The sequence below is a fragment of the Variovorax sp. P4_B11 genome, from assembly GCF_056402355.1.
On record NZ_JBFUHO010000020.1, the window covers coordinates 53,024 to 108,383 of the forward strand.

The 55,360-nt window shown below is 69.0% G+C and carries 52 protein-coding genes and 1 riboswitch (2 of these 53 cut by a window edge); of the genes, 38 read left to right on the forward strand and 14 right to left on the reverse strand.

The genetic code is table 11. The features are described 5' to 3' along the window. Positions 1-306, reverse strand: partial view of a cysteine--tRNA ligase gene (gene cysS, locus AC1DYD_RS18945; RefSeq protein ID WP_478174291.1) — the 5' portion only. The gene continues 1,071 nt to the left of window position 1, outside the view; 306 of the gene's 1,377 nt are visible here — the first part of the coding sequence; the start codon lies at positions 304-306; its stop codon lies beyond the left edge, outside the window. A 191-nt stretch (positions 307-497) separates the two neighbouring features. Between cysS and AC1DYD_RS18950 the strand changes: the two genes are divergently transcribed. The 5 genes from AC1DYD_RS18950 to AC1DYD_RS18970 all read left to right on the forward strand — a co-directional run bounded on the left by AC1DYD_RS18950 (position 498) and on the right by AC1DYD_RS18970 (position 3,983). Then, positions 498-1,088 carry a tetratricopeptide repeat protein gene (locus AC1DYD_RS18950; RefSeq protein ID WP_478174292.1) on the forward strand — a complete coding sequence of 197 codons (591 nt, stop codon included), beginning with the start codon at positions 498-500 and terminating at the stop codon, positions 1,086-1,088. A gap of 52 nt (positions 1,089-1,140) precedes the next feature. Next, positions 1,141-1,725, forward strand: a complete 585-nt coding sequence (locus AC1DYD_RS18955) for a peptidylprolyl isomerase (protein ID WP_478174351.1) — start codon at positions 1,141-1,143, stop codon at positions 1,723-1,725. A gap of 14 nt (positions 1,726-1,739) precedes the next feature. Beyond that, positions 1,740-2,249 carry a peptidylprolyl isomerase gene (locus tag AC1DYD_RS18960; protein WP_478174293.1) on the forward strand — a complete coding sequence of 170 codons (510 nt, stop codon included), beginning with the start codon at positions 1,740-1,742 and terminating at the stop codon, positions 2,247-2,249. Between the two features lie 178 nt (positions 2,250-2,427). After that, a complete protein-coding gene (locus AC1DYD_RS18965; protein ID WP_478174294.1) occupies positions 2,428-3,189 on the forward strand; it encodes a UDP-2,3-diacylglucosamine diphosphatase in 762 nt (253 codons plus the stop codon). Next, positions 3,189-3,983 carry a M90 family metallopeptidase gene (locus AC1DYD_RS18970; RefSeq protein WP_478174295.1) on the forward strand — a complete coding sequence of 265 codons (795 nt, stop codon included), beginning with the start codon at positions 3,189-3,191 and terminating at the stop codon, positions 3,981-3,983. The genes AC1DYD_RS18965 and AC1DYD_RS18970 overlap by 1 nt, the downstream gene beginning before the upstream one ends. 30 nt (positions 3,984-4,013) lie before the next feature. Here AC1DYD_RS18970 and AC1DYD_RS18975 read toward each other — a convergent pair whose 3' ends face one another. Continuing rightward, on the reverse strand, positions 4,014-6,830 hold the full coding sequence (locus AC1DYD_RS18975; protein WP_478174296.1) for a DUF349 domain-containing protein: 2,817 nt from the start codon (positions 6,828-6,830) through the stop codon (positions 4,014-4,016). Between the two features lie 89 nt (positions 6,831-6,919). Further along, positions 6,920-10,738: a DUF748 domain-containing protein gene (locus AC1DYD_RS18980; protein WP_478174297.1), complete on the reverse strand. Its 3,819-nt coding sequence runs from the start codon at positions 10,736-10,738 to the stop codon at positions 6,920-6,922. A gap of 592 nt (positions 10,739-11,330) precedes the next feature. On the opposite strand from AC1DYD_RS18980, the gene AC1DYD_RS18985 reads away from it, so the two are divergent. The 19 genes from AC1DYD_RS18985 (at position 11,331) to tolA (ending at position 27,477) form a co-directional block, all read left to right on the forward strand. Further along, entirely contained in the window at positions 11,331-12,167 is an 837-nt protein-coding gene (locus AC1DYD_RS18985; RefSeq protein ID WP_478174298.1) for a transglycosylase SLT domain-containing protein, read from the forward strand. Positions 12,168-12,205: 38 nt separating this feature from the next. Further along, positions 12,206-12,335: riboswitch (ZMP/ZTP riboswitch) on the forward strand. A gap of 42 nt (positions 12,336-12,377) precedes the next feature. Further along, positions 12,378-13,622, forward strand: coding sequence for a serine hydroxymethyltransferase (gene glyA, locus AC1DYD_RS18990; RefSeq protein WP_478174299.1), 1,245 nt, complete (start codon positions 12,378-12,380; stop codon positions 13,620-13,622). 16 nt (positions 13,623-13,638) lie between these two features. After that, complete coding sequence (nrdR, locus tag AC1DYD_RS18995; RefSeq protein WP_478174300.1) at positions 13,639-14,082, forward strand: transcriptional regulator NrdR; 444 nt, start codon at positions 13,639-13,641, stop codon at positions 14,080-14,082. A 164-nt stretch (positions 14,083-14,246) separates the two neighbouring features. Beyond that, complete coding sequence (locus AC1DYD_RS19000; protein ID WP_478174301.1) at positions 14,247-14,819, forward strand: GspH/FimT family pseudopilin; 573 nt, start codon at positions 14,247-14,249, stop codon at positions 14,817-14,819. After that, positions 14,807-15,349: a type IV pilus modification protein PilV gene (pilV, locus tag AC1DYD_RS19005; protein WP_478174302.1), complete on the forward strand. Its 543-nt coding sequence runs from the start codon at positions 14,807-14,809 to the stop codon at positions 15,347-15,349. Before AC1DYD_RS19000 ends, pilV begins: the two co-directional genes overlap by 13 nt. After that, positions 15,336-16,130 (forward strand): PilW family protein, encoded by a 795-nt coding sequence (locus AC1DYD_RS19010; RefSeq protein WP_478174303.1) that lies wholly within the window; start codon positions 15,336-15,338, stop codon positions 16,128-16,130. The genes pilV and AC1DYD_RS19010 overlap by 14 nt, the downstream gene beginning before the upstream one ends. Positions 16,131-16,138: 8 nt before the next feature. Next, complete coding sequence (locus tag AC1DYD_RS19015) at positions 16,139-16,843, forward strand: pilus assembly PilX family protein (protein ID WP_478174304.1); 705 nt, start codon at positions 16,139-16,141, stop codon at positions 16,841-16,843. Positions 16,844-16,858: 15 nt separating this feature from the next. Next, a complete protein-coding gene (locus AC1DYD_RS19020) occupies positions 16,859-19,072 on the forward strand; it encodes a pilus assembly protein (RefSeq protein WP_478174305.1) in 2,214 nt (737 codons plus the stop codon). Next, complete coding sequence (locus tag AC1DYD_RS19025) at positions 19,069-19,509, forward strand: type IV pilin protein (protein WP_478174306.1); 441 nt, start codon at positions 19,069-19,071, stop codon at positions 19,507-19,509. Before AC1DYD_RS19020 ends, AC1DYD_RS19025 begins: the two co-directional genes overlap by 4 nt. A 64-nt stretch (positions 19,510-19,573) precedes the next feature. Then, a complete protein-coding gene (ribD, locus tag AC1DYD_RS19030; RefSeq protein ID WP_478174307.1) occupies positions 19,574-20,671 on the forward strand; it encodes a bifunctional diaminohydroxyphosphoribosylaminopyrimidine deaminase/5-amino-6-(5-phosphoribosylamino)uracil reductase RibD in 1,098 nt (365 codons plus the stop codon). Between the two features lie 43 nt (positions 20,672-20,714). Beyond that, positions 20,715-21,368, forward strand: a complete 654-nt coding sequence (locus tag AC1DYD_RS19035; RefSeq protein ID WP_478174308.1) for a riboflavin synthase — start codon at positions 20,715-20,717, stop codon at positions 21,366-21,368. Then, the gene (gene ribBA / locus AC1DYD_RS19040) at positions 21,365-22,525 is read left to right on the forward strand and encodes a bifunctional 3,4-dihydroxy-2-butanone-4-phosphate synthase/GTP cyclohydrolase II (protein WP_478174309.1); all 1,161 of its coding nucleotides are present in this window, start codon (positions 21,365-21,367) and stop codon (positions 22,523-22,525) included. Before AC1DYD_RS19035 ends, ribBA begins: the two co-directional genes overlap by 4 nt. Continuing rightward, positions 22,525-22,989, forward strand: coding sequence for a 6,7-dimethyl-8-ribityllumazine synthase (gene ribH / locus AC1DYD_RS19045; RefSeq protein WP_478174310.1), 465 nt, complete (start codon positions 22,525-22,527; stop codon positions 22,987-22,989). The genes ribBA and ribH overlap by 1 nt, the downstream gene beginning before the upstream one ends. Then, positions 22,986-23,519: a transcription antitermination factor NusB gene (gene nusB / locus AC1DYD_RS19050; RefSeq protein WP_478174311.1), complete on the forward strand. Its 534-nt coding sequence runs from the start codon at positions 22,986-22,988 to the stop codon at positions 23,517-23,519. Before ribH ends, nusB begins: the two co-directional genes overlap by 4 nt. A gap of 166 nt (positions 23,520-23,685) precedes the next feature. Next, entirely contained in the window at positions 23,686-24,885 is a 1,200-nt protein-coding gene (locus AC1DYD_RS19055; RefSeq protein WP_478174312.1) for a pyridoxal phosphate-dependent aminotransferase, read from the forward strand. A 4-nt stretch (positions 24,886-24,889) separates the two neighbouring features. After that, on the forward strand, positions 24,890-25,342 hold the full coding sequence (ybgC, locus tag AC1DYD_RS19060) for a tol-pal system-associated acyl-CoA thioesterase (protein ID WP_478174313.1): 453 nt from the start codon (positions 24,890-24,892) through the stop codon (positions 25,340-25,342). Continuing rightward, on the forward strand, positions 25,339-26,052 hold the full coding sequence (tolQ, locus tag AC1DYD_RS19065) for a protein TolQ (protein WP_478174314.1): 714 nt from the start codon (positions 25,339-25,341) through the stop codon (positions 26,050-26,052). Before ybgC ends, tolQ begins: the two co-directional genes overlap by 4 nt. A gap of 16 nt (positions 26,053-26,068) precedes the next feature. Continuing rightward, positions 26,069-26,506, forward strand: coding sequence for an ExbD/TolR family protein (locus AC1DYD_RS19070; RefSeq protein ID WP_478174315.1), 438 nt, complete (start codon positions 26,069-26,071; stop codon positions 26,504-26,506). Next, positions 26,506-27,477, forward strand: coding sequence for a cell envelope integrity protein TolA (gene tolA / locus AC1DYD_RS19075; protein ID WP_478174316.1), 972 nt, complete (start codon positions 26,506-26,508; stop codon positions 27,475-27,477). The genes AC1DYD_RS19070 and tolA overlap by 1 nt, the downstream gene beginning before the upstream one ends. A 404-nt stretch (positions 27,478-27,881) precedes the next feature. Here the strand turns inward: tolA and AC1DYD_RS19080 are convergent, their stop codons facing one another. Beyond that, the gene (locus AC1DYD_RS19080) at positions 27,882-28,229 is read right to left on the reverse strand and encodes a hypothetical protein (protein WP_478174317.1); all 348 of its coding nucleotides are present in this window, start codon (positions 28,227-28,229) and stop codon (positions 27,882-27,884) included. Positions 28,230-28,386: 157 nt separating this feature from the next. Between AC1DYD_RS19080 and AC1DYD_RS19085 the strand changes: the two genes are divergently transcribed. The 6 genes from AC1DYD_RS19085 to AC1DYD_RS19110 all read left to right on the forward strand — a co-directional run bounded on the left by AC1DYD_RS19085 (position 28,387) and on the right by AC1DYD_RS19110 (position 36,394). Beyond that, entirely contained in the window at positions 28,387-29,010 is a 624-nt protein-coding gene (locus AC1DYD_RS19085) for a putative 2OG-Fe(II) oxygenase (protein ID WP_478174318.1), read from the forward strand. Between the two features lie 6 nt (positions 29,011-29,016). Then, the gene (locus AC1DYD_RS19090; RefSeq protein WP_478174319.1) at positions 29,017-31,581 is read left to right on the forward strand and encodes a spermidine synthase; all 2,565 of its coding nucleotides are present in this window, start codon (positions 29,017-29,019) and stop codon (positions 31,579-31,581) included. A 109-nt stretch (positions 31,582-31,690) separates the two neighbouring features. Next, positions 31,691-32,137: a copper chaperone PCu(A)C gene (locus tag AC1DYD_RS19095; protein WP_478174320.1), complete on the forward strand. Its 447-nt coding sequence runs from the start codon at positions 31,691-31,693 to the stop codon at positions 32,135-32,137. 130 nt (positions 32,138-32,267) lie between these two features. Further along, positions 32,268-34,496 (forward strand): hypothetical protein, encoded by a 2,229-nt coding sequence (locus AC1DYD_RS19100; RefSeq protein WP_478174321.1) that lies wholly within the window; start codon positions 32,268-32,270, stop codon positions 34,494-34,496. A gap of 81 nt (positions 34,497-34,577) precedes the next feature. Further along, positions 34,578-35,447: a peptidyl-prolyl cis-trans isomerase gene (locus tag AC1DYD_RS19105; RefSeq protein WP_478174322.1), complete on the forward strand. Its 870-nt coding sequence runs from the start codon at positions 34,578-34,580 to the stop codon at positions 35,445-35,447. Then, positions 35,444-36,394 (forward strand): HupE/UreJ family protein, encoded by a 951-nt coding sequence (locus AC1DYD_RS19110; RefSeq protein ID WP_478174323.1) that lies wholly within the window; start codon positions 35,444-35,446, stop codon positions 36,392-36,394. The genes AC1DYD_RS19105 and AC1DYD_RS19110 overlap by 4 nt, the downstream gene beginning before the upstream one ends. A 66-nt stretch (positions 36,395-36,460) precedes the next feature. On the opposite strand, the gene dnaE is transcribed toward AC1DYD_RS19110, so the two are convergent. Further along, complete coding sequence (gene dnaE, locus AC1DYD_RS19115; RefSeq protein WP_478174324.1) at positions 36,461-39,961, reverse strand: DNA polymerase III subunit alpha; 3,501 nt, start codon at positions 39,959-39,961, stop codon at positions 36,461-36,463. A gap of 62 nt (positions 39,962-40,023) precedes the next feature. Between dnaE and AC1DYD_RS19120 the strand changes: the two genes are divergently transcribed. Beyond that, positions 40,024-40,809, forward strand: coding sequence for a sulfurtransferase (locus tag AC1DYD_RS19120; protein WP_478174325.1), 786 nt, complete (start codon positions 40,024-40,026; stop codon positions 40,807-40,809). A gap of 3 nt (positions 40,810-40,812) precedes the next feature. Here the strand turns inward: AC1DYD_RS19120 and AC1DYD_RS19125 are convergent, their stop codons facing one another. The 4 genes from AC1DYD_RS19125 to AC1DYD_RS19140 form a co-directional block, all read right to left on the reverse strand. Further along, positions 40,813-41,727: a pirin family protein gene (locus AC1DYD_RS19125; RefSeq protein ID WP_478174326.1), complete on the reverse strand. Its 915-nt coding sequence runs from the start codon at positions 41,725-41,727 to the stop codon at positions 40,813-40,815. A gap of 148 nt (positions 41,728-41,875) precedes the next feature. Then, the gene (locus AC1DYD_RS19130) at positions 41,876-42,427 is read right to left on the reverse strand and encodes a flavodoxin family protein (RefSeq protein ID WP_478174327.1); all 552 of its coding nucleotides are present in this window, start codon (positions 42,425-42,427) and stop codon (positions 41,876-41,878) included. 149 nt (positions 42,428-42,576) lie between these two features. Continuing rightward, positions 42,577-43,020, reverse strand: a complete 444-nt coding sequence (locus AC1DYD_RS19135) for a DoxX family protein (protein ID WP_478174328.1) — start codon at positions 43,018-43,020, stop codon at positions 42,577-42,579. A gap of 36 nt (positions 43,021-43,056) precedes the next feature. Continuing rightward, positions 43,057-43,758, reverse strand: coding sequence for a pirin family protein (locus AC1DYD_RS19140; protein WP_478174329.1), 702 nt, complete (start codon positions 43,756-43,758; stop codon positions 43,057-43,059). 183 nt (positions 43,759-43,941) lie between these two features. On the opposite strand from AC1DYD_RS19140, the gene AC1DYD_RS19145 reads away from it, so the two are divergent. From AC1DYD_RS19145 to trmB, 4 genes are all read left to right on the forward strand, one after another. Continuing rightward, positions 43,942-44,853: a LysR family transcriptional regulator gene (locus tag AC1DYD_RS19145; RefSeq protein ID WP_478174330.1), complete on the forward strand. Its 912-nt coding sequence runs from the start codon at positions 43,942-43,944 to the stop codon at positions 44,851-44,853. A gap of 86 nt (positions 44,854-44,939) precedes the next feature. After that, the gene (locus tag AC1DYD_RS19150; RefSeq protein ID WP_478174331.1) at positions 44,940-46,010 is read left to right on the forward strand and encodes an NAD(P)/FAD-dependent oxidoreductase; all 1,071 of its coding nucleotides are present in this window, start codon (positions 44,940-44,942) and stop codon (positions 46,008-46,010) included. A gap of 347 nt (positions 46,011-46,357) precedes the next feature. Next, complete coding sequence (gluQRS, locus tag AC1DYD_RS19155) at positions 46,358-47,272, forward strand: tRNA glutamyl-Q(34) synthetase GluQRS (protein ID WP_478174332.1); 915 nt, start codon at positions 46,358-46,360, stop codon at positions 47,270-47,272. After that, positions 47,242-48,021, forward strand: coding sequence for a tRNA (guanosine(46)-N7)-methyltransferase TrmB (trmB, locus tag AC1DYD_RS19160; RefSeq protein WP_478174333.1), 780 nt, complete (start codon positions 47,242-47,244; stop codon positions 48,019-48,021). Before gluQRS ends, trmB begins: the two co-directional genes overlap by 31 nt. A gap of 8 nt (positions 48,022-48,029) precedes the next feature. Here the strand turns inward: trmB and AC1DYD_RS19165 are convergent, their stop codons facing one another. Next, complete coding sequence (locus tag AC1DYD_RS19165) at positions 48,030-48,467, reverse strand: hypothetical protein (protein ID WP_478174334.1); 438 nt, start codon at positions 48,465-48,467, stop codon at positions 48,030-48,032. 228 nt (positions 48,468-48,695) lie between these two features. On the opposite strand from AC1DYD_RS19165, the gene AC1DYD_RS19170 reads away from it, so the two are divergent. Beyond that, on the forward strand, positions 48,696-49,865 hold the full coding sequence (locus AC1DYD_RS19170; RefSeq protein ID WP_478174335.1) for an ABC transporter substrate-binding protein: 1,170 nt from the start codon (positions 48,696-48,698) through the stop codon (positions 49,863-49,865). 13 nt (positions 49,866-49,878) lie between these two features. Here the strand turns inward: AC1DYD_RS19170 and AC1DYD_RS19175 are convergent, their stop codons facing one another. Beyond that, complete coding sequence (locus tag AC1DYD_RS19175) at positions 49,879-50,601, reverse strand: Crp/Fnr family transcriptional regulator (protein WP_478174336.1); 723 nt, start codon at positions 50,599-50,601, stop codon at positions 49,879-49,881. Between the two features lie 111 nt (positions 50,602-50,712). On the opposite strand from AC1DYD_RS19175, the gene AC1DYD_RS19180 reads away from it, so the two are divergent. Beyond that, positions 50,713-51,291: an HD domain-containing protein gene (locus tag AC1DYD_RS19180; protein ID WP_478174337.1), complete on the forward strand. Its 579-nt coding sequence runs from the start codon at positions 50,713-50,715 to the stop codon at positions 51,289-51,291. 76 nt (positions 51,292-51,367) lie between these two features. Next, complete coding sequence (locus tag AC1DYD_RS19185) at positions 51,368-52,132, forward strand: class II aldolase/adducin family protein (protein ID WP_478174338.1); 765 nt, start codon at positions 51,368-51,370, stop codon at positions 52,130-52,132. Here the strand turns inward: AC1DYD_RS19185 and AC1DYD_RS19190 are convergent. The 3 genes from AC1DYD_RS19190 to AC1DYD_RS19200 all read right to left on the reverse strand — a co-directional run. Beyond that, on the reverse strand, positions 52,100-53,407 hold the full coding sequence (locus AC1DYD_RS19190; RefSeq protein WP_478174339.1) for an MFS transporter: 1,308 nt from the start codon (positions 53,405-53,407) through the stop codon (positions 52,100-52,102). The genes AC1DYD_RS19185 and AC1DYD_RS19190 overlap by 33 nt on opposite strands. Positions 53,408-53,582: 175 nt before the next feature. Next, the gene (locus AC1DYD_RS19195; RefSeq protein WP_478174340.1) at positions 53,583-54,551 is read right to left on the reverse strand and encodes a PDR/VanB family oxidoreductase; all 969 of its coding nucleotides are present in this window, start codon (positions 54,549-54,551) and stop codon (positions 53,583-53,585) included. A 49-nt stretch (positions 54,552-54,600) separates the two neighbouring features. Beyond that, positions 54,601-55,360: the 3' portion of a Rieske 2Fe-2S domain-containing protein gene (locus AC1DYD_RS19200; RefSeq protein WP_478174341.1), read on the reverse strand. 263 nt of this gene lie beyond the right edge of the window; only the last 760 of its 1,023 coding nucleotides appear in the window; the start codon falls outside the window, past its right edge — the gene reads right to left on this strand; its stop codon occupies positions 54,601-54,603.

Below are 55,360 nucleotides of genomic sequence, written 5' to 3' on the forward strand. Positions count from 1 at the left end.
GTCGGCATCCTCGTGCAAGGCGTCGATCATCCGATCGGTCAGGGCCCGGATGCTCTCGCCGTTCTCGACCGCCCGGCGGATGATCTTGTCGTCGATGTCGGTGATGTTGCGCACGTAGTCGACCGCCAGGCCCGAAGCCTTGAGCCAGCGCTGCACCACGTCGAAGGCGATCATCGAGCGCGCGTGGCCCAGGTGGCAGTAGTCGTAGACCGTCATGCCGCACACGTACATGCGCACCCTGCCGGGTTGCAGTGGGGAAAATTCCTCCAGTTCACGCGACAGCGTGTTGTAGATGCGAAGACTCATGAGGCTCGGAAACGTCGGTTCGCGCACGCACGGAAACGGGCGAACGATGGGGGTTTTTCAGGGGTGACGGGGGTGTGGCGACGGGCGGCTGGACATGCCCCCTCGGCTACAATGGCGCCCATTGTAAACGGCCACCGCCGGAAGTTTTCCGCGTGTTTACGAGGCCCGTCTCCTCTCACTCCCGAGGCTCCATGCAGCACGCCGCCTTCTCCCCCCTCCCCGTCTCCCGCAGCTTCCGAGCCATCGCGGCGCTCCTGTTCGCCCTGCTGGCCGGCGCCGTCCACGCCGACGACTATTCCGACGTCAACACCCTGCTGCGCCAGGGCAAGGCCGACCAGGCGCTGGCCAAGGCCGACACCTACATCGCCGGCAAGCCGCGCGACCCGCAGATGCGATTCCTGCGCGGCGTGATCCTGACCGAGCAAGGCAAGCAGGCCGACGCGGTCGAGGTCTTCACGGCCTTGACCCAGGACTTCCCCGAACTGCCCGAGCCCTACAACAACCTGGCCGCGCTCTACGCGGCGCAGAGCCAGTTCGACAAGGCCCGCGCCGCGCTCGAGATGGCGATCAAGCTCAACCCCGACTACGCGACCGCGCACGAGAACCTCGGCGACGTGTATGCGCGGCTGGCGGCCCAGTCCTACGCCCGGGCGCTGAAGCTGGAGGCCGGCAACACGACCGTGCCGCCGAAGCTCGCGCTGGTGCGCCAGATGTTCGGCGTGCCGGCCTCGGACACCCTGCCGCCGGCAATCCCTTCGGTGCGCAAGCCGGTGCGCAACTGAACCCTTCCCAGAACGCGCTGCGGCGCACGCACACGAAAGCGATCCATCCGTGATTTCTCAAGTCCTTTCGCGCCGCCGGGCCCTCGCTCTGGCCGCCACGCTGGCCCTGGCCGCCACCGCTGCGCCCAGCTGGGCCCAGAGCGCGCCGCGCGTCAAGCTCGCCACCTCTGCCGGCGACATCGTGGTCGAGCTGGCGCCCGACAAGGCCCCCAAGACGGTCGACAATTTCCTGCAGTACGTCAAGGACAAGCAGTATGACGGCACGGTGTTCCACCGCGTCATCGACGGCTTCATGATCCAGGGCGGCGGCTTCACGCCCGACCTGAAGCAGAAGCCGACCCGCGCGCCGATCCCGCTCGAGGCCAAGAACGGCCTCAAGAACGACAAGTACACGATCGCCATGGCGCGCACCTCCGACCCGAACTCGGCCACCGCGCAGTTCTTCATCAACGTGAAGGACAACGCCATGCTCGACGCCCCCAACCCCGACGGCTACGGCTACACGGTGTTCGGCAAGGTGGTCTCGGGCACCGAGGTGGTCGACAAGATCCGCGCCGCACGCACCGGCAACAAGGGCGGCATGCAGGACGTGCCGGTCGAAACCATCACCATCCAGTCCGCCACCCTGGCGAAATAAGCAAAGGAACTGCCATGAGCAACCCGCAAGTCGAACTGCACATCAAGGACAAGGGCGTCATCACGCTCGAACTCGATCAGGACAAGGCCCCCAAGACGGTCGCCAACTTCCTCGAGTACGTGAACAAGGGGCACTACGACAACACCGTGTTCCACCGCGTGATCCCCGGCTTCATGGTGCAGGGCGGCGGCTTCGAGCCCGGCATGACCCAGAAGCCGACCGGCGCCGAGATCCAGAACGAAGCCAACAACGGCCTCAAGAACGACAACTACACGGTCGCCATGGCGCGCACCAACGCGCCCCACTCGGCCACTGCGCAGTTCTTCATCAACGTCGCCGACAACGGCTTCCTGAACCACACGGCACCTTCGGCCCAGGGCTGGGGCTATGCGGTGTTCGGCAAGGTGATCGGCGGCAAGGAAGTGGTCGACGGCATCAAGGCCGTCAAGACCGGCCGCAAGGGCTTCCACGACGACGTGCCGCTCGAGGACGTCGTGATCGAGAAGGCCGTCGTCAAGGCCTGACGACATGACCCCCACGCTCGTCACTTCGTGTACTCGCTGCCCCCCGAGGGGGCCGAGTCCGCCTTGGGGCGGCCCTGCGGCGGACTGCATGACCCCCACGCTCGTCACTTCGTGTACTCGCTGCCCCCCGAGGGGGCCGAGTCCGCCTTGGGGCGGCCCTGCGGCGGACTGAGCTTCCATGGCGGCATTCGCCGAGATCGTCGCGCCACCCGCGTGGCGCACGGTCGACCTGATCTCCGACCTGCACCTGCAGGCGTCGGAGCCGGCCACGGTGGCCGCTTGGCAGGGCTACCTCGAGACCACCCCGGCGGACGCCGTCTTCATCCTCGGCGACCTGTTCGAGGTCTGGGTCGGCGACGACGCCGCCGCCCTGCCCGGCTTCGAGGCGCAATGCGCCGAGCTGCTGCGGGCGGCGTCCGCGCGCCGGCCGGTCTTCTTCATGCACGGCAACCGCGACTTCCTGGTCGGTGCCGACTTCGCGGCGCGCTGCGGCATGACGCTGGTCACCGACCCGACCGTGCTGGTGCTGCACGGAGAGCGCTGGCTGCTGAGCCACGGCGACGCGCTGTGCCTCGAGGACACCGAGTACCTGCGCTTTCGCGCCCAGGTGCGCACCCCCGAATGGCAGCGGGCGCTGCTGGCCCGTCCGCTCGAGGAGCGCCGCACGCTCGCGCGTTCGGTGCGGGCCCAGAGCGAAGACCGCAAGCGCAGCCCGGACATGGTGTGGGCCGATGTCGACGCCGACGCCGCACGCGACTGGCTGCGGCAGGCCGGCGCCCACACGCTGGTGCACGGCCACACCCACCGGCCGGCGATCCACGACCTCGGGCAAGGCCTGCGCCGGATCGTTCTGAGCGACTGGGACGTCGCCGCGCATCCGCCGCGCGCCCAACTGCTGTGCCTGTCGAGCGCAGGCGCCCAGCGCGTCGACCTGCGCTGATGTTCGGCTGGCTGCGCAGGCTGCGCGCGCCCCCCACGATCCCGGACGCGGCCTGGCAGGCCACACTGACGCGCTACCGCTTCCTGGCCGAACGCCCGGCCGCCGAACAAGTCCGCTTGCGCACGCTCGCGGCCGAGTTCCTGCGCGACAAGGAATTCCACGGTGCGCACGGCTTCGTGATCACCGACGAAGTGGCGCTGGCGATCGCCGCCCAGGCCGTGCTGCCGGTGCTCAACCTGAAGGGCGGCCTGCGCTGGTACGACGATTTCGTCGGTATCGTGGTGCACCCGTCCGAGGTGGTTGCGCACCGCACGACCACCGACGCCACGGGCGTGGTCCACCAATACGACGAGATCGTCGCCGGCGAGGCGATGGACCGCGGCCCGGTGATGCTGAGCTGGCAGGACGTGCTGGCCAGCAGCATCACGCGCGCCGAGGGCTACAACGTCGTGATCCACGAGTTCGCCCACAAGATCGACATGGCGCAAGGTGCCGCCGACGGCTGCCCGCCGCTGCCGCCGGGCTTCCTCGGCACGCACAGCGCGAAGGAGGCGCGCGCCGCCTGGTTCGGGGTGCTCCAGCCGGCCTACGAGGCTCTGCGCGAGAAAGCCATCATGGCCGAGCGCTTCGGCGGCGAAGCGCCCTGGCTGGACCCCTATGGCGCCCAATCGCCGGCCGAATTCTTCGCCGTCGCCTGCGAGGCCTACTTCGTGAACCGTTCGGCGCTGCAGGCCGAGTTCGGCCCGCTGGCGGCGCTGTTCGACGCCTTCTTCAGCGCAGCGCCAAGCCGCTGAGCACGGTCGCCCCGCGGCGACCGCCCCCCCTCACTTGCGCAGCAGCGCCTTGAGCGCGTTCTGCAGCCGCCTGGCGGAGGTCGCGTCGTGGCTGGCGGCCAGCACCTTGCTCGCATCCTGGCCCCAGGTCTGTTCCGGCGTCGGGTCGCCGCGCCGGGTCAAGAGCTTGAGCTGCAGGGCGCGACGGGCCTCGACCTGGTCGGCCGGCGTCGGCACCTCGGCCGCCATCTCGAGCCGCAGCAGCGCTTCGGCAGCATCGGCGGGCTGCGCCGAAGGTGCCGAGCCGATGGCCTGCGACCAGCTGCTGCGCACCGCCGGCGTCACCGCGCGGCCCAGTTCCTGGACGCTGGGCAGGTGTGCGGCGTCGCGCTTCTCCCAGGCCCCGAGCACCTGCGTGAGCGCCTCGCCATGGGCCTGCGACGCCAGCTTGCGCAGCGCGAACTCGGCCCGTTCGAGCGCTTCGCGCTGGGCCCGGAAAGCCGCGTCGCCGAGGCGCGGGCCACGGTCCTCGCGCGGTGGGCGGTCGCCGAATCGGCCACCCGCCGGGCCGCCGCGCTCACCCGGACGCGCCGGACGGTCGCCGGATCGAGCGCCGGGGCCGCCCGGTCCGCGGGCATCTCGACGCTCGCCGAACTTGCCGCCCCGCCCTGCGGGCACGGCGTCGGCCTTGCGGTTGCCGGGGCGGTCGTCGCCGCGCACCGCGATCACCGGCTTGGGGGCCGGCTTCGGCGCTGCCGCGGGCGCCGCGGCCTCGGCATCGGAGCGGGCCGAGGGATCGGCGCCGTCGGCCGGCGCCACCAGGCCGTCGACGGCGGGCGCATCGGCGCGCTCGGCGGTGGGCAGCGCCTCGGCGTCCTCCGGCCCGGGCGCCTGCTCGGCGCTCTCGCCGAATTCGGCCGCGGCCTGGCCCGTGGCCACCACCTCGGTCGCGCCCACCGCGGGACCGTCTGCACTCGCGGCCTGGACCGGTGCGGCAGCCGGGGGCGCCGGCGGCGGCGCTTCGCCGCGCAACGCGGCTTCGAGCTGTGCCACCGCCGCGCGGATCTTCTGGGCGTCGCCGGTACTGTTGGCGGCCTCGAGCGCCTTGGAGGCGCTCAGGACATGGCGGTCATGTTCGCTCATCGCGGCCGAGGCCTTCTCGCGCTCGACCGTCTTGCGGTTGAAGGCCTCATCGATCGGGGCCCGGAAAGCGTCCCAGAGCTTCTGCTCGTGGCGGCGATCGAGCGGCACCGACTGCGCCTCTTGCTGCCAGCGCTGCTGCAGCGCCTTGACGGCGTCGATCCGCAGCATCGGCGCAGCGCCGAGCTCGGCGGCCTCGGCGATCATCGCCTGGCGGCGCTCGACGCTGGCCTTCTGCGCCGCCTCGAAGGGCGCACGGGCGGCACCGAAGGCCTCGTTCCATTGCGCCTGCAGTTCGGCGAACACCTTCTCGCCGACATGGCCGGCGTCGCGCCAGCGATCGGCGAACTGGTGCAGCGCGCGGTTGAGCGCCTTCAGGTCGGTCGCCTGCGCATGTTCGGCCGCCCAGGCCTTGACCTCCTCGATCAACGCAGCGCGCAGCGCACGGTGCTCGGCCGCATCGGCGCGAACCTTCTCGAGCCAGGCCTCGACCACCTTGTGGGCTTCGTTGCAGGCTTCGTCGAAGCGCTTCCAGAGAGCGTGATTGGGCACGCCGCCCTGGTCGGCCTGCTTCCACTGCTCGCGCAGGGCGCGCAGAGTTTCCTGCATCTTGCGGCCGCCCAGCGCCTGGCCCTCGGGCCGCTTGAGCAGGCCCTCGGCCTTGGCAACCAGGTCTTCGCGCACCTTGTCGGCGCTCCAGCGCTGCCAGCCTTCGAGCTCGCCCGCCGCCACCAGGGCCGCATGGACCCGGGCCTCGAGCGGCGGCTCGACCAGCTTGCCGTGCTCCTTGAGCACCGCGCGCAACGCAGCCGCGGCACCGGCACTGGCCTTGCCATGGCCTTCGGCGGTTTCCTGCTCGAGCTTGGCGAGCACGGACTGGACGGCGTCCTGCGCCAGGGCGCGCTTTTCGGGATCGACCTTGGGCGCGGCCGGCTTGGGCGGCGCAGCCGGTGCGGCCTCGGGCGTGCCGCCTCGCGCCACCCGCAACTCGTCGGCCCAGACCGGCACCGGCGGCAGCGGCGCGGCGGCATCCGCCGCGGCGGCCACGGCCAGGGCCAGGGCGTCGTTGAACGCATCGGACACCACCAGCAACTGAGCCTTGGAGGATTCGAGCTGCGGCGCGAAACGGGCGTCGAGGCTGCTCCAGTTCGGGTCGGCGGCGATCTCGGCCGCCTGCTGCTGCCAGTGGGCCACATCCGCGCGCAGCGCCTCTTCGACGCCCTGGGCATCGCGCCAGCTCTTGGTCGACAGCACCTCGAAGCGCTGGGCCAGCAACACCGCAGCCTCGCGGTGGACCTGGGCTCGATGCTGCAGGTCCTCGATGCCCTTCACGCGCTCGGCCAGCCGGGCCTTCAGGCCCGCCAGCGGCTCGCGCGACAGTGGTGCACCGGCCTTGGCGGCGTCGCGCTGCCAAGCCAGCGCATCGGCGATATTGAGCTTCGGCTGCGCCAGCAGGGCCTCGGCCTTGTGGGTCCATTCGACCGCCATCGCCTCCTGGCCCTTGGCCCGCTTGAGCTCGTCGAGCTTCTCGCGCAGCAGCCGCGCGGCACCCTTGTCACGCCCGCTCAGCTCCTTGAAGACGTCCTGCATCTGCTCGGGCGACGGATTGGCCACGAGCCAATCCCGGATGCGCTGGGCGCGCTCGCCCGAGGTCGGCGCGGTGAAGGCGCCTCCGGTCAAAGTGTCGAGGGACTGGAGGTCGTGAGGCTTGGAGGAAGTTGAAGTCACTGAGCGAATATCGTTATCTGTAGGGAAAAGCGAGGCGCCGGCAATGGCCGGCGCATGGCTCCATTTTCACCGACTTGCGGCGCTGCGGGTCAACGGGTCGCCAGTTTCAGTTCGGCGCCGGGTTTCCAGTCGTCTCCTTCAGCCTTGGTCCGCACCGCGCCGAGGAACAAACGCTCGCTGGGCAGCTTCTGGGCCAGCAGGTAGTCGCGTGCCGCGGCGCCGCGCTCCACCGCCAGTTGCCGCATCGACTCCTCGTCGACCGCGATGCTGGCCAGGAGCAGGTTTTCCATCTCCTGGACCGGCAGGTCCTTGGCCAATCCGACCATGTTGCGCGGCTTGGTGATTTCCGAGCGCTTGTAGACCGCAGTGAGGAGTTCCGGGTATTCGGCATCGCCGACCGGGCCGACCTCGGCCGCATCCTTGCCGGCCCGCACCGCGACGCGGCGCTTTTCGGCCTGCGTCATCGCGCGCAGGCGCTGGCGCTGGTAGGCATCGCGCTCCTTCTCGAGGCTCGAGGTACCCACCACCGTCATCCGCAAGCCCGGCCGGTCGTTCAGCGCCTTGGCCACCTTGTCGAGGTTGTCCTTCGCCTCCTTGGACAGTTCCGAACTGCCCGGGGCGAAGGCGATGGTGCTGGAATCGCCGCCGCCACCACCGAATCCACCGGTCAGCAGCGCGAAGGGCGCGGTGGCGGCCTTCGCGAGCAGGTTGACGATCGCCTTCAGGATCAGCGGGCCGACGCTGAACTGCGGGTCGTTGATCGACCCCCGCAACGGCAGGTCGACGTCGATCACGCCGTTGCGGTCGGCCAGCAGCGCCACGGCCAGCCGCACCGGCAGGCTGGCCGGCGCGCCTTCGACCGGTTCGCCGAACTGCAGCTGGTTGAGCACCAGCTTGTTGGCGGCAGTCAGGGTGCCGTCGGGGGCGATCTTGTAGTTGACGTCCATGCTGAGCTTGCCGCGCTCGATGCCGTGGCCGGCGAACCGGATCGTGTAGGGCGACAGCGGCGGCAGGTCGAGCTCCTTCATCCGGGCCGTGATGTCGAGTTCGAGCGGCTTGGCCAGCGGATTGAGCTTGCCGGTGATCTCCAGCGAGGCCGTCTGCTGGGCCTTGCCGCGCAGCTCGAGGTCGGCCAGGGCCGGCTTGTCGCCCTGGGGCCTGGACGAGAAGGCGCTCAACTTGCCGGTCAGCTCCGTCAGGTCGGCCGAGTAGTTGGGCTTGATGAACTGGTCGGAGAAATCGATCCGGCCGTTGACCAGGCTGATCGGCCCGAAGTTGATGACCGGCGCCGGCCCGCTGTCGGCCTGGGCCGGCGCCGCGGCCGCCACCGGCGCCGAAGCGGCAGGTCCGCCGCCGACCACCAGCTCCTGCGGCGGCGCTGGCGGCGCTGGCGGCGCCGGGCCCCGCGCCCGCGCCGTGCGCGGACGGCTGGTGGTCGTGGTGGTGCCACCCAGGCTGCGCTTGGTTTCGACCTCGGTCGCCGGCGCTTCCCCTTCCGCCGGCTGCCCGGGCCTCTTGACCAGGTACTGCAGGTTCAGCTTGCCCGTCGGATCGATGATCACGCGGGCGAAGAAGTCGGTCAGCGAGGTCTCGCCCACATCGACCGCGAGCGGCGCGCCCGGCACCATGTTCACCTGCAGGCCGCGCAGGCCCAGTGTTTTCCAGCTCAGCAGCTGCCGGTTGCTCGACAGGCCCGGGGCCTGGGTCAGCACCCCGCTGTTGGCGCGGAAATCGTCCACCGCGGTGTCGCCCGCCAGCCGCACGCTGAGGCCGGCGGGCAGGGTCGCGACCTTGACCGTGCCCCGGTAGCTGGCGAAGGCGCGGCGTATGTCTATATTGAGCGCGTCCGCGTAGTAGGCCTTGAAGGCATGGGCCGGCAGCGATGCCACCAACAGCCGCCCTTCGGCCGCGATCGGCTGCAGCACCAGGTTGCCGTCGTACTCGAAGCGCCCCGCCTCCGCGCGACCGGCCGCGATGCGCCCGGACAGCTTGAGCGGAGAGACCGTCGCTGTGTTCGGCGTCAGCTTCTGAGCATTCACCTGGAGCGCGTTGATCTCGAAGGCCACCGGCGTGGCGCCGGCGTTGTCGGCATAGGACAGGGTGCCGTTGTCGATCGCCACCTTGGCGATGGCCAGTTGCCACGGCCGGGTGTTGGCGCCCGCCGGCGCGCCTTCGGCCGCCTTCGGGTCCTTCGGCGCCGCGACCTTGGCGGCCTCGGTCGCACCCGGGCTGCCGCCCGCCGGTACCTTGAGCCAGTGCTCGAACATCCAGCGCTTCTCGTTATCGCGCTCGATCGAGACCTTCGGATTGGAGGCGGTGAACGAGGCGATCGTGAGCGTGTGCTTGGTCATGTCGGCTTCGGCGTCGACCAGCTCGAAGCGGCCGACGCTGGCCAGCGCGGTCTTTTCCTTGGTCAGCGCAAGCCCCTCGGCGATCACGCTGCGCGCCTTGAGCCTGAGGTCGGGGTTGCTCCACTCGACGTCGACCTTGCCGCTCAGCTTGCCGTCGAGCGAAGGCTCGAGGCTCTGGGCCAGGTACGGCGCGGCCAGCGACAGCGGCAGCGCTTCCAGTTCGGCGGCGACCGAAGCCCGCTTGTCGGTGGCTTCGCCGCTGAACTTGAGCGCCGCGCCGCCGACCGAGGTCGATCCGCTGAAGGTGGCCGGCTTCTCCATGGGCCAGGTCACGGCCTGGACCTCGATCGCCAGCTGCTTGACGTCGATGGCGGCGGCGGGCTGGGTGGTCTGGTCGCGCCAGCCGATGCGCCCCTCCGTCAGGGCCACCTTGTCGACCTGGATCCGCCAGGCCGGTGGCGGGTCGGCCTTGGCGTCGCCGTCGGCCGCCGGGGCCGGGGCCGACGCCGCCTTCTCGGTCTCGCCGGTGGCGCGATCGGTCGCCAGCAGATTGAGGCGCCCGGCCGCATCGCGCGCCACGACCAGTTCGGGTCCGGCCAGCGCCACCTCACCCAGGCGCACCCTGCGTTCCAGCGGCCTGACGTCGGCCAGCGCGATCCTGAGCGAATCGAAGCCGAGCAGGTCGCGCCCCTTCGAATCCGCGATCTTGATGCCGTTGGCCGCGACGCTGCCGGTGATCTTGAGCCCGGCTGTCGCCGTCTGCTCGAAGTCGATCTTCAGGTCGGCATCGAGCTTGCCCGCCTGCAGCGCGACCGGCAGGCCGCCCGGGATGTAGCCCAGGTAGGGCACCAGGTCGAGCCCCTCGAAGCTGATGTGGGCGTCGGTCTTTCGGTTGTCGGCGAAGGGCGTCGACTGCGCGGCCGTATCGAACTTGCTGCCGTTCAGGACGAAGGCCAGCTTCGGCTCGGTCTTGATCTCCCGCTGCGAGGCCAGGTTGCTGAGAAAGGGCACGCTGAGCGCGAAATCGCGCAGTTCATGCCTGCGCTTGACGGTCTCGTCGACGAAATCGACGGCGCCGTCGGTGATCGCGATGTTGTAGATGGCGAAGCGCGGTGCTTCTTTCTTGGGCGCATCGGGCGGCTCCGGCGCCGGCGTCAGCCTGGCCAGGATGTCGTCGATGTCGTAGCGACCATCCGCCAGGTGCGTCAGCGCAATGGCGGGCGCCTCGATCCGGACCGCGTCGATCACCGGCGCCAGGCGCAGGATCGACTGCAGCTCGGCATCGAGGTAGAGGCGCCTGACCGCCACCTGGGGCTGCTTGCCGTCGGCGGTGGCGATGCGCAGGTCATTCACCGCGAGTTCGAGCGTCCAGGGCTTGAAGTCGATCTTGCCCACCGTGACCTGGCGACCCAGCTTCTCGCTGGCGATCTTCTGCACCTGCCCCTTGACGATCGGCGGCACCGCCAGCCAGGCGATCAGCCAGACCGCCAGCAGGATCAGCAGGGTCACTCCCCCGCGCCGCACCCATTTGTTCTGTTTCAGCAAAGCAGCGTTCATCGGGGAGGAGTGTGCCGCAAACGCCAGGGGGTGCCCACAAACAGAAAGCCCGGCGACTCGACGCGAAGTCAAGCCACCGGGCTCGATGGCGGGCGCAACGCCCATGCCATCTTTTCGCTCGACCGGAAGTTCAATCGTTCCGGTCATGCTGGCAGCAAGGGATTGCCACCGTTGGGCCGCAGCCGCTGGACCGTCGGATTTCTCCTCGAGCCACTGGACCTTGGTAGACGCCTGATAGCTCAGGCGGTTTCAGCGTACGCGCTCGCGGCGGTGATTGCAAATGGCGTTTTCAATGGGCCTTCATTCATCGATTCGTGCACTATTTCATACATTTTTTACATCAAAATCCGAATATCAAATTTAGTTCTTATTCTTGACTGGGTATTTAGCCACTCCTAGAATGCCAATCTTTCCCGAGCCGCCAAGCGGCCGGACCCTCCGAATCCGCTGCCGGCATCTGCCGGCTTGATCAGGCAGCCGCGCTCTCTCCCCTTTTTCGCGCGGACCTGATTCGTACCAATCCAAGCGCCGCTTCCCTTCTTCTTCGCCCGTCGTGGCGTTGCGATCGGGTGCCGCACAGAAAGGAAGAGCGATGAAACAGGCGTTAGATGCCACGGCCCGCGGGCTCCGGACCTTCGTGTCCGATGTGGTCGACGGCTTCTTCGAGATCACCCACAACAGCTTTGCCCTGCTCGGCCTGGCGACCGTGTTCGCGGTGCTGGCGCTGGCCGCCCGACCCGACCTGCGCCAGACCGGCGAGGAGCAGTTGATGGGCTGGCTGCAGTCCCGCAAGCCGGCGCCCGAAGCCACCGACCTCGAGCCCACCGCGATCGAGCGCACCACCGCGGCCAGTCCGCACGAACTGCCGAAGCAGCAGGCCGCGGTCGCCTACTGGCTGAGCAAGAAATACCGCGTGGCCGCCGAGCCGCTGAGCGTGCTGGTCGCCGAGGCCTTCGATCTCGGCAAGAAGACCAAGCTCGATCCGACCCTGATCCTGGCCATCATGGCGGTCGAATCCAGCTTCAACCCCTTCGCCCAGAGCCAGGTCGGCGCCCAGGGCCTGATGCAGGTCATGACCCGGGTCCACGGCGAGAAGTACGAAAGCGCCGGCGGAACGCTGACCGCCTTCGATCCGGTGACCAACATGCGCGTCGGCGTCAAGGTGCTGCAGGAATGCATCGCCCGCGCCGGCTCCCTCGAGGGCGGCCTGCGCTACTACGTCGGCGCCGCCAATCTGGCCGAGGACGGCGGCTACGCCGGCAAGGTGCTGGCCGAGCACGAGCGGCTGCGCCAGGTCATCGCCGGCCGCGCCCCGCCCACGACGACGCCCACGCCGCGCGCCAATCCGGTCCAGGTCGTGGCGCCGCCGGCGGCTGCCAAGCCGGCCCAGCCGGACCCCCAGCAGGTCGCCCTGCTCGGGGATTCGTAACCCTTGGGGCCGCGCCGGCTCGCGCCGTCGGCTACACTCGGCCAGCACGCGACTGGCGATAGGCGCAACCCTTATCAGGTGCATTGCGCTGACGTGGACTACCACTGGGAAGCGTGCCGCCTGCATTCTTGATCGGCAGGTGTTCAGCCGTTCGCCTGGGCAGCCCTTGTTTGGTTGAAGAACAAGGACCAACGTCCACGAAGGACTGCCATGTACCACCGCAACATCCTGGTCGAACAGACCGATCCTGAAATCTGGGCTGCCATCCTGGCCGAGAACGCCCGCCAGGAACACCACATCGAGCTGATCGCGAGCGAGAACTACGCCTCGCCGGCGGTCATGGCGGCCCAGGGCTCGCAACTCACCAACAAATATGCCGAGGGCTATCCCGGCAAGCGCTACTACGGCGGCTGCGAGCATGTCGACGTCGCCGAGCAACTGGCCATCGACCGCATCAAGCAGCTCTTCGGCGCCGACGCCGCCAACGTCCAGCCGCATTGCGGCGCCTCGGCCAACGAGGCCGTGATGCTGGCCTTCCTGAAGCCCGGCGACACGATCATGGGCATGAGCCTGGCCGAAGGCGGCCACCTGACCCACGGCATGCCGCTCAACATGAGCGGCAAGTGGTTCAACGTGGTGAGCTACGGCCTCGACGCCAACGAAGCGATCGACTATGACGCGATGGAACGCAAGGCGCACGAGCACCTGCCCAAGCTGATCATCGCGGGCGCCTCGGCCTACTCGCTGCGAATCGACTTCGAGCGCTTCGCCAAGGTCGCCAAGGACGTCGGCGCCATCTTCATGGTCGACATCGCCCATTACGCCGGCCTGGTGGCCGCGGGCGTGTACCCGAACCCGGTGCCGCACGCCGACGTCGTCACCTCGACCACCCACAAGAGCCTGCGCGGCCCGCGCGGCGGCATCATCCTGATGAAATCGCAACACGAGAAAGCCATCAACAGCGCGATCTTCCCGGGCCTGCAGGGCGGCCCGCTGATGCACGTGATCGCGGCCAAGGCGGTGGCTTTCAAGGAAGCGCTGTCGCCCGAGTTCAAGGTCTACCAGCAGCAGGTCGTCACCAACGCCCGGATCGTCGCCGAAACCCTGACCGAGCGCGGCCTGCGCATCGTCAGCGGCCGCACCGAGAGCCACGTGATGCTGGTCGACCTGCGCGCCAAGGGCATCACCGGCAAGGAAGCCGAGGCGGTGCTGGGCGCCGCCCACATGACGATCAACAAGAACGCCATCCCGAACGACCCCGAGAGGCCGATGGTCACCAGCGGCGTGCGCATCGGCACGCCCGCGATGACCACCCGCGGCTTCAAGGACGAGGAAGCGCGCGCCACCGCCAACCTGATCGCCGACGTGCTCGACAACCCGCGCGACGCGGCGAACATCGACGCGGTCCGGGCCAAGGTGCATGCGCTGACCAGTCGCTTCCCGGTTTACGCCTGAACACGAGCCGCCCTGCATGAAGTGCCCCTTCTGCGGTCACCTCGAAACCCAGGTCATGGAGACCCGGGTCTCGGAAGACGGCGACTTCGTGCGGCGCAGGCGCCAATGCGGCGCCTGCGACAAGCGCTTCACCACCTACGAACGGCCGGACGTCAACTTTCCGGTGGTGGTCAAGAAGGACGGCAGCCGGGCCGACTTCGACACCGCCAAGGTGCGCGCCTCGATGATGCTGGCGCTGCGCAAGCGGCCGGTGAGCATCGAGCAGATCGACAACGCGCTGCTGCGCATCGAGCAAAGACTGCTGTCCAGCGGCTTGCGCGAGATCGAATCGACCAAGGTCGGCGAACTCGTGATGCGCGAGCTCAAGCGGCTGGACAAAGTCGCCTACGTGCGCTTTGCTTCGGTCTATCGCAGCTTCGAGGACGTGGACGAGTTCAGGCAGCTGCTCAGAGATATTTGAGGTCGACGCGCGACGGCTTCTGCGGCTAACTTCCTTAATCATCGGACACAATCGTCCGGAACTGTCGCTTCTCTCGCCATTTCTCCCGCTCGTCGGTAGATTTTCGCCGCAGATCGACTGGGGCTTCGCGTCGCGGCCAGTGGGGCCCTAGCATCCGGGCCGCCATGCCCGTTCTGCTTCCCCCCCTGCGCCGGCCTCGCGCGCCATCCCTGGGATTCACCGCCGTCGAACTGATGGTGGTGATCGCCATCGTCTCGATCCTTGCGGGGTTGGCGATGCCGGGCTTCGGCGCGCTCATCGACAGATACCGGCTGCGCCGCGCCAGCGAGGAAATGACCGCCACGATCTACCTGGCAAGGTCGGAAGCGCTGCGGCGCGGCGGCAACGTCACGCTTCGCAAGACGTCGGCGAGCGGGTGCTCCGACCGGGGAGTCACCGACTGGAGTTGCGGCTGGCTGCTGTTCGCCGATGCCGACAACGACGGTGTGCTCGGTCCCGGCGAGGAAGTGATCCAGGCCTGGCCTGCGCCTGAAGGCGCGATCGCAGAAATCCACCTGCCCAGTGCGTCGCCCTACGTCCGAGTGAACCGCTGGGGACGGTTCGGCAGCAGCCTGGGCATCTTCAGCATCACGCTGCGCCCCGCCGGCAACGCCGAGAAGTCCGCGGCGTGGGTCCTGTGCATGTCCGCGGGCGGACGGCTGCAAACCATTCAACGGGCCGAACGATGCCCCAGCTGAACCGCCAGGACGGCCTCACGCTGCTGGAATCGCTGGTGGCGGTCGCGATTCTCGCCGTCGCGGTACTCGGCATGCTCGGCGCGCAATTGCGCACGCTGGCCGACACGCAGACCAGCGTCCGTCGGGCACAGGCGGTCCGGCTCATCGAGGATTTCGCCGAGCGCATCAAGACCCATTCCGATGGTTTCCGTCGCCTGGATGCCTATGTCACCGACTGGGACGCCATGCCCGCGGCGCCCGACTGCCGGACCGTCGCCTGCGATCCGGCGACGCTCGTGCAGTGGGACCTCGCCGTCTGGAAGCAGGCGATCGCCAACACCCTGCCCCTCGGCCAGGGCAGTGTTTTCGAATCCGGCAACGAAACAACGCCCGGATTGAAGCGGCAGCTGGGCGTGATGGTGGCATGGCGCGCCAATGAACGCGCAGCCGACGCCAGCGCCTACGCGAAGCCCTTCGCCATCGACCCATCGGCCGCCAAGGTCGTCTGCCCGGCAGGCCTGGTCTGCCACCTGGTCCATGTCCAGCCCTGATTCTCGGCCGATCCGAAGCCGTCGCGAGCAAGGCCTGAGCCTGATCGAACTGCTCGCGGGCATGGTCGTCGGGCTGCTGGTCGTCATGGCGGCCCTCGGCACGCTGCTGCTGTCGCGCGAGGCCGCCAGCAGCGTCAGCGACCTGAGCCAGTTGCAGCAGCAAGGCGCCTACGCGTTGCACGTGATCGGCATGCAGCTTCGGCAGACCGGCGCGATGGACGCGGTTCGAGACGACGCCACCGGGCGCTACGCGTTCGGCAACCACCGCGCGAAGGCGGGCCGCACGGACTTCGCGGTGTTCGGCGTCGACGGCCAAGGCGCGGCGACCGACAAGGTCTCGGTCGCTTACGCTCCAGCCGCGTGGTCGAATTCGGCTGCGGCAGCGAATGGCGCCGTCTCGAAGCTGCCGGGGCAGTTCGACTGCAGCGGCTCCAGCGTGCAGGGCGCCGACCGCGTGGACGCGACCTTCGAGGTCGATGCCAAGGGGCAGCTGACCTGCACCGGTCGAACCAGGCAGCCGGTGATCCGCGACGTCGCGGACTTTCAGATCGGCTACCGCGTCGATACCGGCAAGGGCGTTCAGATCATGGAAGCCCGTGCGGTCGAAAGCATGAAGCTCTGGGGCGCCGTCACCGCCATCGAAGTCTGCCTCGACCTGCAGGGCAGCGAAAAAGGCCCGGATCTCGGCCTTTCCTACAAGGGTTGCCAAGGCACCGACAGGCCCCGCAACGGCCATGTCCACCTGGTGTTCCGCAACGTCTTCAGCTTGCGCACGCCATGAGGCAGGCCATGCAAGGCAACTCTTCCCGCCCGCGCCAGCACGGCATCGCGCTGTTCGTCGTCCTGGTGATGGTGCTGCTGATCACGCTGCTCGTGCTCAGTTCGTCGCGCATCGCCCTGCTCAACGAAATGGCGACCGGCATCGACAGCGACCATCAGCGCACGCTAGCAGCCGCTCACGCCATGGTCCGCGATGCGGAATTCGACATCCAGGGAGAGGGCCCGGACGGCTCGCCCTGCGCAGCCGCCGGCTGCCGTCTCGGGGGCGTCCTCGATGCCGCCGGCGGCCGGATCTTCTACCCCACCAGCGCCAGCGAGCTGCTGGATCTGCAGGCGGCGCTCGGTGCGAACAGTCCTTCCTGCGCGGCAGGCATCTGCGTGCCGGACAAGGTGCCGGCGCAATTCTGGACCGACAAGGCGGCGCTGGAAGCCATGAAGAAGGTGGCGGCTTCCTATGGCGCCTACACGGGCGCGCAGGCGACCGGCGCCGGAAATCCGCTCTTGTCTTCCGGCCCGGGACAGCGGGCCTGGTACTGGGTTGAATTGCTGCCCTACGACACCGCCGCGGCGAGCCAAGGCGGCCTCGCGGAAGCGCTCGCGCCCGACAGCACCACGCCGTACATCTATCGGATCACCGCCGTCGCCCAAGGCATCAAGGCGGCAACGCAGACGGTGGTGCAGACCACGCTGGTCTGGAAGAAGCGGCGGTCCTGAGGACAAGGACGAACATTGCAGACCCAACTCGCCATCTGCGGAGCCGCGCTTCATGCCGCGATCGCGGTCGGCGCCTGGCCGACACCCGGGCTCGCTGCCCCGCTCGACCTGAGCACGGCGCCCGCAGGCGGTGCCTCGCCAAGGGCGGCGGGAGACGCGCCGCAAACGACCACCAGGCTGGCGTCGTCGATCGCAAGCTCGCGATCGGCGCGGCTTGATCCGTCCCTCTTCGCGGTCGCCTATGACGCGACCCACTGGAGCGGCTCCGTGACGGGCTACAAGATCCTCGGCACGACGGCCCGGCTCGATGCGGCCGGGCTCTGGGGCGATCTCCCCGCTGCGCCAGCCACCGCCGCGGAGCCCGCCAAGCCGGCACGGCCGCAATCCACCGCCACGCGGATGGATGCGCACGACGGCGAATGGCCCGCGGCCCGCCTGGTTCTGTCGGCGCGCACGGCAGACAGCGCCGGCTCCACGGTGGGAATCTCATGGGAGTGGACGGCGCTTTCGCAAGCCCAGCAGACGGCGCTCAAGACCGTCGACGGCAGGCTCGACACCCGTCCGGAGGCCGATGCCATCGCCAGAGATCGCATGGCTTATGTCCGGGGCGACCGCAGCAAGGAGCAATCGGCCAGCCCCGCCGGCCCCTTCCGCACGCGCGCCTCGCGTCAAGGCGACATCGTGAACTCGAAGCCCTGGCATGTCGCGGGCAAGCCGTCGAACGCGTATGCGCTGGAGGACTACGCGGGCTTCCGCAGCGCCAGTGGCTCGCGCGCGTCGATGCTCTATGTCGGCGGCAACGACGGCATGCTGCACGGTTTCGATGCTGCTTCGGGCGAGGAGAAGATCGCCTACCTGCCCGAAGGCCTGCATCCCAAACTCGAGTCGCTGACGAATCCCGGTTACCGGCACGCCTACTTCGTCGATGGCTCGCCGCTCGGCGGCGACCTGTATCTCGGGCCGCCGGGCAGCCGGGACGCGAGCCGATGGAGAACCTACCTGGCGGGCTTCCTCGGCGCCGGCGGCAAGGGGTATTTCGTGCTCGACGTCACCGACCCGCGCGCATTCGACGCGGCCAACGCCGCCGCGCTGGTGGTGCTGGATCGCACCGGCACCGACGCCATGGACCGGGATATCGGGCACATCCTGAGCGAGCCGGTGATGGAGGCCAGCGACCCGTCGATCTCGCGGCAGATCACGCGCATGAACGACGGCCGCTGGGCGCTGGTCATGGGCAACGGCTACAACAGCGCCGACGAGAAGGCCGTGCTGCTGATCCAGTACCTCGACAAGGGCAAGGAACTGGTCAAGATCATGGCCGACGCACGCGCGGGCCGCGGCAACGGTCTTTCGGCGCCGCGCCTGATCGACCTCGACGGGGACGGCACGCCCGACCTGGCTTACGCCGGAGATCTGCTCGGGAACCTCTGGAAGTTCGATCTGCTCGCCGCTTCCCCGGCCGAGTGGAAGCTTGCGTTCTCCGGCGTTCCCTTCTTCGTCGCGACCGATGGAACATCCGCCGGATCGGTGCAGGCGATCACGTCGGCACCGGTCTGGAAGGCGCATCCGGAAGGTGGCCTGATGCTCGCCTTCGGCACCGGGCGCGAGCTCACGGTCGCGGATCGGCTGGACGGCCAGGTGCAGACGGTCTATGGCGTCCACGACGACACGGCGATCAGCCGCGCCACGCCGGCACGGCGTGCCGCTGGTGCTGCCGCTGTCGAGCTGAACGAAGGAAAAGGCCCGGTCACTGGAGGCCGGGGCCAACTGGTGGCCCAGACGGTCAGCGCCGACACCGTCCATGGGCCCGGCACGGTGTCGTCGAATCCTGTCCACTACACGGGGAGCGAGGCCCGCAGAGGCTGGTTCCTGGACCTGCCGGTTGCGCGCGAGCGCGTGCTGCGCAACCCCGACTGGTTCGAGGGCGACCTGATCGACGTCTGGAGCACGGTGCCGGCATCGGCCGACGGCGATCTGGCGGCCAGCGCCGCGAAAGGCTATCGCACCACGCTGGACATCATCAATGGCTCGGCACCGAAATCCCGGCTCTACGCCGACACCCCTTCGGTCGCGGCTGGACAAGCTTCGCGCGTCGAAGCAGGTCTCGGTGTCGGGATTCAAAGCGGCGGCAAGGAAATCGGCGTGTCCGCGCCCGGAATGCCGGCGCCGGCCACCCGCCATCGACTCGGCAGGATCACCAAGCGCCCGAGCTGGCGCCAGCTGCAATGAAAGACCGGCGCCGGTCCAGGCGGCGGACGGGTTTCACACTGATCGAGGTCATGATCGTGCTCGCGCTGGTCGCCATCCTGGCGGCGATCGCGCTGCCGAGCTATCACGAAGCGGTTCGACGCAGCCAGCGCACCGAGGCCCGTGCCGGGCTGCTGAAGGCCGCCCATTGGCTCGAACGCGTCGCGACCGCCACCGGCAGCTACCTCAAGGACCAGGCGGATTTTCCGGAAACGTTGAAAACCGTGCCCTCCAACGCCTACGCCATTGGCTTCGAACCCGCGGACGCCAAGGGCAGCGGCTACACTTTGACGGCAACCCCCCGGGGCGCCCAGGTCGGCGACAAATGCGGCGGCTACACGCTCGACCAGACGGGGCTTCGGGGACTCGCCTCCCCCGGCGCTTCCGACGACCTCAAGACGGAATGCTGGAATCGCTGAAAGTCCGACCCTGAGCACGCTCACATCCCCCTGCCCACCCGAGGCGCTTTCGCCGGCCGAAGCGATGCGGCTGGCGATCTCGCTGGCCCATGGCGCGAGCACCACGGCGCCGCCGAATCCAGCGGTCGGCTGCGTCATCCTCGCGCCCGATGGCCGCATCGTGGGCACCGGCCGCACGCAGCACGCCGGTGGCCCGCACGCCGAAGTGATGGCCCTGCGAGATGCCGCGGCGCGTGGCGCCTCCACGACCGGCGCGACCGCCTTCGTGACCCTCGAACCCTGCTCCCACCAGGGCCGCACCGGCCCCTGCTGCGACGCGCTGGTCCGGGCCGGCATCGGCCGCGTCGTGGCCTCCATCGCGGACCCGAATCCGCTGGTCGCGGGCCAGGGTTTCGAGCGCCTGCGCGCCGCGGGCGTCGACGTCGAGATCGGACCGCAGGCCAGCGAGGCGCGTGAACTGAACATCGGCTTCTTCAGCCGGATGGTCCGCAAGACGCCCTGGGTCCGAATGAAGGCCGCCGCCTCCCTCGACGGCAAGACCGCGCTGGAGAACGGCACCAGCCAATGGATCACGAGCGAAGAGGCACGGGCCGACGGCCATGCCTGGCGCGCCCGCGCCGGCGCCGTCCTGACCGGCGTGGGCACGGTGATCGAGGACAACCCGCGGCTCGACGTCCGGTGGGTCCAAACGACCCGCCAGCCGCCCCTGGTGATCGTCGACAGCCGCCTGCAGACACCGCCCGACGCGCGGCTGTTCGAGATCGGACGCCCGGTCTGGATCTATGCCGCCGAGCGCGACGACGAACGGGCGGCGGCGCTCGAGGCCCGCGACGCCACCGTGCGCTGCCTGGCCAATGCCGATGGCAAGGTCGACCTGGCCGCGCTGCTGCGCGATCTGGCCGCGCGCGAAGTCAACGAACTGCATGTCGAGGCCGGCCACAAGCTCAACGGCTCGCTGATGCGCGAAGGCCTGGTCGACGAAATCCTGCTCTACCTCGCGCCCAAGTTCATCGGCGACGGCCTGGGGATCGCCAGCCGGCCCTACGCCAGCGGCCCATTGACGGCCCTGACCGAGGTCCTGGCGCTCGAATTCCGCACCTTCGAGCCGATCGGTCCCGACCTCCGGATCGTCGCTCGCGTTGCCGGACGGGACAAGTTTTAGGCCTTCGCCCGGCCGCCTCCCGCAACTCTGCGAAAATGCGGCGATGTTCACCGGAATCATCACCGGCGTGGGGCGCATCGCCGCCGTCCACGACCTCGGCAGTTCTTCCTCCCACGGCAAGCGTCTCAGCATTGCGGTGCCCGACGGCTATCTGGACGACGTCGGGCTCGGCGACAGCATCGCGCTCAACGGCGCCTGCATGACCGTCACCACGCTCGATCCCGCGCAGAAGCTGTTCACCATCGACATCTCGGCCGAATCGCTGGACAAGACCGCGGGCCTGTCGGAAGCGCAGACGCGGGTCAATCTCGAAAAGGCGCTGCGCGCCAGCGACCGGCTGGGCGGCCACATCGTCTCGGGCCACGTCGACGGCATCGGCACGGTGAGCCGCTTCGAACCCATCGGCGAGAGCTGGGAGCTGCGCGTGCTGGCGCCGCCCGCGCTGGCCCGCTTCCTCGCCTACAAGGGCTCGATCACGATCAACGGCGTCAGCCTCACGGTCAACAGCGTGAACGACGTCGCGGACGGCAGCGAAGTCAGCATCAACCTGATCCCGCACACGGTCGAGAACACCGCGCTCGGCGGCCTGAAGGCAGGCAGCCGGGTCAACCTCGAGATCGACACCGTTGCCCGCTACGTGGAGCGCATGCTCCAGGCCGGCGCCATCCAACCACCCACCCAAGACAAGCTCCCATGAATGCATCCGTCACGCCGATCGGCGCCCCGCGCAGCGGCCGTGCCCCCGCGCCGATCTCCCCGGTCGAAGACATCGTGGCCGAGCTGCGCGCCGGCCGCATGGTGATCCTGGTCGACGAGGAAGACCGCGAGAACGAAGGCGACATCGTGCTGGCCGCCGATCACGTCACGCCCGAGGCGATCAACTTCATGGCCCGCCATGCCCGCGGCCTGATCTGCCTGACGCTCTCGCGCGAGATGTGCGAGCGGCTGCAGCTGCCGCCGATGGTGGCGCGCAACGGCGCCAAGCATTCGACCGCCTTCACGGTCTCGATCGAGGCCGCCGAGGGCGTGACCACCGGCATCTCGGCCGCCGACCGCTCGCGTACGGTGCAGGCCGCGGTGGCGCCCAACGCCGTGGCTGCCGACCTGGTCCAGCCGGGCCACATCTTCCCGCTGCAGGCGGTCGATGGCGGCGTGCTGATGCGCGCCGGCCATACCGAAGCCGGCTGCGACCTGGCGGCCATGGCCGGCTGCTCGCCGGCCTCCGTGATCTGCGAGGTGATGAACGAGGACGGCACGATGGCGCGCCTGCCCGACCTGCAGCTGTTCGCGGCCGAGCACGACATCAAGATCGGCACCATCGCCGCCCTGATCGAGCACCGCAGCCGCACCGAGACGCTGGTCGAAAAGGTCGGCTGCCGCGAGATCCAGACCGCCTGGGGACCCTTCACGGCCCATGCCTTCAAGGACAAGCCCAGCAACGGCGTCCACCTGGCGCTGGTGCGCGGCAAGTGGAATGCCGGCGACACGGTCGACGTGCGCGTGCACGAACCGCTGTCGGTGCTCGATGCGCTCGAAACCAACCGCGCGCTGCATTCCTGGAGCCTCGACGCCAGCCTGGCGCATCTCGCGGCCCAGGGCAAGGGCGTGGCGGTGCTGCTGAACTGCGGCGAGACCGGCGCCGAGCTGCTGTCGCAGTTCGACGGCACGGCACGGCCGGCGCAGGCGCCCGAACGCGGCCGCATGGACCTGCGCAGCTACGGGATCGGCGCCCAGATCCTGCGCGCATGCGGCGTCCACCGCATGAACCTGCTCGGCACGCCACGCCGCATGCCGAGCATGGCCGCAGGCTATGGCCTCGAGATCGCCGGCTACATCACGAAAGACGAACGCTGATGCAACACGCGAACAAGGGCGCCGACGTCGCGCTCGACGGCAAGGGCCTGCGCATCGGCATCGTGCAGGCGCGATTCAACGAAGACATCACGGATGCGCTGGCCAAGGCCTGCCTGGACGAACTCGCGGCCCTCGGCGTCGCCGACGACGACATCGAACATGTGAGCGTGCCCGGCGCGCTGGAAGTCCCGGTGGCGCTGCAGGCGCTGGCCGAGCGCGAGCGCTACGACGCCCTGGTGGCGCTGGGCTGCATCATCCGCGGCGAGACCTACCACTTCGAACTGGTGGCCAACGAGTCCGGCGCCAGCGTGAGCCGGCTGGCGCTCGACTACCGCATCCCGATCGCCAACGCGATCCTGACCACCGAAAACCTCGAACAAGCCGTGGCGCGACAGACCGACAAGGGCCGCGACGCCGCGCGCGTGGCGGTCGAGATGGCGCAGCTGCTCGCCACCCTTTCATGACCGACGACACCCAAGCACCCAGCGGCAAGCCGCGCCAGACCCGCACCGGGCTCACCAGCACCGGGGCACGCAAGGCCTCCGCCAAGTCCAACCGCAGCCGGGCCCGCGAGTTCGCGCTGCAGGCGCTCTACCAGCACCTGGTGGGCCGCAACGATGCGGCATCGATCGACCAGTTCACGCGCGACCTGGCCGGCTTCCACAAGGCCGACGCGGCGCACTACGACGCACTGCTGCACGGCTCGATCGAAAGCGCCGAAGAGCTCGACGCCCTGATCGTGCCCCTGCTCGACCGCAAGCTGGAGGAGATCTCGCCGATCGAGCACGGCGTCATGTGGATCGGCGTCTACGAGTTCAAGCACTGCCTCGACGTGCCCTGGCGCGTGGTGCTCAACGAATGCATCGAACTCGCGAAGGAATTTGGCGGCACCGACGGCCACAAATACGTCAACGCGGTGCTCAACGGCCTGGCGCCCCAGCTGCGTCCCGACGAGGTCGAGGCCGACCGCTTGACGGGCAAGGCCAAGCCATGAGCGCCGCGCCGGGCCGCCCCAAGCAAGCTCGCGCCCCCTCGGGGGGCAGCGAGGACACGAAGTGCCGAGCGTGGGGGCGGACATGCGCCGCGCCGGGCCGCCCCAAGCAAGCTCGCACCCCCTCGGGGGGCAGCGAGGACACGCCAGTGCCGAGCGTGGGGGCCGTATGAGGATTTCGAAGCGCGCAGAGCGCATCGAACCCTTCTACGTGATGGAGGTCGCCAAGGCGGCCTCGAAGCTGGCGCGGGAGTTCGCCCACACCGACCGGCCGATGATCTTCCTGAACATCGGCGAGCCCGACTTCACGGCGCCGCCGCTGGTCCAGGAAGCGGCCGCGCGCGCGGTCCGCGCCGGTGCCACGCAGTACACCCAGGCCACCGGCCTCGATCATCTGCGCGAGCGCATCAGCGCCTGGTACGCCGAGCGCTTCAAGGTCGACGTGCCGGCCCGCCGCATCGTCATCACGGCCGGCGCTTCGGCCGCATTGCAGCTGGCCTGCCTGGCGCTGATCGAGGCCGGCGACGAGATGCTGCTGCCCGATCCGAGCTACCCCTGCAACCGCCACTTCGTGACCGCCGCCGACGGCCGCGCGGTGCTGGTGCCGACCACCGCGGCCGAGCGCTTCCAGCTCAGCGCCGCCAAGGTCGAGGCGGCCTGGACCGAGCGCACGCGCGGCGTGCTGCTGGCCTCGCCCTCGAACCCGACCGGCACCTCGATCGCACCCGACGAGCTGCGCCGCATCCACGAGGTGGTGAGCGCTCGCGGCGGCATCACCTTGATCGACGAGATCTACCTCGGCCTCTCGTACGACGATCAGTTCGGCCAGACCGCACTGGCGATCGACGACCAGGTCATCAGCATCAACAGTTTCAGCAAGTACTTCAACATGACCGGCTGGCGCCTCGGCTGGCTGGTGGTGCCCGATGCGCTGGTGCCGGCGATCGAGCGGCTGGCGCAGAACCTCTTCATCTGCGCCAGCACGGTGTCGCAGTACGCGGCGCTGGCCTGCTTCGAGCCCGACAGCATCGCCGAGTACGAACGCCGCCGCGCGCAGTTCAAGGCGCGGCGCGACTGGTTCATCCCGCAGCTGAATGCGCTGGGCCTGCAGGTGCCGGTGATGCCCGACGGCGCCTTCTACGCCTGGGCCGACTGCACCTCTTTCGCCGAGAAGCTCGGCATCGACGGCAGCTGGGATTTCGCCTTCGAAGCCATGAAGCAGGCCCATGTCGCGGTCACGCCGGGGCGCGACTTCGGCAGCGACCAGACCGGACGCTTCATCCGCTTCTCGACCGCCAGCTCGATGGCACATCTCGAGGAGTCGGTGGCCCGTCTGCGTGCCTGGGCCGGCGCCGCCGTTGCCGCCTGACCGCATGAGTTTTGCGCTGCCCATTCGCGTCTACTGGGAAGACACCGATGCCGGCGGCATCGTGTTCTATGCCAACTACCTGAAGTTCATGGAGCGCGCCCGCACCGAATGGCTGCGCTCCCTGGGCATCGCCCAGCGCCAGCTGCGCGAGGACAGCGGCGGGATCTTCGTGGTCAGCGAGACGCAGCTCAAGTACCACCGTCCGGCCCGGCTCGACGATGAACTGCTGGTTACAGCCGAGCTGCGCCAGATCGGTTCGGCGTCGTTGATAATCGCCCAGCGCGTGCTATCAAATTCGGAGCAAAGCGCGGCATCGGGCCCCGCGCTGTTGTGCGAAGGCACGATCCGCATCGGCTGGGTCGATGCGGCCAGCCTGCGTCCCGCGCGCATCCCGCGCCAGGTTTCGGGAACCCTCGAGCGCAACGCCCGCTCCATGTCTCAACCTCTCAAGCCATGAATCAACAAGACCTGTCGATACTCTCCCTTCTGCTCCACGCCAGCCTGCCGGTGCAGCTCGTGGTGCTGCTGCTGATCGTGGTGTCCGTCGCCAGCTGGGCGGCGATTTTCCGCAAGTACTTCGCGCTCAAGCGCACGCGCTCGCTCAACGAGGATTTCGAACGCGACTTCTGGTCCGGCACCAGCCTCAACGAGCTGTTCTCCTCGGCCGCCCAGAACGCCAAGTTCGCGGGTCCGATGGAGCGCATCTTCGCCTCCGGCATGCGCGAGTACCAGAAGCTGCGCGAGCGCCACGTGTCCGACACCGGCACCCTGCTCGACGGCTCGCGCCGTGCCATGCGGGCCAGCTACCAGCGCGAGCTCGATGCGGTCGAGCAGAACCTGTCCTTCCTGGCCACGGTCGGCTCGGTCTCGCCCTATGTCGGCCTGTTCGGCACGGTCTGGGGCATCATGCACGCCTTCACCGGCCTCGCCGCGCTGGCCCAGGTGACGCTCTCGACCGTCGCCCCGGGCATCGCCGAAGCGCTGGTCGCCACCGCCATCGGCCTGTTCGCCGCGATCCCGGCGGTCGTCGCCTACAACCGCTTCGCGCGCGAGATCGACAAGATCGCAATCGCGCTCGAGACCTTCATCGAGGAGTTCTCGAACATCCTGCAGCGCAACCTGACGGCCCATGTGAATCCGGCGACGGTCACCCCGGCCGGCCGCTGAACGGGAGCATCGCACCATGCCCGCCATGTCCTCCCGCGGCCGCGGCCGCCGCACGATCAACGAGATCAACATGGTCCCGTTCATCGACGTGATGCTGGTGCTGCTGATCATCTTCATGGTCACGGCGCCGCTGATCACGCCGAGCGTGATCAACCTGCCGAGCGTCGACAAGGCCAACAAGCAGCCCGACCGTCCGATCGAGATCGTGATCAAGAGCGACGACGAGGTGCAGATCAAGAAGGACCCGTCGACCGGCAGCGGCGGCAGCTCGATCCCGATGACCCAGATCGGCTCTGCGGCCAAGCAGGCGCAGGGCGGCGACGGCGACCGCCCGGTGGTCATCAGCGCCGACAAGACCGTCAAGTACGAAACCGTGGTGAAGGCCATGAACCAGCTCAAGCGCAGCGGCATCGAGCGCGTCGGGCTGTCGGTGCAGACCACCGGCGCGAAGTGATGTCGCTCGCCGCCGACCGTCCCGAATTCGCGCCGCCGCCGCAGCGCGGCACGCCGCGCGCCGTGCTGCTGGCGCTGATCGCCCACGCGCTGCTGATCGCGGCGCTGACCTGGGGCGTGAGCTGGCGCCGCGAGGCGGAGAACGACGCGGTCGAGGCCGAGCTGTGGTCGTCGACGGTGCAGCAGGCTGCGCCGCGCGCCGTTGCACCCCCGGTCCCCGTGCCGCCGCCCCCAACCCCGACACCGGCCCCACCGCCGCCCCCGCCCCCCCCGCCGCCGCCCCAGGCGGTCCGGCCACCGGAGCCGACACCGGCGCCGAAGGCGCCCGACATCGCCCTCGAACGCGAGAAGAAGCTGAAGGAGCAGAAAGAGCGCGAGCGCGAACTCGAGCAGCAGGCCCAGCAGCAGAAGAAGCTCGAGGCGGCGAAGAAGGCGGCGCAGGAAAAGCGCGAGGCCGAGGCCCGCGAGCGCGCCGAGGAAGAAGCCGAGCGCAAGAAGGAAGAGCAGAAGAAGCTCGCCGACCAGAAACGCAAGCAGGAGGCGGAGGCCGCCAAGCAAGCCGAAGCCGCGAAGAAGAAGGAAGCCGAGGCCAAGCAGGCAGCCCAGGCCGCGGCCGACCGCACGGCGACGCTGAAGCGCATGCAGGCGATGGCCGGCTCCGGCGGCGAAGGCACCGCGGCGAAGTCCTCGGGTCCGTCGGGCAGCTACGGCGGCAAGGTGGCCGCGGCGGTGCGGCCCAATGTCGTGTTCCCCGACGCTGACCTGGTCAGCGGCAATCCGGGTGCCGAGTTCGATGTCCGCCTGGCACCCGACGGCACCATCGTCGGCACCCCGGCACTGGTCAAGTCGAGCGGCCTGGCGAACTGGGACGACGCCGCCCTGCGCGCCTTGCAGAAGACCGAGAGGCTGCCGCGCGACATCGACGGCACGGTACCGGCGCGGCTGATCGTGACCTTGAAGCCGAAGCGCTGAAGGTCACGCTCGGCCTGGCCTTCCCCTCAGAGCTCCACCACGTGATCGCGTGACCCGCGACGCATGAAACCGGCGCAGTCCGATACCAGGGATACCGCGGAACCGGCTTTGCCGGGCCGCCGGTATCGCCCCCCCTTCAGGGGGGAGGCGCCGCAGGCGCTTCGGGGGGTGTTTCATTTCAGTGGCTCCACCGCGCGGTGCGCGACCCACGACCCATGAAACCGACGCAGTCCGATACCAGGGATACCGCGGAACCGGCTTTGCCGGGCCGCCGGTATCGCCCCCCTTGAGGGGCTGAGGTCCGCGGCTCCAAGCCTGCCTGCGCAGGCTTGGACGGAACCGAAGAGCCGCTGCCTCTGGCAGCGACTCGGAGGCGCCGCAGGCGCTTCGGGGGGTGTTTCATTTCAGTCCCGTCGCAGCAACCAGACCAGCAACCCGGCGCCGGCCAGGATCGCGAGCAGCGTCAGCGCGAAGGCGGGCTCATGGCTCGCCGCAGGTCGTTCGGCATGCAGGTCGTGCGGTGCGGCCGTCGACGGCTGCGCGAAGGGATTGAGCACCGCGCCGCCGGGACCCGCGCCTTCGCCGGCCTTCTCGGCGACCGGCTCGTTCCTGGGCAGCGCCGGGAGATCGGCTGGCTGCGCCGGCGCGCTCTCGGCGGGCACGCTCAGCTGGTTGAAGTCGATCTCGGCTTGCGCAGCCGGCAGCGCGGCGAAGCTCAGCAGCAGCGCGCAAACGAAATGATGCAGGGTCATACGGGTCCTGGGAGGGGTCGGGTGCGGCTGCGCCCGCCGCGCCAAATCCGGATCATTCTGGACAGCGTCGATGACAGGCCCGTGACCCCCGACCCAGGCTGATGGGGTCTTGCCACAGCGCGCCACGAAGCCCGCGTCAGCAACGAGAATCCGCGCGATGGATGAAATCATCGGTCTCTTTCCCACGCCGTTCATGCGCGTGCCCGGCGTGCTCGCGCCCGGCCTCGTGAGTGGCCTGGTCGCGCACTTCGCCGCGTTGGCGACCCAGGACAACAACGCATCCGCCGAGCTTTCGCACACGCGGATGCTGCAGCCCGGCGACAGTCCGCTGCTGGTCGAATGCGCGACCCTGATCACGCCCAAGCTGGTCGACTTCGGCGCGCTGCTGTTCGGCGAGCGGATCGGCTGGTCGGTGAAGGAGATGTGGGTCAACGTGCTGAGCACCGGTGGCCGCCAGGCCATGCACAACCACGCGAACAGCTTCGTGTCCGGCGTGGTGTACTTGACGCCGACGCATCCCGAGGCGCAGACCGTCTTCATGAAATCGCCCGGCGGCTGCGACTTCGCGTTCAAGAACGACCATGCCCGGACGACGCCCGGTCCCTACAGCGCCGACAAGTGGGTCAGCCCCGCGCCGGAGCCGGGCGACATGGTGCTCTTTCCCAGCTACCTGATGCACGCGGTGCCGCCGAACCCCGGCGCCCGGCGCATCACGATGGCCTTCAATGCCATCCCCGCGCAGCTGGATTCCTGGGGCTACAAGATCCGCTTCGGCGGCTGAGCAACCATGCGCGATCGTGCCGCCCTGGGGCTGATGCTGGCCTCGGGCTTTGCCGGGCTCGGCTACCAGATCGTCTGGACGCAGCAATGCGCGCTGTGGCTGGGCCACGAATCGGCCGCGCTGCTGGCCGTGGTCGCGGCCTTCTTCGGCGGGCTCGCGGTCGGCGCCCTGGCCTTCGGGCCGCGGATCCACCGCAGCGCCCGGCCCGAGCGCTGGTACGCGGGCTGCGAGGCCGTGATCGCGCTGTGGAGCGTGGCGCTCGCGCTGCTGCTGGCGCCCGTCAGCCACGGCCTGCTCGATCTCACCGGCGTCCAGCCGGCGCGCGCCTGGCAATGGACCGTGGCCTTCTTCGGCACCTTCCTCGTGCTGCTGCCGGCCACCGCGGCGATGGGGGCGACGCTGCCGGCGATGGAGCGCGTGACGGCGCGCTGGAGCCCCGGCGGCGAGCGCATCGGAGCGCTGTACGCGTGCAACACCCTCGGCGCGGTGATCGGCGTCCTCGCCGCGGCCTTCTGGCTGGTGCCGGAATTCGGCCTGGCGCGCACGGCCGCCGTGTGCGCGGCACTCAACGTCCTGTGCGCGCTGGCGGCATGGCGGCTCTTTGCGCCGGGCGCCCGGCGCGCACCGCAGCCGCCGGGGCCGGCGGCCGAGCGCGGCGTGCTGGCGGTGCTGGCCCTCACCGGCCTGCTCGGCATCGGCTACGAGGTGCTGGTGGTCCGGGTGCTGAGCCAGGTCGCCGAGGACACGGTCTACACCTTCGCGCTGCTGCTGGCGGTCTACCTGGTGGGCAGCGCGCTGGGCGCGGCGGCGTACCAGCGCTGGCGCACGCGGGCCGGCGATCCGCAGCGGCTGCGTGACCGGCTGCTGTGCCTGCAAGCGGCCGCCTGCCTGCTCGGCACCCTGAGCCTGTGGGGGGCCGAGAGCGTCAGGGATGCGGTGCGGGAGGCACTGGGCCCGGGCATGGCCTCGGCGCTGGTCTCCGAGGCCGTGCCGGCGCTGCTCGCCTTCCTGCCGCCCACGCTGGTCATGGGCGCGCTGTTCAGCCATCTGCTGACGCAGGCGCGGGCGGCCCGCAACAGCTTCGGCCGCGCCCTGGGCTTCAACACGCTGGGCGCCGCGGCCGCGCCGCTGCTCTTCGGCGTGGCCGGGGTGCCGGCGCTGGGGCCGAAGGCCGCGCTGCTGGGGGTGGCGGCCGGCTATCTCGCGCTGGCGCTGCCGGGTGCTTTCAAGACGCCGGCCTTCGGGGCCGCGGCGGCGCCGTTCCTGGCGCTGGCGATCTTCGCGCCGCCGCTGGCCTTCATCGAGGTGCCCGAAGGCGGTCGCGTCGTCAGCTACCGCGAGGGCGCGATGGCCGCCGTGAGCGTGGTGGAAGATGCCGATGGCGTTGCGCGGCTGCGCATCGACAACCGCCAGCAGGAGGGCAGCAGCGCCTCGCTGGTGGCCGATGCGCGGCAGGCGCTGCTGCCGCTGCTGCTGCACGAGGCGCCGCGGCGCGCCCTGTTCCTGGGCCTGGGCACGGGCGTGACCGCCTCTTCGGCGGCCGAGGACCCGGCGCTCCAGGTCGATGCGGTGGAACTGCTGCCCGAGGTCATCGCGGCATCGGCGCACTTCACGCAGGCGTTCGCCCACGGCGGCACCGGCCACCGCCTGCACGCGATGGCCGCCGATGCCCGGCGCTTCGTGAGAACCAGCGCGGAGCGCTACGACGTCATCGTCGCGGACAACTACCACCCGGCGCGCAGCGGCACCGCATCGCTCTACACGGTCGAGCATTTCCGGGCCGTGCGGGAGCGCCTGACCGCGCATGGCGTGTTCTGCCAATGGCTGCCGCTGCACCAGCTCGACCTCGAGACCCTGCGCAGCATCGTGCGCGCCTTCGTGGCGGCCAACCCGGGCGGCTCGGCCCTGCTGGCCACCCACAGCCTGGAAACGCCGGTGCTGGGACTGGTCGCGCGGCGCGATGCCGGCCGCTTCGAGCTGGCCCGGCTGCGCGAGCGGCTGGCCGGCACCACGCTGCCGCAGCGGCTCGCCGATTTCGGGCTGGCCGACGCGTTCGGCCTGCTCGGCGGATTCGTCGCCGGCCCGGCGGCGCTGGCCCGCTTCGCCGGCGACGCGCCGCCCAACACCGACGACCGGCCGGTGGTCGGCTACCGGGCGCCGCGGATCACCTATGCACCCGACTCGCTGCCGCGCGACCGGCTGCTGGCGCTGCTGCGCGGACTCCGGATCGAGCCGGTCGAGCTGATCGATGCCGGCTCCGATGCCGCCTGGCCGCCTCGCCTGGCGGCCTATTGGGCCGCGCGCGACCGCTTCCTCGAAGCCGGCCAGGCCGTGCGGCCCTCGGCCGACGCGCAGCGCATGCTGGCGCAGGTGCGCCTGCCGCTGTTGTCGGTGCTGCAGACCAGCCCCGATTTCCGTCCTGCCTACGATCCGCTGCTGCGCATGGCGATGGCGCTGGGCCGCAACGATCCGCCGGAGGCCCGCGCCCTGCTGACCGAACTGATGCGGCTGCAGCCGGCGCGGCCCGAAGCGGCACAGGCCCTGGGCCGCCTCTCCGGCACGGCGCCCTGACGGCCTGTCCTGTCGCCAAGCTGTCACCCGGGTTTCCTAAGCTGTGCGGCCGCATGCACGGACCCGTCCGGGCCTTCGCGCAGCGGCCTTCCCTTCGGAGCCAGGAACCATGTATCCAGCCATCCCTCGGCGCGCCGTCCTGAACGCAGGCCTGGCGCTCGGTGCTTCTCTCGTCGTCCCCACCGCGCGGGCCTGCGAGTTCTTTGCCGGCCACCTCACGATCATTCACCCATGGACGCGCGCGTCGGCCGAGGGTGCCACCTCGGCCATCGTCTGCATGTCGTTCCAGGACGTCACGCAGACCGATCGCCTGATCGCAGCGAGCACACCGGTGGCCGAAGGCGCCGAATGGGGCGGCGAGGGCGAGCGCAAGACCATCGACTTCACGATCCAGGAAGGCCGGACCGCGGTGCTCAGCGAAACCGGCGTGCACCTGCGCCTGCTGGGATTGAAGCTCCCGATGGCGGTCGGACGGCAGTACCCGCTGACCCTCGAGTTCGCGCAGGCCGGCCCGATCCAGACGCAGCTGACGGTGGACTACGCGCGCTTCGCCTGAAGCGTCGCCTGTCATGGCGCAGTCACCGTGCGCCACTAGCCTCCAGCGGCTTGCGGATGAACCCGAAAGTTCATGCCGCCGGTCCCCCTCACCCGATTCCACGCACACCAACCCGTACGGAGCACCAGTGATGAATTTCGCCTTCACGAAGAACCGGCTCGCCCTCGCCGCCCTTGCGGCGACCGGCGTCACCGCGATGATGACCACACCGACCGCCGCGACGGCCGGCGGCAACGACAGAAAGTCCGGCACCTACGTGACGGGCGACTTCCACAACCACACCACCTGCTCGGACGGCTCGATCTCGATGCAGAAGCTGGTCAAGAAGGCCACCGACACCGTCGACACGCCCTGGGGCCTCGACTGGTTCGTGCAGGCCGGCCACGGCGGCAACGGCAACCGCAATTGCACCCTGGCCGAGGACGAGAGCCTGAGCACGCCGGCCTATCCGTTCACGGGTGCGGGCCCGACCACGACCTGGACCAACAGCATCGGTGCCGCCAACATCAAGGGGCTGAACGGCGGCGTCGGCGGCAACGGCAACATGTGGCGCTGGCAGTCGATCCAGGAGTTCCAGTACCCGCTGCTCGAGTACCTGGCGCGGCACAAGGACCTGCCGCTGTTCGCCGGCGTTGAATCGGTCGCCGCGGGCCATGAGCACGTCTCGACCACGGTCATCACCGGCCAGATGCCCCGATCGATCAACGCGGGCACGCTGCCGAACACCCCCGGCTACACGCCGCTGGGCAACGCCACGGCACTCGCGCAGTGGGAATACTGCTTCGACCGCGCCGATGCCGACACCAGCCGCGGCAACATCACCGGCACCAGCACCGGCAACAACTGGAACTGCTCGGTCACCGGCAGCCTGAACGCCGCCGACCCGAGCTGGAACGCCGCGGCGCAGAAGCTGATGCCCGCCGGCGGCACCGGCACCGGCACGCGGGGCCACCTGAAGACGGTCGAGGCCATGAAGTGGCTGGCCCAGAACCACCCGGACGGCAGCTACTACGTGCCCTCGCATCTGGAGCGCGCCGGCCCGTTCAATCCGGACGGCAACAACGGCTTCAACATCGAACACCTGCGCAACTTCAACAACGCGGCGCCCAAGACGGCCTTCGGCTTCGAGACCCAGCCCGGCCACCACGCCTCGTCCAATCGCGGCGAGTACTCGCCCAAGCGCAACAGCATCGGCGGCGTGCTGGTCGACTCGGTGGGCGGCACCACCTACGGCGGCACCGGCGTCTACGGCGCCCAGGTCGGCGGCGTCTGGGATGCGCTGCTCGGCGAAGGCCGCAACTTCTGGTTCTTCGCCAGCTCCGACTGGCACAACCGCGGCATCTTCGGCCCCGACGACCGCCGCTCGACGCAGGATTTCTTTCCCGGCGAGTACCAGCGCGACTTCGTGATGGTGAGCGACGGCGATCGCGACGATGAGCGCGAACGCGGCCAGGGCCGGGACAAGTCGAAGGGCGCGCTGACCCCGCAGGCGGTCGTGGACGGCCTGCGCAGCGGCAACAGCTTCACCACCACCGGCCAATTGATCGATCGCCTGGCGTTCGTGGCCTGTGCGTCCTATCCGCGCGGCCGCTCGACGCCGGCCCTCGACGCCGCGGGCAATGCGGTGGTGGAGGCGATGGCGACCGCCGCCGCGATGAAGAACACCAGCCTCGACCACGAGGAATGCGCCACCATGGGCCAAAAGCTGGTGGTGCGCCCGGGTGCGGAAATCATCGTCTCGGTGGTGGTCCGCAATCCGTCGGGCCCCAACTTCTCGCCCTACGCGTTCCCCAACCCGTCGCTGGCGCAGATCGGCGTGAACCAGCCGCTGAACAAGCCGGTGCTCGACCACGTCGACGTCATCCGCGGCATGGTCACGGGTTACAAGAACCCGAACGACCCGCTCAACTACGCGGGCGAGTGGCCGCGCGACTGGCTGAGCAACCCGAATCTCGCCAACGTGCCGGCGGCGGCCAAGAACACCAGCGCCTCGGTCATCAAGACTTTCAACGGCGCGAGCTGGAAAAGCAGCGGCGAATTCCACCGCATGACCTTCCGCCTGCCGGCACCGGTCACGGCCTCGCAGTACATCCGCCTGCGCGGCACCAACCTGCCGCCTGGCGTGCCGAACGAGACCGATGCCAACGGCAATCCGTTGGCCGACCTGGCGACCAATGCCGGCACCCCCGCCAACCTGGCCATCCCGTGCAGCCACGCGAGCTGCCCGGACCACCTGGCGGTGGTCGCCGGCCAGAAGTACGTCAGCTACGACGTCGCCGCCTGGTCCGACCTTTGGTTCTACAGCAATCCGATCTACGTCGAAGTCCGCGGCTCGACGCTGGTCGCCGGCGTCAAGTAAGCCCCTGCAGCCCGGGCGCCGCGCGGTCTCGCACCGCGCGGCGCCCGCGGCCTTTTCGTGTCCCGAAGCCGAGTCCCCGACATGTCCGCTCCTCCTCCCATCTCCGCCGACGGCGCCGACCGCGCCGCACCTTCGCCCCGCCCGGCATCGATGCCCGCCTGGCTGCGCGAACCGCTGCTGCACTTCGTCCTGCTGGGCGGCCTGTTGTTCGCGGTCGACCATTTCACCCAGACCCGCGCCGACGACCCGCGCCGCATCGTCGTCGACGCCGAGGTGGACGCGGAAGCGAAGAAGCTGTTCGCCGCCTCGCGCGGCCGCGAGCCCAACGCCGACGAGCTGAAGGCGCTGCGCGAGCGCTGGATCGACACCGAGGTGCTCTATCGCGAAGGCCTGGCGCTGCGCGTCGACCAGGGCGACAGCGCGATCCGCGAGCGCGTGATCTTCAAGGCGCTGAGCGTGGTCGACGCCGGCGTCAAGCTGCCGCCCTACGACGACCGGCTGCTGCGCGACTGGTTCGAGGCCCGGCGCGCCAAATACGACGAGCCGGCGCGCTTCGACTTCCAGGAAGCCGTGGTGTCGGCCGACACGCCCGAAACCGCGGTGCGCGCCTTCGTCGATGCCTTGAATGCCGGTGCCCCCGGCGACGCCAAGGCCGGGCTGCGGCTGTTCAAGCGCCGGCCGCGCGAGAACCTGGTCCAGAGCTACGGGCCCGAGTTCGCCAAGGCGCTCGAAGGCATGCCGGTCGGTGAATGGCGCGCCCTGCCGACCCAGGACGGCCTGCGCGCGATCCGGCTCGACGCGATCACGCCGCCGCAGCCGGCCGACTTCGAAGCGCTGCGCGGCGTGGTGCTGCAGGACTGGACCGATGCCACCCTGGCCGACCAGCGCACCGCCGCCGTGCGCGCACTGGGCCGGAAGTACCACGTGAAGATCGAGGGTGCGGCGCCATGAGGGCCTGGCTGCGCCCTCTGCTGCTGGCCGCGCTGGCACTGGGAGCGGGCGCCGCGAGCGCCCACGAAATGAGCATGGCCGAGATGGAGCTGCGCGAAATCTCGCGCGGCGAGTTTCTCTGGCAATGGACCGCCAGCGGCAACCGCCCGGCCAGCGAGGACCTCGCGCCGGTGTGGCCCGCCGGCTGTCGCGCCGACGAGAACACGGTGCGCTGCGGCGAGGCCGGATTGACCGGCACGCTGGCGATCGACGGCGTCGGCAAGCGCTATTCGGCCGCGCTGGTCAAGGTCTTCTGGGCCGATGGCCAATCGCGCGTCTACACCGTCACGGCGGGCCAGCCGACCGTCCAGCTGTACGGCTCGGCCGACGACAACCGCGGCATCGGACAGATCGCGTCGGCCTACACGCTGCTCGGCATCGAACACATCCTCACGGGCTGGGACCACCTGATGTTCGTCATCGGCCTGCTGTTCCTGGTCGGATTCAACCGCCGGCTGCTGCTCACGATCACCGCCTTCACAGTCGCCCACAGCCTGACGCTGGCGAGCAGCGCACTGGGCTTGCTGACCCTGCGGCCGCCGCCCGTGGAAGCCACGATCGCGCTGTCGATCATGCTGGTGGCCGGCGAGGCGCTGCGCCAGCGGCAGACGCTGGCGCGCCGCTGGCCGGCGCTGGTGGCCTTCCTGTTCGGGCTCGTGCACGGGCTCGGATTCGCCGGCGCGCTGAAGGAGATCGGGCTGCCCGACAACTACCTCTGGGTCGCGCTGCTCACCTTCAACGTCGGCGTCGAGATCGGTCAGCTGCTGACGGTCGCCGCGGCCTGGCTGCTGTACCTCGCGGCACGGCGCTGGCCCGCGATGCCGCAGGCGCGCCAGGCCACGCTGTATGTGATCGGCACGCTGGCCGCGTACTGGTCGTGCGCGCGCATCGCGACGATGCTGGGCTGAGTCCGGTGACGCGATTCATGGCGCTGCGCAAGTCACGGCAGGCCACGTCGTCGAACAACGACCGCCCTACTCGTAGACCACCGCCGCCGTGCCTGCATCCGCCTGCGCCATCCAGCTCGCCAGCGCCGCATCGGTCGGAAAGAACTTGGCGCGCTCGCCCAACTGCAACTCGACCTGTGCGCCGCCCCGGGCCATCGACAGGCGCACGCCCAGCCCCTGCTGCAGCTCGCCGTGCTCGCTCTGCTCGGTGCGCGGCGGGAAGTCATTCACCAGCCGCGCGATGTCCGGCGCCTTGCCGTTGACCGCCACGCGCAGGAACTTGCCGAAGCGGCAGCGCGCAGCCGCGAGCTCCCACACCTGCTGGACCTGGAAGCGGGCCTCGAAGCCGCCGCGCCCGGGCTGCAGGCGCCCGCTCACGATCACCAGTTCATCGTCCTTCAGCACATTGCGGTTGGCGTTGAACAGCGCCTCGTCGGCGGTGGCGTCGATGGCACCCGACTTGTCGTCGAGCTTGAAGATCGCCAGCCGTCCGCGCTGCCCGTTGATGACGCGGAAGTCGCTCACGATGCCGGCGATCACCTGCGGCTCGCGGCTGTCGAGCAGGTCGTCGATCTGCCGCTTGCAGAAGCGCCGCACCTCGTGCTCGACCTCGTCGAACAGGTGGCCCGAGAGGTAGAAGCCGACCGCGGTCTTCTCGTAGGTCAGGCGTTCCTTGACGCCCCAGGGCGTGGCGTCGACGAGGCCGGGCTCCTGCGTCGCCGAGCCGTGCTCGCAGTCGCCGAAGATGTCGACCTGCGCCACGTTGGCCTGGGTCGCGCTGGCGAACTCGAAGGCCCGGTCGACCGAGGCGATCAGCGAAGCCCGGTTCTGCTGCAGTGAGTCGAAGGCACCGGCCTTGATCAGTGCCTCGACCGTGCGCTTGTTGATGCGCTGGCGATCGACGCGCACGCAGAAATCGAACAGGCTGGTGAACGGACCGCCTTCCTCGCGTGCCTTGACAATCGCTTCGACCGCCAGCTGGCCCGTGCCCTTGACCGCGCCGAGCCCGTAGCGGATGACCTTGTCGTTGACCGGCTCGAAACGGTAGTTGCCGCGATTCACGTCCGGCGGCTCGAAGCTCATGCCGAAGTTCTTCTGCGCGTCCTCGAACAGCACCTTGAGCTTGTCGGTGTCGTCCATTTCGACGGTCATGTTGGCGCAGAAGAACTCGGCCGTGTAGTGGACCTTGAGCCAACCGGTGTGGTACGCCAGCAGCGAGTACGCGGCCGCGTGCGACTTGTTGAAGCCGTAGCCCGCGAACTTCTCCATCAGGTCGAAGATCTCGTCGGCCTTCTTCTGGTCGATGTCGTTCTTGGCCGCGCCCTTGCGGAAGATCTCGCGGTGCTCGGCCATCTCCTCGGCCTTCTTCTTGCCCATCGCGCGGCGCAGCAGGTCGGCGCCGCCGAGCGAGTAGCCGCCCAGGATCTGCGCGGTCTGCATCACCTGCTCCTGGTAGACCATGATGCCGTAGGTCTCGGACAGCATGTCGGCCACCAGCGGATGCGGATACTCGACCGGCTCGCGCCCGTGCTTGCGCGCCACGAAGCTCGGGATCAGGTCCATCGGGCCCGGCCGGTACAGCGCGTTGAGCGCGATCAGGTCCTCGAGCCGGGTCGGCCGCGCATCCTTCAGCATGCCCTGCATGCCGCGCGATTCGAACTGGAACACGGCCTCGGTCTTGCCTTCGGAGAACAGCTTGTACGTGGGCACGTCGTTGAGCGGAATGTTCTCGAAGGCGAAGTTTTCCTGGCCCTTGTGGCGCGCGACGATGAAGTCCTTGGCGATCTCGAGGATCGTCAGCGTCGCCAGGCCCAGAAAGTCGAACTTGACCAGGCCGACCGCCTCGACGTCGTCCTTGTCGTACTGGCTCACGGCCGAGTCGCTGCCGGGCTGCTGGTAGAGCGGACAGAAATCGGTGAGCTTGCCCGGCGCGATCAGCACGCCGCCCGCGTGCATGCCGATGTTGCGCGTCATGCCTTCGAGCTTCTGCGCCAGCTCGACCAGCATGCGGACTTCTTCTTCGCGCTCGATCCGGGCCGCGAGCTGCGGCTCCATCTCGATCGCGTAGTTGTTCTTGTCGTTCTCGGGCTTGGGCGACGGCGGATACTGGATCGTCACCGGCTGGCCGGGCTTGTTCGGGATCAGCTTGCTGATGCCGTCGCAGAACATGTAGCTCATGTCGAGCACGCGGCCGACGTCGCGGATCGCGGCGCGCGCGGCCATGGTGCCGAAGGTGGCGATCTGGCTCACGGCGTCGCGGCCGTACTTGTCCTTGACGTAGTCGATGACGCGGTCGCGGTTGCCCTGGCAGAAGTCGATGTCGAAGTCGGGCATCGAGACCCGCTCGGGATTCAGGAAACGTTCGAACAGCAGCTTGTATTCGAGCGGATCGAGGTCGGTGATCTTGAGCGCGTAGGCCACCAGCGAACCGGCGCCCGAACCCCGGCCCGGCCCGACCGGGCAGCCGTTCTTCTTGGCCCAGTTGATGAAGTCGCCGACGATCAGGAAGTAGCCCGGGAAGCCCATCTTCAGGATCGTGTTGATCTCGAACTCGAGCCGCTCGACGTAGCGCGGCCGCTCGGCATCGCGCTTCGCGGCATCGGGGTACAGGTGGGCGAGGCGCTCTTCGAGACCTTCGAAGGAAGCGACGCGGAAGTACGCCTCGATCGGCATGCCGTTGGGCGTCGGGAAATTGGGCAGCTGCGGCTTGCCGAGCACCAGCGTGAGGTTGCAGCGCTTGGCGATCTCCACCGTGTTGGCGAGCGCGCTCGGCACGTCGGCGAACAGTTGCGCCATCTCGGCCGACGACTTGAAGTACTGCTCGCGCGTGAACTTGCGCACCCGGCGCGGGTTGCCGAGGATCTCGCCCTCGGAGATGCAGACCCGCGCCTCGTGCGCCTCGTAGTCGTCGGCGGTGGCGAACTGCACCGGATGCGTCGCGACCACGGGCAGGCGCAGCCGTGCGGCGAGCTTGACTGCCGCGATCACGTGCGGCTCGTCTTCGGGCCTGCCGGCGCGCTGCAGCTCGATGTAGAAGCGATGCGGGAACAGGCCGGCGAGCTGCAGCGCGATCTCCGCGGCGCGCTCCTCCTGGCCCTGCAGCAGCGGCGCACCGAGCGGCCCGGCCTGCGCGCCCGAGAGCGCGATCAACCCGCCCTGCAATTCTTCGAGCCAGGCCAGCTTGCAGGCCGCCTGGGCCTGGCCGCGGCCGACGTTCTGCGTCCAGGCGCGCGCCAGCAGCTCGGACAGGTGCAGGTAGCCTTCCTTGTTCTGCACCAGCAGCACGATGCGCGTGAGGGTGCCGGGCTCGGCGCCCAGGCCTTCGACGAAGACCTCGGTGCCGAGCACCGGCTTGACGCCCTTGCCGCGCGCTTCCTTGTAGAACTTGACGGCGCCGAAGAGGTTGTTGAGGTCGGTGATCGCCAGCGAAGGCTGGCCGTCGGCGGCAGCGGCCTTGACGACTTCATCGATGCGGTTGGTACCGTCGACGACGGAAAACTCGGTGTGCAGGCGCAGGTGAACGAACATCCGGCCATTGTAGAAAAGGGCGCCTCCACGATGTGATGCGGGCATCCCTACAATCGCCCCCCGTGCAAGAAATATTGAATATCGCGGCTTACAAGTTCGTCGGCATCGCCGACGGCGCCGAGCTGCGCGACCACCTGCGAGCCCGCACGCATGCGCTGGCGCTCAAGGGCACCATCCTGCTCGCGCCCGAGGGCATCAACCTGTTCCTCGCCGGGGAAAAGGACCACGTCCACGCCTTCCTCGGCGAATTGCGCGCCGATCCGCGCTTCGCCGACCTCGAAGCCAAGGAAAGCTGGTCGCAGGCGCAGCCGTTCCGGCGCATGCTGGTCAAGCTGAAGCGCGAGATCATCCGCATGGACCACCCGGCGATCCAGCCGGCCGCGGGCCGGGCGCCTGGCGTGGATGCACCGACCCTCAAGCGCTGGCTCGACCAGGGGTACGACGATGCCGGAAAGCCCATCGCCCTGCTCGACACGCGCAATGCCTTCGAGGTCGATCACGGCACTTTCGATGGCGCGATCGACTGGCGGATCAGCAAGTTCACCGAGTTTCCGAAGGCGCTGACCCAGCATGTGGAAGCGTTCGCCGGCAAGACGGTCGTGAGCTTCTGCACCGGCGGCATCCGCTGCGAGAAAGCCGCGATCCTGATGCGCGAGGCCGGCGTTTCCGACGTGCTGCAGCTCGAAGGCGGCATCCTGAAGTACTTCGAGCAGGTCGGCGGCGCGCACTACCACGGCGAGTGCTTCGTGTTCGATGGCCGCGAGTCCCTGGCGCCCGACTTGAGCGCGCGTTCGAACCGTGCCAGCGCCCGGGCGTCCGAAGACCCCGATCTGGCCCGGAAGAGCTGAAGCTCAGACCGGCGTGCTGCCGGTGTCGGCCGGCGCCTGCACCTGGAACGGGTGCCCCGGCAGCGGGATGAATTCGGTCTCGCCGGGCACCTGTCCCAGGCGCTGGGCGGCCCACTCGGCGCCGGCTTCGAGAATGCGCTCGCGCCGGCTCGAGACGAAGTTCCAGGTGATGAAGCGCGGCCCGTCGAGCGGCTCGCCGCCGATCACCACCAGCCGCACGGCGCCCTGCGCCGTCAGCACGCCGCCCTGGCCTTCGGGCAGCATCGCCATGCTGTGCTGCGCGACGGCTTCGCCATCGAGCGCGATGTCGCCATCGACCGGATAGACCGCGAGTTCGGGCGCCAGCGCCGGCAACTCGAAGCGCGCGCCGGCCGGCAGCGCGATGTCCAGATAGAGGGTCCTGGAAAAGGTCGCGACCGGCGAACGAAGGCCGAAGGCCTCGCCGATCAGCACCCGGACCGGCACGCCCTGCACCTCGAGGGCCGGGATGTCCGCCGCCGCGGTGTGCGTGAAGCTGGGCTCGGCCTCTTCGTGGGCCTGCGGCAGGGCCGCCCACAACTGCAGGCCGTGGTTCACGTAGGTCGCTTCGAGCAGCGCTTCGGGTTTGCGCTCCGAATGCACGATGCCGCGCCCCGCGGTCATCCAGTTGATGGCGCCGGGGCGGATTTCCTGCACGCTGCCGAGGCTGTCGCGATGCATCATCGCGCCCTCGAAGAGATAAGTGACCGTCGCCAGTCCGATGTGCGGATGCGGGCGCACGTCATGCTCGGAGCCGGGTGTCTCGGTCGCCGGTCCGAAATGGTCGAAGAACACGAAGGGCCCGACCGAGCGGCGCCTGGCCGCCGGCAACAGCCGCCGCACCTTGAAGCCGCCGCCCAGGTCCTTGTCGTGCGCTTGGAGCAGAAGCGGTGCGGTCATCGTGATTCCTCGGTGAAGGGTTGCGTTTCAGTGGTCCACCCCATGAACCCGGCACGGGTCCATTCCAGGGATACCGCGGAACCGGCTTCGCCGGGCCGCTGGTATCGCCCCCTCGAGGGGGCAGCGCCGCAGGCGCTTCGGGGGTGTTTCATTTCAGTGATCTTGCCACCGCGGCCACCCGTTCGCCAAATGCGCGTGCGGTGTCGAGGTCGCCGCGGGCCATCTCGGCCGGGCTGGCGTCGGAGGGCGAGGTGGTCAGCAGGCCGTTGTAGCCGCCGACGTAGTTGATCGCATCGCGCGTCGCCGCCTTGTGGTTGCTCGGCATCAGTCCCAGGCTGACCCAGAGGCCGCTGTGCTGCATGGCGAGGTGCCACAGGTAGGTCAGCGTGGCGTCCTTGTCGCCGTTCATCGCGGCGCTGTTGCTGAAGCCCGCGAACAGCTTGTCCTTCCAGCCCTGGACGTACCAGACCTTGGAAGAGGCGTCGGCGAACTTCTTGAACTGCCAGCTCGGCCCGCCCATGTAGGTCGGCGAGCCCATGATGATCGCGTCCGCCGCGGCGAGCATCTCCCAGCCTTGGGCCGGAAGATTGCCGTCGGCATCGATCGCCAGCAACTGGGCATCCGCGCCGTCGGCCACCGCCTGCGCAACGCGCTGCGTGTGGCCGTAGCCCGAATGAAAAACGACAACGATGTCGGCCATCAGATTTCCCCGTCTCAATAACTGACGCGCATCGTACGCAATGCCCGGCCGGCGCAGCCAGGCCTATTGGTGAATCGCCGGGCCGCTGGTGTTGCCCCCGGTAGGGGGTGGGCGCCCGGACACGAAGTGCCGGGCAACCTGGGGGCGAGCTACTTCTTATCGATCGAGAAACGACCGGCGCCGAGCGCGGCGATAGCAAGCAGGCCACCGGCGATCGCGATGTTCTTGAAGAACATCAGCTGGTTGATGTACGCCTTGTCGGCGGGCATGGCCCAGTAGTTGTGGAAGAACACAGCCGTCGCGACCGTGAACACGGCCAGCACGATCGACACGATGCGCGTCTTGTAGCCGACCAGCAGCAACAGGCCGAGACCCAGTTCCACAACGATCGCGATGACTGCGCCGAGTTGCGGCAAGGGCAGGCCGACGGCGCCGATGTAGCCGACGACGCCGGCAAAGCCGCTGATCTTGCCGAAGCCGGCGGGCACGAAGAGCAAGGCGATCAGCACGCGGCCGAGCAGCGCGAGCGAATCCTGGGTAGCGCCGGTGGTGGCCGCAACGGCGTAGGACGATGCGGTGGTGGTGGTGGACATGGGATGAACTCCTCTAGGTTGAAAAAAAAGTGAACTTCAGGCGGCAAGATCGAACACGAGCACTTCGGCATCCTTGGCGGCGCCGAGGGTCAGCCGGCTTTCGCCTTCGAGCAAGGCCGCATCACCCGTAGCGAGCTTCGTGCCATTGGCCTCGAGTTCGCCGCGCACCAGGTGCACGTAGCTCTTGCGCTGGGGGTCCAGCGCCAGGCTGGCTTGTTCGTCGCCATCGAGCAGGCCTGCGAACAGGCGCGCATCGGCATGCACCCGCACCGAACCCTCGGCACCGTCGGGCGACGCGACCAGCCGCAGCTTGCCGCGCTTCTCCTCGACCGGGAAGGTCTTCTGCTCGTAGCTCGGGGCGATGCCGCGGACGTTCGGCTCGATCCAGATCTGCAGGAAATGCGTGGTCTCGTCGGCCTTGTGGTTGAACTCGCTGTGCATCACGCCGCGGCCGGCGCTCATGCGCTGGACATCGCCGGGCGGGATCGATTCCACGTTCCCCATGCTGTCCTTGTGCGCCAGTTCGCCGGACAGCACGTAGCTGATGATCTCCATGTCCTTGTGGCCATGGGTGCCGAAACCGGCGCCCGCGGCGACGCGGTCTTCGTTGATCACGCGCAGGTTGCCATAGCCCATGTGGGCCGGATCGTAGTAACCCGCAAAGGAGAAGCTGTGGAAGGAGCGCAGCCAGCCGTGATCGGCATAACCGCGTTCCTGGGATTTACGGACTTTCAACATCGTCGAACTCCTGCCCTCTCGTGAAGGGCCTTTCGAAATGCCGCGCCCTGTGCGCAGCGGATGGCTGAACTTTAGGGCTGACCCCCGCCGCGAAAAGCAATGCCGTTTGATGGCATCATTCAATTTTTTTGATCGATCATGAGGCCTACCGCGCGCGAAGTTTTGACGCCTGACGCACTGTCGATGCTGCAAACCGTGGCCAGCACAGGCAGTTTCGCCGCCGCGGCACGCGCCCTCCATCTCGTGCCCAGTGCGCTGAGCTACCGGGTGCGGATGATCGAAGACGCCCTCGACGTGCTGCTTTTCGACCGCAGCGGCCGCCAGGCGCGGGTGACGGAAGCCGGCGTCGAACTGCTGCGTGAGGCCACCCGCCTGCTCGGCGAGATCGATGCGCTCGCCAACCGGGTCAAGCGCGTCGCCACGGGCTGGGAGCCGATGCTGACGATCGCGGTCGACAGTGTCATCGCGCGCGATCCGCTGCTCGACCTCGTCAGTGCGTTCTACGCGCTCGACCCGCCGACCCGGCTCAAGCTGCGCGACGAGACGCTGCTGGGCACGATCGAGGCGCTGACGAGCGGAGAAGCCGATCTCGCGGTCGGCGCCGTGCTCGATGCGGCCAGCCTCGCCTTCACCGCGACCGGCATCCGCACCCGACCGCTGGGCAAGCTGGCCTTCGTCTATGCGGTGGCGCCGCACCATCCCCTGGCGCGCATCGACGTGCCCTTGAGCGACGAGGTGCTGCGCCAGCACCGCGCGGTGGCGGCGGCCGACTCCTCGCGCGCCGGTCCCAGCATGACGGTCAACCTCGTCGGCGGCCAGGACGTGCTGACGGTGCCGACGATGCAGGCCAAGCTGGCCGCGCAATTGCACGGACTGGGCGGGGGGTTCCTGCCCGAGCCGATGGCGCGGCCCTATATCGACGCCGGACATCTCGTCGAGCGAAAGACCGAACGCGTCGCGCCGCTGGCCACCATGCACTGCGCCTGGCGCGTGCGCAGCGCCGGCAGCCCGGGTCGCGCGATGCAGTGGTGGCTCGAGCGCTTCGAGAACGAAGGCACCCGCCGCGCCTTGCTCGAGCGCCACCGGGGCAGGTGACGGGCCTCTTCCTGTCAAGCGTCAGGCGGCCACCCCCTCCAACCCGGTTAGAGTCACATGGACTGCCACCCGACAAAGAGACCGCCATGACACCCCGACCCGTTGCCGACCGCCACCGATCCTCCGCCTCGCGCCACTACGCCGTCATCGGCGCCGGCATCGCCGGCGTCGCCTGCGCCCGAACGCTGCTGCAGGCCGGCCACCGCGTGACCGTGTTCGAGCGCGAAGCCGCCGCCGGCGGCCGCATGGCCAGCGAGGCGACGCCCTTCGGCCGCTTCGACAGCGGCGCGCAATACTTCACGGTGCGCGATCCGCGCTTCGCGCGCGTGCTGGAAACCAGCCCGCAAGTCTGCAAGCCCTGGAGCGCCAACCTCGTGCGCGTGCTCGACGCCCATGGCCGCGTCGCCGAGGCCGCCCTGCCCGCGCGCGAGCCGCACTTCGTCGCCCAGCCCGGGATGGATGCGCTGGTCGCCCACTGGGCCCAGCCGTTGGGCGACTCGCTGCTGACGCGCACCCAGGTGACGGCCATCGAGCGCGATGCACTCGATGGCAAGCGCTGGCAGTTGCGCACCGCCGGCGCCGACGATTCGCAGCATGTCTATTCCGGCCTCGACGCGGTGCTGCTCGCGGTGCCGCCGGCGCGCGCACGTGCCCTGCTCGGCAACGGAAATCTGTCGGCGGAACTGAGCCGCAAGATCGAGGCGGTTCGCATCGCGCCCTGCTGGACCCTGATGATCGCCTTCCCCCAGGCCAACCAACCCACGCTGTCGCACCTGGGCCCGCAATGGAACGCCGCTCGCAGCACCCACCATCGCGTGGCCTGGCTGGCGCGCGAGTCGTCCAAGCCCGGCCGCGACCCGATCGAGCGCTGGACGCTGCAGGCCAGCGCCGCCTGGTCGCAGGAACACCTGCGCGACGACGCCGCGCGGGTCCAGGCCAAGCTGCTGCGCGCCTTCGCCGAGATCACCGGCATCCGCGCCGCGCCCTCGCACGCGCAGGCGCGCTGCTGGCCCGAAGCGCAGACCCAGGTGCCGGTGGCCAAGCCGCACCTGTGGGACGCCAAGGCACGCCTGGGCATCGCCGGCGACTGGTGCACCGGCCACCGGGTCGAGGATGCCTTCCTCTCGGGCCTGACGCTGGCGCTCAAGGTGGCCTGAAATGAAACACCCCCCGAAGCGCCTGCGGCGCTTCCCCCCTCAAGGGGGGCGATACCGGCGGCCCGGCAAAGCCGGTTCCGCGGTATCCCTGGTATCGGACTGCGCCGGTTTCATGGGTCGTGGGTCGCGCACCGCGCGGTGGAGCAACTGAAATGAAACACCCCCCGAAGCGCCTGCGGCGCTTCCCCCCTCAAGGGGGGCGATACCRGCGGCCCGGCRAAGCCGGTTCCGCGGTATCCCTGGCATCGGRCTGCGGCGGTTTCATGCGTCGTGGGTCGCTGCTCCCCCGAGGAGGCCGCAGCCGCCTTGGGCGGCCCGGCGGCGTCTGAGCTGCCTGTCGCGGGGCGATGATCCGGATCGGCCGTTTCGCGCCCTCGCCGACCGGGCCGCTGCATGCCGGCTCGCTGGTCGCGGCGCTCGCCAGCTGGCTCGATGTGCGGGCCCGCGGTCCGCGAGCGCGCTGGCTGGTGCGGATCGAGGATGCCGACACCGAGCGCTGCCTGCCCGGCATGGGCGAGCGCATCTTGGCGCAGCTCGCCGCCTGTGGCCTGCGGCCGGATGCCCCGCCGGTATGGCAGACCCGCCGCACCGGCCTCTACCAGGACGCGCTCGACCGGCTCGTTGCCGCGCGCTGGGCCTACCCCTGCGGCTGCTCGCGCAAGGACATCGAGCAGGCGCTGGCCGAACGCGGCATGGCGCACGCGCGGCATGGCGAGCGGGTCTACCCCGGCACCTGCCGCGATGGCCTGCACGGCAAGCCGGCACGCGCCTGGCGCTTCGCCGCCTCGCGCTTCGAGGCCACCCAGGACGGCGCGCTGCTGCGGTGGCACGACCGCCGCCTCGGGAGCCGGCAGCAGGCGGTCGCCAGCGAGGTCGGCGACTTCGTGCTCAAGCGCGCCGACGGCCCCTGGGCCTACCAGCTCGCGGTGGTGGTCGACGACGCCGAGCAGGGCGTGACCGACGTGGTGCGTGGCGAAGACCTGGCGGACAACACGGCACGCCAGATCCTGTTGCAGCGGGCACTCGGGATCGCGTCGCCGAGCTACCTGCACACACCGCTGGTGCTGGCCGCCGACGGCGACAAGCTGTCCAAGCAGAACGGCGCCGCAGCGCTGGCCACGGCGACGCCGGCCGAGGCGCTGGCCGCGCTTCAGGCCGCTGCGCAGGTGCTCGGCCTGCGACCGGGCGGCGCCGCGACGGCAGCCGAAGCGCTCGCCTCCTGGATCGGCGAATGGCGCGATCTCTACAATCCGCCGCCGTGACTTCCAGTTCTCCCAACGACCTCCCCGCCGACCCGCCGGCCGCCGCGCCCCCGGGCGACAAACCCACCGGCGAGGCGCATCCGCTGCACCGCCGCCTGAAGAGCTTCGTCAAGCGCGGCGGCCGAACCACCGAAGGCCAGGCCCGCGCCTACGAGCAATTCGGCCCGCAGTTCCTGCTGCCCTACCGCGCCGAAAGGCTGGATTTCGGCGCCGCCTTCGGCCGCCAGGCGCCGACCGTGCTCGAGATCGGCTTCGGCATGGGCGAGGCGACGGCGCACATCGCGGCGCTGATGCCCGAAAAGAACTTCCTTTGCTGCGAGGTGCACGAGCCGGGCGTCGGCGCGCTGCTCAAGCGCATCGGCGAGCAGCAGTTGCAGAACATCCGCATCTGCGCCCACGATGCGGTCGACGTGCTCGACCACATGCTGCCGCCCGCTTCGCTGGCGGGCGTGCACGTGTTCTTCCCCGACCCGTGGCACAAGACCCGGCACAACAAGCGCCGCCTGATCCAGCCGCCCTTCGTGCGCAAGCTGGCCGACCGGCTGGCGCCTGGCGGCTACCTGCACTGCGCCACCGACTGGCAGCCCTACGCCGAGCAGATGCTCGAGGTGCTGTCGGGCGAACCGCTGCTGCGCAACACCGCGGCCGCCTATGCGCCCAAGCCGGACTACCGGCCGCTGACCAAGTTCGAGAACCGCGGCCTGAAGCTGGGCCACGGGGTGTGGGACGTGGTGTTCGAACGCCGCTGATTCGGTGCTCAGTGCGTCAAGGTGGGCAACTGGTCCGCCGGCGTCGGCGCCAGACCCTGGGCCTGCGGCAGGTTCTTCTGCGCCGCCATCACGAGTGCCGCGCGATAGGCCGATCGGCTGGCGATCTTGGTGTGCGTGATCAGGGCCCGCCATTCGCGCTCGAGTTCCGGGTCGCTGCGGTCGCCGCGGCGGTTCAGCAGCGCCTGGCTGACGTCGACCAGGGCCGCGGCCGAGCTCAGGCAGATGTTGACCGCGGTCTGGGCGGCACTGGCCCTGAATCGCTGCTCCTCGGTCTGTGCGGCGGTATGGAGGGCCTCCAGCGGCAGGTTGGCGGTCGGGCCCAGATAAGGTGCACCCTGAAGCTGGCTGTCGGCGTGGGCCAGCACTTTTTCGATGGCCACCAGCGCGCTTTCCAGCAGCGCGATTTCAGTTGAGGTTTGCTTCATTTCATCCATCCGGAACGATTCCGGTTCAGGCGGAATATTGACACTGGAAGGCACTTTGCCCCTGTGCAAAAAGCCACAACTCAAATACAAAAGTTAACAGATCTGGAGCCATGCGGCCGTCCGTCGGACAGCGATTGCTGCCGCCCGGAAGTCCGAACGTGACTTAGTACCTTCGTCCACAGCATCGAAGTCGCTACATTTTTCGAAAGACGTAGCGAAAGGCTTCCGATGACTCTCACTCGCAGAACGTGGCTGGCGCAGTCCGGCGCCGCGTTGCTGTTGGGCAGCGGGCTCGCCGCCGCCAGCCGCCGCAGCCATGCGCAGGCCACGCCGCGCGCTGGCGCACCGCGCACGGTGATCCTCGGACAGTCGGTGCCCCTGACCGGCGCCGCCAGCGAGATCGGCCTGGCCTTCGCGGCCGGCGCGCGGCTCTATGCCAATGAGTTCAACGAAAGCAGCGCCGCCAGCGGCCTCCAGCTGAAGCTGGTGCAACTCGACGACGGCTACGATGCCGCCCGCGCCGGCGCCAATGCGCGCACCCTGCTCGGCACTCACAAGGCCGACATGCTGTTCGGCTTCGTCGGCACCGCCAGCAGCGACGCCGGCGCGGCGGCAGCAGCGCAACAGGGCAGCCTCCTGTTCGCCCCCTTCGCGGCGGCCGACAACCTGCGCGGGGCCGCCCATCCCAACGTGTTCCACGTCCGGCCAAGCATGGCCGACGAGGCCTTCAAGATCGTGCGCCAGTGCGAGACGGTCGGCCAGACCCGCATCGCACTGATCGGCGACGACGATGAAATGGGCCGCGCCGGCCTGGCCGCAGTGCAGCAGGCGGTGGCCGAACTCAAGCTGGCCCCGCTGGTGGCGAGCGCGCTGGTGCCGGCGAGCGGCGACAAGCTCGACGCGGCGCTGGCCTCGGTGCAGAAGCTGTCGCCGCAGGCCATCGTGCTGGTCTCGCTCTCGACCACCACGGCCGACGTGATCCGCCGTCTGCGCAAGAGCGGCTATGCGGGCAGCTTCACGGCCTTCTCGATCGTCGGCATCGACCCGCTCTACGCGGCGCTGGGAAAGGACATCGGCGGCATCGTGATCTCGCAGGTGGTGCCCTCGCCGCGGCCGTCGGCGATCCCGATCGTCAAGGAATACCTGGCCGCGGTCGACAATTCGGACCAGGCGCCTTCCTACGAGGGCCTTGAGGGCTTCATCGCCACCAAGGCCGCGGCCGAGGCGGTGCGCCGCGCCGGCAAGGGCTTCACGCCTGCCGCACTGCAGCGCGTGATGGCCGGAATGACGGACTACGACGTCGGCGGCTTCCGCATCAACCTGCGTCCGGGCCTGCGCGACCCGGGGCGCAGCATCGACCTGATCAGCATCACCAAGGACGGGCGGATCCTGCGCTGAACGACGCCGGCGGCTATCCCGCGCTGGCGAGCCGCCGGAGCGCATCGGGCGCCAGCAACGCGATGCGCCCGTAGCCGAGCGCGATCACCCGCTCCTTCGCCAGCGCATTGAGTTCCTTCGACAGCGTCTGCCGGGTCACGCCCAGCATCATCGCGAGCGCCTCCTGGGGCAGCGAGATGCAGGCGCGCAGCTCCGGTGACTGGGTCGCGTCGCCGTGCGCCAGCGACAGCAGGCGGCGCGCCACCCGGGCGCGCAGGCCACGCAGCGTGGCGTCTTCCATGAGCCCGTAGAGGCCCCGCACGCGCGCCGCGAGCAGGGCCGCCACCGAACAGGCGAAGGCCGCACCCTGCATCTGCTGGACGAAAGACTCGAAGGGGACCACCAGCAGGTCGAGCGCGCTCAGCGCGGTGGCATCGTGGGTCCGCGGGGAGCCATCGATCAGGCTGATCTCGCCGAACCAGTTGCCCGGCTCGAGCACGGCCAGGATGGCTTCGCGGCCGTCCTGCCGCAGGGTCGAGATCTTGATCGTGCCGGCGGCCAGCCCATAGAAGCCGCCGCCGGCCGCGTGCACCGGATCGCCCTGGCGGAACACCATCGCGCCACGCCGCAGGTGGATCAGTTCGGCCGCGCCGAACAGGCCTTCGCGTTGCGCGCGCGGCATCGATGCGAACCAGGGATTGGCCTCCATCGCGGCGCGGTGGGCAGCGGACAGACGCGGTCTGGAAGGCTGCGGCATGGGCGTCGGATCGGGGTCCGGGGGTTTACCAGAGCCCGAATTGTCAAATTTCTGACAGTTGAGTGTCAAGTGCAGGTCTACAGTGGGCCGTAAACCCCACGGAGACCCACGATGAATGCCAGAGCGAATTTCGTCCGCATGCAGGACAGCACCCAGGAGGACTGGAAACTGATCGGCGGCGAATTCATGCAATTCGCGCAAGGCCTGCCCGAGCGCGTGATCAAGCACCTGCGGATCCTCGAAGGCGACTACGGCGGCTTCCCGATCGATCGCTACAGCCATTCGCTGCAGACCGCGACGCGCGCGCTGCGCGACGGCCGCGACGAGGAGTACGTGGTCTGCGCGCTGCTGCACGACATCGGCGACACGCTCGGCACCATGAACCACCCGGACATCGCGGCGGCCATCCTGAAGCCCTTCGTGAGCGAGGAGAACCACTGGATGGTGGCGCACCACGGCATCTTCCAGGGCCACTACTTCTTCCACCACATCGGCCTCGATCGCGACCTGCGCGAAAACTTCCGCAGCCATCCCTGCTTCGAGCGCACGGCCGAGTTCTGCGAGCTCTACGACAACCCGGCCTTCGACCCGAAGGCCGAGACCCTGCCGATCGAGGAGTTCGAGCCGATGCTCAGGCGCCTGATGGCCCAGCCGAAGCAGAGCATCTACAAGGCCGCGAAGCATTCCTGACCCCTTGCGGGACAGACCAACAAACTGCGCAGCGGTTCTTGCTCTGTCCTCAACTGACTAGAAAGACCCCAACACCATGACCACCTCCCCCTCCGAAATCCAGAACCTCGTCACCCCCGAAGAATGGCAGCTGCGGGTCGACCTCGCGGCCTGCTACCGGCTGGTCGCGCTGTACGGCTGGAGCGACCTCGTCTTCACGCACATCAGCGCCCGCGTGCCGGGGCCCGAGCACCACTTCCTGATCAACCCCTACGGCCTGATGTTCGACGAGATCACGGCCTCCAACCTGATCAAGGTCGATCCCGACTGCAACAAGGTGATCGACTCGCCCTACCCGGTGAATCCGGCCGGCTTCGTGATCCACAGCGCGGTGCATGCGGTGCGCGAGGACGTGCAATGCGTGCTGCACACCCACACCCGTGCCGGCATCGCGGTCAGCGCGCAAAAGAACGGCGTGCTGCCGATCAGCCAGCAATCGACCTTCGTGCTGGCCTCGCTGGCCTACCACGACTACGAGGGCGTGGCCTTCCGCGACGACGAGAAGCCGCGGCTGCAGGCCGACATGGGCCGCGCCAACTTCCTGATGCTGCGCAACCATGGCCTGCTGACGGTCGGCAAGACCGTGGCCGACGCCTTCCTGAGCATGTACACCTTCGAGAACACCTGCCAGATCCAGATCGCGGCGCAGGCCGGCGGCGGCGAGCTGACGCAGGTCGACCCGCGCATCATCGAGGGCGTCGGCCAGGCGATGAAGGTCCAGACCGGCGGCATGGGCGGGGCCTTCGTCTGGCCCTCGCTGATCCGCAAGCTAGACCGGATCGACCGCAGCTACAGGGATTGAGGCCGAGGCGCCCAGCGCGCGCTCGCGCCACCACAGCACGAAGCCGCAGACGAACACCACCGCCTGCGTGCCGATCAGCAGCGCGAAGCCGGCGAAGAAGCCGTGCGCCGCGCCGCCGGAAGCGCCCGGACCCGCCGACACCAGGCTGATCACGCTGCCCATGAGCGCCGGCATGAAGCCCGCGACCAGGCTGCCGGTGCCGTTGACGACGCCGAAGGCGCTGGCCACATGCTCGGGCCGGGCGCAGTACTGCACCGTGCTCGGGATCGCCGGGCTCTGCAGGCCCCAGCAGAAATTGGCGGCGATCAGGCAGTAGGCGGCCGCATAGGGATCGTGCACATTGATCGCCAGCAGCACCGACAAGGCCACGCCGACGCTGGCCGCCATGAAGATGAAGGGCACGCGCTGGCGCTCGATCCGGTCGATCAGGACGCCGCCCAGCAGCACGGCGAGCACCGTCGCGTACTGCGGCAGCGAGGCCAGCCAGCCCATCTCCTTCATCGAGAATCCGCGCACCTCCTTGAGGTAGGCAGGCAGCCAGTTGCTGCTGCCCCAGAGGTAGGCCAGCGTGGCCGAGGTCAGCACCGTGATCAGCACCAGGTAGCGGGTGTGCAAGGCACCCTTGACGATGTCGCCGACCCGGTTCATCGCATCGCCGAAGGACTTCGGCTTCGCCTGGCCGGCATAGGCCGCCGGCATCTTCACGAAGGCGATCACCAGCGGGATGCCCAGCGCGATGTTCAGCACGCCGAGCACATGGAAGGAGGTCTGCCAGTCGAAGCTGACCAGCAGGTAGCCGATCAGCGGGTAGCCGAGCGCGAGGCCCAGGCCGGTGCCCATGTTGACGAAGGAGTTCGGCTTGCCGTTCTCGTGGCTCTCGAAGTGCGCCTTGATGTAGGACGAGGCGAGCGAGAACAACGGACCTTCGGACACGCCGAGCAGGATCCGCGAGGCCAGCAGCATGCCGTAGCCGCTGAACCACGGCGTGATGAAGGTGACCACGCCCCACAGCATCAGCCCGAGGATCAGGCTCCTGCGGACCCCGAAGAGGGCAGCGCAGAACGGCGTCAGCACGAAGGCCGACACCCCGTAGCCGACCATGAAGGCCGTGGCCAGCAGGCCCTGGCCGACCCGGTCGGTCGAGGCGATGCCGATGTGCTGCAGGAAGGCCGCATCGGTGATCAGCACCGCGATGTTGATCCGGTCGACATAGGAGATCGCGACGATCACGAACAGCGTGATGACGCCGTACCAACGGAATGCTCTGGGGTGCATGACTCTGTGTTCCTGTGGGGGGCGACGTTCATGAACCGTTGTGCAGGCCGGACTCGAGCCGGAAGCTCGCGGCCAGGCCGCCGCCGGGGGCTTCCCAGGACGTGGCTGCGCATGCGGCCATGGCCACAAGGGTTCTCTTCATGTCTTCCTCCCCCGTCGATGATTCTTCTTGACCTCAGATGTCCAGCACCAGCGGGCCGCGCTTGCAGCCCGAGACGCAGATCATCATGGTCTTGTTCGACGCTCGCTCGAGTTTGGTCAGGATGCCGTCGTGGTGGTCGACTTCGCCGTCGAGCACCTGGGTTTCGCAGGCGCCGCAGACGCCTTCCTTGCAGCTGTGGTCCGGGTTCAGGCCGGCATCGATCAGGCTGTCGAGGATCGACTTGCCGGGCGGCACCTCGACCGACTTGCCGCTCTTCGCGCACTGGACCACGTAGCTCTGGGTCGCGCTCGGGGCCTCGACGTGCAGGGCCGCGAAGCGCTCGATATGGGCATTCGCGTAGCCGAGCTGCTCGCAGGTCTTCTCGAAGTTGTCGAGCATCGGCGTCGGGCCGCAGCAGTAGTAGTGGCTGTCGGCGCCCTTGCCGGCGAGCAGTGCGGCGAGATCGGGCGGGCCGCCCTTCTCCTCGTCGAAATGCCAGGTCAGCGGAATCGATTTCTCGGCCGCCAGGGCCGCGATCGACTCGCAAAAGGCGGACTCCTTGCGCGAGCGCGCGCAATAGAGCAGCTCGACCGGCTTGCCGATATCGGCCAGCCGCTGCAGCATGCACCAGATCGGCGTCACGCCGATGCCGCCGGCCACCAGCACCGAGCGCCCTGCCCCCTCTTCGAGCTTGAAGTTGTTGCGCGGCTGCGAAATCTGGAGCGTCATGCCGACGCGCAGCTGCTGGTGCACGTAGCGCGAACCGCCGCGGCTCTTGCGATCATTCAGCACGCCGACCACGTAGCGCTGGCGATCGGTCGACGGATTGCACAGCGAGTAGCTGCGCACCAGGCCGTTGGGCAGGTGCAGGTCGATGTGGGAGCCGGCCTCGAAGGCGGGGAAGTCCACCGCGGGCGAAGCCGGCCGGAACTCGACGCTGACGATGCCGTCGGCTTCGTAGCGCATCGTGTGCACCAGGGCGTTCAGCGTGGGAGAGGACATGACGGGAAACCTCGATGAAGGGTTTTTCAGTGGGCCGCGCGCAGGTCGATCAGCCGGCCGCGCCTTCGAGCTGCTGCTGGGCCAGCCCGCGCAGATGGCGGCGCAGGCGCACGATGCCGAGGTCGTGCTGGTAGAGCTGCTCGTGCTGGTTGGCATCGGGCTCCATGTTCTCGATCAGCACGCGGTCCTGTTCGAGCACGTGCCAGTGGCGCGCCTCGAGCCGGTTCTTGTAGAGGAAGCGCCAGGTGTCCCGCTCCCAGCCCTTGGGCAGCTTGCGCACGCGCCAGTGGAAGGCGCACGAGAGCGTCGGCGAGATCGGCGTGTAGCTGCCGATGATGATGAAGTTGCCGCCCGGGCCGCCGGTCTTCGGGTACGGGATCTCGAGGCGCATCCAGTGCACGCCGGTATCGGCCCATTCGGTCCAGTCGAAGTTGACGTTGCGCTGGCCTTCCTTCTCGAACACGAAGCCGGTGTCGGTCGCGCGGATGCCGAACTTGGCAGTCGAATCGCCCTCGGCCATCGAATGCGACTGCTTGTGCAGATAGGTGCCATGCATCGGGTCCATGACGTTGTCGAGCACGTAGCGGTAGTCGCCCTTCCATTCCGTGTAGCAGAGGAAGCTCGAATACTGGTCGTCGTCGGTCAGCTGCTCGGGCAGCACCAGCGGCGGCGGCGTCTCGACCGACTCCTTCGAGTTGTAGAGCCAGACCGCGCCGGCACGCTCCTCGACGTGGAAGAAGCGCGTGGACTGCGAGCCCTCGAGCTTGCAACCGGGGCTGCCCGGCACGCGCACGGCGACGCCGTCGCAG

Excerpts from the sequence above, each read along its gene's own strand:
- AC1DYD_RS18950 (WP_478174292.1), top strand. The coding sequence starts at position 498 with ATGCAGCACGCCGCCTTCTCCCCCCTCCCCGTCTCCCGCAGCTTCCGA.
- AC1DYD_RS18960 (WP_478174293.1), top strand. The coding sequence starts at position 1,740 with ATGAGCAACCCGCAAGTCGAACTGCACATCAAGGACAAGGGCGTCATC.
- AC1DYD_RS18965 (WP_478174294.1), top strand. The coding sequence starts at position 2,428 with ATGGCGGCATTCGCCGAGATCGTCGCGCCACCCGCGTGGCGCACGGTC.
- AC1DYD_RS18970 (WP_478174295.1), top strand. The coding sequence starts at position 3,189 with ATGTTCGGCTGGCTGCGCAGGCTGCGCGCGCCCCCCACGATCCCGGAC.
- AC1DYD_RS18980 (WP_478174297.1), bottom strand. The coding sequence starts at position 10,738 with ATGAACGCTGCTTTGCTGAAACAGAACAAATGGGTGCGGCGCGGGGGA.
- AC1DYD_RS18985 (WP_478174298.1), top strand. The coding sequence starts at position 11,331 with ATGAAACAGGCGTTAGATGCCACGGCCCGCGGGCTCCGGACCTTCGTG.
- glyA (WP_478174299.1), top strand. The coding sequence starts at position 12,378 with ATGTACCACCGCAACATCCTGGTCGAACAGACCGATCCTGAAATCTGG.
- nrdR (WP_478174300.1), top strand. The coding sequence starts at position 13,639 with ATGAAGTGCCCCTTCTGCGGTCACCTCGAAACCCAGGTCATGGAGACC.
- AC1DYD_RS19000 (WP_478174301.1), top strand. The coding sequence starts at position 14,247 with ATGCCCGTTCTGCTTCCCCCCCTGCGCCGGCCTCGCGCGCCATCCCTG.
- pilV (WP_478174302.1), top strand. The coding sequence starts at position 14,807 with ATGCCCCAGCTGAACCGCCAGGACGGCCTCACGCTGCTGGAATCGCTG.
- AC1DYD_RS19010 (WP_478174303.1), top strand. The coding sequence starts at position 15,336 with ATGTCCAGCCCTGATTCTCGGCCGATCCGAAGCCGTCGCGAGCAAGGC.
- AC1DYD_RS19015 (WP_478174304.1), top strand. The coding sequence starts at position 16,139 with ATGCAAGGCAACTCTTCCCGCCCGCGCCAGCACGGCATCGCGCTGTTC.
- AC1DYD_RS19025 (WP_478174306.1), top strand. The coding sequence starts at position 19,069 with ATGAAAGACCGGCGCCGGTCCAGGCGGCGGACGGGTTTCACACTGATC.
- ribD (WP_478174307.1), top strand. The coding sequence starts at position 19,574 with ATGCGGCTGGCGATCTCGCTGGCCCATGGCGCGAGCACCACGGCGCCG.
- AC1DYD_RS19035 (WP_478174308.1), top strand. The coding sequence starts at position 20,715 with ATGTTCACCGGAATCATCACCGGCGTGGGGCGCATCGCCGCCGTCCAC.
- ribBA (WP_478174309.1), top strand. The coding sequence starts at position 21,365 with ATGAATGCATCCGTCACGCCGATCGGCGCCCCGCGCAGCGGCCGTGCC.
- ribH (WP_478174310.1), top strand. The coding sequence starts at position 22,525 with ATGCAACACGCGAACAAGGGCGCCGACGTCGCGCTCGACGGCAAGGGC.
- nusB (WP_478174311.1), top strand. The coding sequence starts at position 22,986 with ATGACCGACGACACCCAAGCACCCAGCGGCAAGCCGCGCCAGACCCGC.
- AC1DYD_RS19055 (WP_478174312.1), top strand. The coding sequence starts at position 23,686 with ATGAGGATTTCGAAGCGCGCAGAGCGCATCGAACCCTTCTACGTGATG.
- ybgC (WP_478174313.1), top strand. The coding sequence starts at position 24,890 with ATGAGTTTTGCGCTGCCCATTCGCGTCTACTGGGAAGACACCGATGCC.
- tolQ (WP_478174314.1), top strand. The coding sequence starts at position 25,339 with ATGAATCAACAAGACCTGTCGATACTCTCCCTTCTGCTCCACGCCAGC.
- AC1DYD_RS19070 (WP_478174315.1), top strand. The coding sequence starts at position 26,069 with ATGCCCGCCATGTCCTCCCGCGGCCGCGGCCGCCGCACGATCAACGAG.
- tolA (WP_478174316.1), top strand. The coding sequence starts at position 26,506 with ATGTCGCTCGCCGCCGACCGTCCCGAATTCGCGCCGCCGCCGCAGCGC.
- AC1DYD_RS19080 (WP_478174317.1), bottom strand. The coding sequence starts at position 28,229 with ATGACCCTGCATCATTTCGTTTGCGCGCTGCTGCTGAGCTTCGCCGCG.
- AC1DYD_RS19085 (WP_478174318.1), top strand. The coding sequence starts at position 28,387 with ATGGATGAAATCATCGGTCTCTTTCCCACGCCGTTCATGCGCGTGCCC.
- AC1DYD_RS19090 (WP_478174319.1), top strand. The coding sequence starts at position 29,017 with ATGCGCGATCGTGCCGCCCTGGGGCTGATGCTGGCCTCGGGCTTTGCC.
- AC1DYD_RS19095 (WP_478174320.1), top strand. The coding sequence starts at position 31,691 with ATGTATCCAGCCATCCCTCGGCGCGCCGTCCTGAACGCAGGCCTGGCG.
- AC1DYD_RS19100 (WP_478174321.1), top strand. The coding sequence starts at position 32,268 with ATGAATTTCGCCTTCACGAAGAACCGGCTCGCCCTCGCCGCCCTTGCG.
- AC1DYD_RS19105 (WP_478174322.1), top strand. The coding sequence starts at position 34,578 with ATGTCCGCTCCTCCTCCCATCTCCGCCGACGGCGCCGACCGCGCCGCA.
- AC1DYD_RS19110 (WP_478174323.1), top strand. The coding sequence starts at position 35,444 with ATGAGGGCCTGGCTGCGCCCTCTGCTGCTGGCCGCGCTGGCACTGGGA.
- dnaE (WP_478174324.1), bottom strand. The coding sequence starts at position 39,961 with ATGTTCGTTCACCTGCGCCTGCACACCGAGTTTTCCGTCGTCGACGGT.
- AC1DYD_RS19125 (WP_478174326.1), bottom strand. The coding sequence starts at position 41,727 with ATGACCGCACCGCTTCTGCTCCAAGCGCACGACAAGGACCTGGGCGGC.
- AC1DYD_RS19130 (WP_478174327.1), bottom strand. The coding sequence starts at position 42,427 with ATGGCCGACATCGTTGTCGTTTTTCATTCGGGCTACGGCCACACGCAG.
- AC1DYD_RS19135 (WP_478174328.1), bottom strand. The coding sequence starts at position 43,020 with ATGTCCACCACCACCACCGCATCGTCCTACGCCGTTGCGGCCACCACC.
- AC1DYD_RS19140 (WP_478174329.1), bottom strand. The coding sequence starts at position 43,758 with ATGTTGAAAGTCCGTAAATCCCAGGAACGCGGTTATGCCGATCACGGC.
- AC1DYD_RS19145 (WP_478174330.1), top strand. The coding sequence starts at position 43,942 with ATGCTGCAAACCGTGGCCAGCACAGGCAGTTTCGCCGCCGCGGCACGC.
- AC1DYD_RS19150 (WP_478174331.1), top strand. The coding sequence starts at position 44,940 with ATGACACCCCGACCCGTTGCCGACCGCCACCGATCCTCCGCCTCGCGC.
- gluQRS (WP_478174332.1), top strand. The coding sequence starts at position 46,358 with ATGATCCGGATCGGCCGTTTCGCGCCCTCGCCGACCGGGCCGCTGCAT.
- trmB (WP_478174333.1), top strand. The coding sequence starts at position 47,242 with ATGGCGCGATCTCTACAATCCGCCGCCGTGACTTCCAGTTCTCCCAAC.
- AC1DYD_RS19165 (WP_478174334.1), bottom strand. The coding sequence starts at position 48,467 with ATGAAGCAAACCTCAACTGAAATCGCGCTGCTGGAAAGCGCGCTGGTG.
- AC1DYD_RS19170 (WP_478174335.1), top strand. The coding sequence starts at position 48,696 with ATGACTCTCACTCGCAGAACGTGGCTGGCGCAGTCCGGCGCCGCGTTG.
- AC1DYD_RS19175 (WP_478174336.1), bottom strand. The coding sequence starts at position 50,601 with ATGCCGCAGCCTTCCAGACCGCGTCTGTCCGCTGCCCACCGCGCCGCG.
- AC1DYD_RS19180 (WP_478174337.1), top strand. The coding sequence starts at position 50,713 with ATGAATGCCAGAGCGAATTTCGTCCGCATGCAGGACAGCACCCAGGAG.
- AC1DYD_RS19185 (WP_478174338.1), top strand. The coding sequence starts at position 51,368 with ATGACCACCTCCCCCTCCGAAATCCAGAACCTCGTCACCCCCGAAGAA.
- AC1DYD_RS19190 (WP_478174339.1), bottom strand. The coding sequence starts at position 53,407 with ATGCACCCCAGAGCATTCCGTTGGTACGGCGTCATCACGCTGTTCGTG.
- AC1DYD_RS19195 (WP_478174340.1), bottom strand. The coding sequence starts at position 54,551 with ATGTCCTCTCCCACGCTGAACGCCCTGGTGCACACGATGCGCTACGAA.